This window comes from Pedococcus sp. P2_D9 (assembly GCF_056404275.1).
Map to the genome: position 1 here is coordinate 1 of NZ_JBFUEI010000009.1, position 57,671 is coordinate 57,671.

Below are 57,671 nucleotides of genomic sequence, written 5' to 3' on the forward strand. Positions count from 1 at the left end.
CAGCGGGCCCGCCGGGGTTGCGGGCTGTGGGGCGTGGTCATGGTCGCCAAGGTGGGGATGCAGTTGACCTGTGGGCAGTGGTCTCGAGCTGGTCCCAGACGTCGTAGGTCCTGATGGCTGGTCGAGCTCCGGCGCCGGAGCTCGAGTCCGAGCCTGCGTCCGCCCCGGAGCCGGAGCACGGGTCGGACCTGGAGCCGGAGCAGGGGTCGGCCTCGGAGCCGGAGCCTGGGCCGGCCTCGGAGCCGGAGCCTGGGCCGGCCTCGGAGCCGGAGCCTGGGCCGGCCTCGGAGCCGGAGCCTGGGCCGGAGCAGGGGTCGGAGCCGGGGTCCGCGCCTGTGAAGTGGGTGAGCCAGTGGTCGTAGGCGCCGGGGGTCAGGTCCCAGTGGACCCGGCCGTCGACGATCTGACCGTGGTAGCCGTTGCGGTGCACGGTCGTGTGGTGCCGCCCGCACAACAACGCTGCGTTGGTCAGGTCCGTCGGGCCGCCGTCGGCCCAGTGCCGCAGGTGGTGTCCGTCGCACCAGGACGCGGGCACGGTGCAGTCGGGGAAGGTGCACCGGCCGTCGCGCAACCACAACGCCCGCAGCTGGGCGGAGGTGAACAGCCGGAACCKGCGGCCCAGGTCCAGGATCTGCCCGTCGGTGCCSAGCACCACCGGCACGATCCCCGCGTCACACGCGATCCGSCGGACSGTGTCCGGCCCGATCAKGGYGCCSGCCTCTCCCGACCCGAACACGGTCGCGGCGTTCGMCCGGGCCACCAGGTCCTCCAGCGACACGGTSACGAACAGCTCCGCCTTSGGGGTGGTSGCCACCCCAYCGGCGGAGGCGACCCCGCGGCGCAGCACCTCCAACAGGGCGTCCATCCGCCGCTGCCCCGACGGGCGCCGGTCCGGCTCACCCTGCGCCGGCCGGGGCGCCGACAGTCCCTGCACGGCGGCCTCGATGACCGCCTTCGCCTCGGCGTCGACCACCATCGCGTACTCGAACACCCCGGTGCCGTGCGCGGACGGCTGCGACAGCGAACGCTGCTCGTGCGCCCGGTCCTGCTCACCCTGGAGCTCACCCTCGGCCCCGTACTCCGCGACCAGGCGTTCGCGCAGCCCGCGCACGTCCCGGGGACGCCCCCACGACGCCACCTCGACCAGCCCGGCCAGGACCGGCCCGTCCGCCCCTGCGGCCAGCCGCGGCGCGAGCCGCTCGAACTCCTCCACCACCACCACCGCGGTCACCAACGGCACCCGGGCGTCACGCACCGCGGCGGTCAACCCGGCATACCGGTCGTCGTGGGCGGCCTCGGCCACCCGCACCACCCGCGCCGACCCGCCCGCCCGCAGCGACGGCGACCGCTCCAGGAGCCAGGCGTGCGCCCCGGCCCGGCCCGAACCGGCCTCACCCCGGTCGACCGCCTCGGCCAGCACCTCCACCCGGGCCGCGTCGGCCCGCACCCCCAGCTGGTCGAGCAGGGACGCGAACCCACCCAGCTCGGCCCCGCCCGCCGCCCACAGCTCACCCTCGACCCCGGTCAGGGCACGGCACGCCAGCTCCACCGCCGCGCGCCGCTCCTCGAACGACATCCCCCCAACCATGAACCCCACCTAACAACCAGGTCTGACACTCCAACGATCACGTAACCCGTTGCAACGCAACCAGATACGGCACCGGATGCGGCGCCGTTACGGCACCGGTTGTCCACAGCCCAGACCGGCTCGCCTCCAGCCGCCTGCGTGACGGCTTGGTCAACGGTCGGCCGAGAAGTCGGACATCACGGCACCTGAACCGACGCCTCGGGCACCAGCCACACCGCGACCCTCACCCTGGGGTCCGGTCCCGCCGACTGAGGACCCTCGCGAACTGACCGAAGGGTGAGACACGGCTAGGATTGCTCGGTGAGCACCCCCACAGCTGCGGCCCCCTCTGTCGACGCCACGACCAGGGCGCGCGATCTCCTCGGCGTCTCCCGGCTCACGAACGCAGCCCTCACGAGCTGGCTGCACGGTCTGCCCGGGGTCGACCAGGTGGGCTGCGAGGCCAGGGCCGCGGGCCTCGGCACCCGGTCCATCAAGACCACCTCCAAGGCCTGGGGCATCGACCTGGCCATCTCCATGATCGACCTGACGACCCTCGAGGGCGCTGACACGCCGGGCAAGGTCCGCGGCCTGTGCGCCAAGGCGATCAACCCCGACCCCGGCTACCCCGACACGCCCCGCCCCGCGGCTGTCTGCGTCTACGGCGACATGGTCAGCACCGCCAAGGATGCCCTCGGCCAGAGCGGCGTCAAGGTGGCTGCGGTTGCCACGGCCTTCCCGAGCGGTCGAGCCCTGATGCCCATCAAGCTGGCCGACACCCGCGACGCCGTGAATGCGGGTGCCGACGAGATCGACATGGTGATCGACCGCGGGGCGTTCCTGTCGGGCGACTACCTCACGGTGTTCCGCGAGATCGCCGAGGTGTCCGAGGCCTGTATCCGCAAGGACGGGTCCCGCGCCCGGCTCAAGGTCATCATGGAAACCGGTGAGCTGGTCACCTACGACAACGTCCGGCGGGCGTCGTGGCTGTCGATGCTGGCCGGCGGCGACTTCATCAAGACCTCCACCGGCAAGGTCTCCCCCGCCGCGACCCTGCCGGTCACGCTGATCATGCTCGAGGCGGTCCGCGACTGGCGCGACCTCACCGGCGAGATGGTCGGCGTCAAGCCGGCCGGCGGCATCCGCACGAGCAAGGACGCCCTCAAGTTCCTCGTGACCGTGAGCGAGATCGCCGGCGAGGACTGGCTCGACCCGCACTGGTTCCGGTTCGGGGCCTCGAGCCTGCTCAACGACCTCATCCTGCAACGCCAGCGGATGGCGATCGGCGCCTACTCCGGCGCCGACTACGTCACCGACGACTCGCCAAGCCTGTACTGACCTGCGAGCCACCCAGCAGCCCCCTGCACCCCACAGATCCTGAGGAACCTCAAGCCATGGCCAAGTTCGAGTACGCACCGGCGCCGGAGTCCCGCGCGGTCGTCGACATCAAGCCCTCCTACGGGCTGTTCATCAACGGCGAGTTCACCGACTCCCAGGGCGGCTCGGCGTTCAAGTCCATCAACCCCTCCACGGAGGAGGTCCTGGCGGAGATCACGTCGGCGAGCGACGCCGACGTCGACCGCGCAGTCGCCGCAGCCCGTCGTGCCTACAACGGCGCCTGGGGCCGGATGTCCGGGGCCGACCGCGGCAAGTACCTCTTCCGCATCGCCCGCATCCTGCAGGAGCGTGCGCGCGAGTTCGCCGTGCTGGAGAGCATCGACAACGGCAAGCCAATCAAGGAGAGCCGCGACGTCGACGTGCCCCTGGCCGCGGCGCACTTCTTCTACCACGCAGGCTGGGCCGACAAGCTCGACTACGCGGGCCTGGGCACCAACCCCCGCCCTCACGGCGTCGTGGGCCAGGTCATCCCGTGGAACTTCCCGATCCTCATGCTCGCATGGAAGATCGCGCCGGCGCTGGCCACCGGCAACACCGTGGTCATCAAGCCGGCCGAGACCACCCCGCTGACGGCGCTGCTGTTCGCCGAGGTGGTCCAGCAGGCCGACCTGCCGCCGGGCGTGGTCAACATCATCACCGGCGCCGGCGCGACCGGTCAGGCCATCGTCGACCACCCCGACATCGACAAGCTGGCGTTCACCGGTTCGACAGGGGTCGGCAAGATGATCGCCCGGTCGATCGCCGGCACCCGCAAGAAGGCCACCCTCGAGCTTGGCGGCAAGGCTGCCAACATCGTCTTCGACGACGCTCCGCTCGACCAGGCCGTCGAGGGCATCGTCAACGGCATCTTCTTCAACCAGGGTCACGTCTGCTGCGCCGGGTCACGCCTGCTCGTGCAGGAGAGCATCGCGGATGACGTCGAGAAGCGGCTCAAGCGCCGCCTCGAGACCCTGCGCGTGGGTGACCCGCTCGACAAGAACACCGACGTCGGCGCGATCAACTCCAAGGCGCAGCTGCAGCGGATCGTCGAGCTGACCGCAGCCGGCGAGGCCGAGGGCGCCGAGCGCTGGGACAACGGGTGCGAGCTGCCCAGCAAGGGCTTCTGGTTCCGGCCGACGGTCTTCACCGGCGTCAGCCAGGGCCACCGCATCGCCCAGGAGGAGATCTTCGGACCCGTCCTGTCGGTCCTGACCTTCCGCACACCGCAGGAAGCCGTCGCCAAGGCCAACAACACCCCCTACGGCCTGTCCGCGGGCATCTGGACCGAGAAGGGCTCGCGCATCCTCTGGATGGCCGACCAGCTCCGCGCCGGCGTCGTCTGGGCCAACACGTTCAACAAGTTCGACCCGACCAGCCCGTTCGGTGGCTACAAGGAGTCGGGCTACGGCCGGGAGGGTGGCCGCCACGGCCTCGCCGCCTACGTCACGACGGGAGACAGCAAGTGAGCCCCACCGCCACGCGGTCGACAGGCACCGACGCTCGCGTCGACGTCAGGAAGACCTACAAGCTCTACATCGGCGGCAAGTTCCCGCGCTCCGAGTCSGGSCGCTCCTACGAGGTCGTCGACGGCCGCGGCAAGTTCCTCGCGAACGCCGCCCAGGGCTCCCGCAAGGACGCCCGGGACGCGGTCGTCGCCGCTCGTGGCGCCTTCGGCGGCTGGGCCGGCGCCACGGCATACAACCGTGGTCAGGTGCTCTATCGCGTCGCCGAGGTGATGGAGGGGCGCCGCGACCAGTTCGTGGCCGAGGTGCGCGCCAGCGAGGGCCTCGCCGAGCGTCGTGCGGAGACCGTCGTCTCCCAGGCCATCGACCGCTGGGTCTGGTATGCCGGGTGGACCGACAAGCTCGCCCAGATCCTCGGCGGCCTCAACCCCGTGGCAGGGCCGTACTTCGACATCTCGGCACCCGAGCCGACCGGTGTCGTGGCCGTCCTCGCGCCGCAGCGCAGCTCGCTGCTGGGTCTGGTCTCCGTCCTCGCCCCGGTGATCTGCTCCGGCAACACCGCGGTCGTGCTGACCAGTGAGCTCCGCCCGTTGCCCGCGATCACCCTCTCCGAGGCGCTGGCCACGTCCGACGTCCCCGGCGGGGTCATCAACCTCATCACCGGACGCACGGCCGAGGTCGCGCCCTGGCTCGCCTCGCACCGCGACGTCAACGCCATCGACCTGAGCGGTGCGGCCGACGCCGAGGGAGTCAGCTGGGGCGACCTCGAGCTGGCTGCCGCCGAGAACCTGAAGCGCGTGGTGCGACCTGCCGGCGAGGGCTCCGACGCGGTCGAGCCCGACTGGTCGCGCACGCCCGACCTGTCGCGCATCACGGCATTCCTGGAGACCAAGACCGTCTGGCACCCCAAGGGCCGCTGACCCTTGACCCCACCCGCACCGGACGTGGACACCACCGCCCGGGTGGTGGTCCTTGCCGGTCCCAGCGGGGCCGGGAAGTCACGGCTGGCCGCGCGACTCCAAGGGGCCCACGGCTGGCCGATCGTCCGGCTCGACGACTTCTACCGCGACGAGGACGACCCGGTGATGCCCCGCAGCGAGGAGCTGGGCATCGTCGACTGGGACCACCCCGACTCGTGGGACGGTGCCGCCGCCCTCGACGCCCTCGCCACGCTCGTGACAACCGGTGAGGTCAGGACCCCCGTCTACGACATCGCGCGCAGCCGGGCCGTGGACACGACGACCGTCCGGGCCGCACCGCACGACCTGATCCTCGCGGAGGGCATCTTCGCAGCCGAGATCATCGACGACCTGCGCGACCGGGGCCTGCTCGCCGGCGCCTACTGCGTGCACCACCACCGCGTGGTGACCTTCGTGTGGCGGCTGCTGCGCGACCTGACGGAGCACCGCAAGCCGCCGTGGACGCTGGTCCGCCGTGGCCTGGCCCTCATGCGTGACGAACCCCGGGTCGTCGCGCGCCAGGAGTCCCTCGGCGCGACCTCCGCCCGCGCCAAGGACCTCGAGCCGCTGTTGTCGGCCCTCGCCCGCTGAACCAGCCCGGCGAATCTCGCGGCTCGCCGCCCGCATGACACCCCGTTCGGTTAGGGTTCCACCACGTCAGCGAGGGGGATGTGCGCACATGACCGACCCGCAGTGGGTGGCTCCTGGGACCAGTGGGCCAGCAGAACCGGTGGCCACCACGGGTGGGCACGCGGCATACCCGCCAGTGCCTCCAGGTGCGCCGGCGGGGCAGCCAGCCGGAATGCAGCCCGGGCATCCTGGGCAAGCCGGACAGCCCGCCGGGTACGGCTTCCCGGCGGGTGCTCCGTGGCCCGCGCACCCGGCGATGGAGTTCCGGCCAGGGGTCATCCCGCTGCGGCCGCTCGCCCTCGGCGACCTGTACGGCGCGGTGATCAAGGCGATCCGTGGGAACGTCGCCGCGACCATGGGCCTGGCCTTCGTCACCACGCTCGTCTTCCTCGTGCCGACCACTGCGCTCGGCGCGTGGGTGGCCTCGCAGGAGTCGCTGGACATCGGGTCGAACCAGGACATCTTCCCGGCGGCAGGCACGCTGGGTTCGCTGATCCCGTCGCTGGGGACCTCGGGGTCGACGATCCTGCTGACGGGGTTCGTGGCGTTCGTGATCAGCCAGGCCGTCATGGGCCGCCGCGTGACTGCCGGCCAGACGTGGGAGGGCACGCGCGGCAGACTCCTGCCCCTGGTCGGCGCCACCATCGTGACCGGTCTGGTCATCGTGCTGGCCCTTGCCGCCGTCCTCGTGCTGCCCGTCATCGCCGTCGTCGGCGCCGTCTCCTCCGCCAACGACTCGGGAGTGGTCGGCGCCGTGCTCCTTGCCATCCTCGCCGGCCTGGTCGCCATCGTCCTCGTGCTGTTCCTCTCGACCCGACTGGCCTTCGTGGGCGTGGCTGTCGTCCTCGAGAAGGCCAGCGTCGGTGAGGGCATCGCGAGGTCCTGGAGACTGACGTCCGGCAGCCAGTTCTGGCGCGTCCTCGGCATCAGGATCCTCACTGGCATCATCGTCGGGATCGCAGCCCAGATCCTCGCGTTCCCACTCGCGATGGTCGGCGGTCTCGGCATCGTCGCCACGGGAGATCCCGCGAACCTCTACGTCTGGCAGGCGGTCATCTCGGGCGTCTCCGGACTCATCACGGGAGCCCTGACCACGCCCTTCACCGCCGGCGTGGACGCGCTCCTCTACGTCGACCAACGCATCCGCCGCGAGGGCTTCGACGTCCAGCTGATCGCCGCGGCCCAGGACGACGTGACGCGGCAGTGGCCGGGAGCAGCCGCCGGGAGATGACGAGCCTGACCGCCCCCTTCGACGGCCCACCCCTCGACCCCAGCTCGCCGGAGGCCCAGCAGTGGCTGCGTGACGAGCTCGCCAACGGCCAGTACGTCACCGAACCCTCCCTCTGGCAGCGGTTCATGGAGTGGCTGAGCAGTCTGTTCGCCGGTCGGTCCGGGGCGGGCCTGCTCCCCTCCTGGAGCGTGGTCCTCGTGGTCGTGGTCATCCTGGCCGTCCTGGTCCTGGTGGTCCTGCGGCTGATTCGTCCCGAAGCAGTGACCAGACGACGTGGCGCCACGGCTGCCCCCGTGGACGACGAAGGGCTCAGCGCGTCGGACTACCGCGTTCGGGCTCGAGAGGCGGCGGACCGCGGAGACTGGGACTCCGTCCTGCTGGACGGTTACCGGGCCCTGGCCGCCTCGGCCGTGGAGCGCACCCTGCTGGCCGAGCTCCCCGGCCGCACGGCGCACGAGGTGGCGCTCGCCCTGGCGCCGGTCTTCCCCGACCAGGCGGAGGCCCTCGCGAGCGCCGCGTCGTCCTTCGACGACGTCCGTTACGGCCACCGACGGACCACACGGACCCAGGCCGTCACCACGACCGAGCTCGACGCCGTGCTGCTGCGGACCAGGCCGCAGCTCGGACGACTGGTCGCCCCGTGACTGCTGGATCGGGCACCGGCGGTTCGGGCACCGCTGGTTCGGGCACGGGTGGTTCGGGCACGGGCCTGCAGACCCGCGGCGGTCGTGCGACGCGGATCCGCCGAAGGGCCGTGGGCGCGCTGGCCGTGACGCTCGGCGTGGGAGCCCTCGTGGTCATGGCACTGGGCACGACGGCCCCGGACCAGGTGCTCGACCCCGACGACACCGGGCCTGCCGGTGGCAGGGCCATCGTGGAGGTGCTGCGCAAGCACGGCGTCGAGGTGGAGGTCGTCCGGTCGATCGGCGCGCTCGCCGACGCCCAGCCGGGCTCGGGCAGCACCGTCGTGATGGCCAACTCCGCGTATGTCGGCCGCGACAGCGCGACCACCATGGGTCACGTGTCCGCAGGGGCCGACCGGCTGGTGCTGCTCGACCCGACGGCGGCCCAGCTCGCCGCCCTCGACCTGCCACTGACGTCAGGGGCCCTCGAGGCCCAGCTGTCGTTGACTGCAGGGTGCACCTCCGCGGTGGCGCGCGCCGACGACACGGCCTTGCTGGTCGACACGCGGTTCATCCCGGTGAAGCGCGGGAGCGGTACGCCGGCCACTCTGTGCTTCGCCCTGCCCGATCCCCGCGGCGGCGACCAGACAAAGGGCGACCAGGCCGAGGACGACCAGGCAAAGGACGACCCGGCAACGGCTGCGGGGTTCGGGTTCGGGGCGGCGATGGCAACGGTGCCCGCCGCCGCCGACCACCCCGAGGTCGTGGCACTGGGCATCTCGGCCGCGTTCACCAACCGCTGGGTCGACGACGAGTCGCACGCCGGCCTTGCCATCCGTGCGCTCGGCCACTCGCCGCGCCTCGTCTGGTACCAACCGGGCCTCGGCGACCTCGCGAGCTTCACCGGTGAGCCGACGGACGGCGGCTGGCCGGTGTGGCTGGCGCCCGCCTCCGCCGTGCTCGCGACCGCGGTGGTCCTCCTCGCGTTCGTCCGCGGGCGTCGGATGGGTGCGCTCGTCACCGAGCCCCTCCCCGTGGTGGTGCGCGCCGTCGAGACCACGGAGAGTCGCGGCCGGATCTATCGCCGCGCCCGCGACCGGTCCAGGGCCGCCGCCATCCTGCGGCAGGGCACCATCGAAAGGCTCGCCCGACGGCTCGCCCTGCCGCCGCATGCGGCGCAGCCGGTCCAGGCGGCTGCCGCAGCAGCGACAGGTATGCCGCCCGCCCAGGTCGCGACGCTGCTCGCCGGCCCGCCCCCCACCACCGACGTCGACCTGCACCACCTGGCCAACGCACTGACCGATCTCGAGGAGAGGGTCCGCCGCTCATGAACGACCAGCCCCGCCCCACCCAAGCCCTGGCCGACCAGGCCCAGCCCGTCGGGCCGGGTCAGGCCCAGCTCGTCGCACCGGACCGCCCGGCGATCGCCGCACCCGATGCCCGGGCAGCCCTCCTGGCCGTCCGCTCAGAGGTCGCCAAGGCCGTCGTCGGACAGGACGCCGCCGTCGCCGGGCTGCTCGTGGCCCTGCTCTCCCGCGGGCACATCCTGCTCGAAGGAGTCCCGGGCGTCGCCAAGACCCTGCTCGTGCGCAGCCTCGCCGCCGCCCTCGACGTCGAGACCAAGCGCGTGCAGTTCACCCCCGACCTGATGCCCGGCGACCTCACCGGATCGCTGGTCTACGACGCGTCGTCCGGCGACTTCACCTTCCGCCAGGGCCCCGTCTTCACCAACCTCCTGCTCGCGGACGAGATCAACCGCACACCACCCAAGACCCAGTCGGCCCTGCTCGAAGCCATGGAGGAACGCCAGGTCAGCGTGGACGGCCGGGCCCACCCGCTGCCCCAGCCGTTCATGGTCGCCGCGACCCAGAACCCCGTCGAGTACGAAGGCACCTACCCCCTGCCGGAGGCACAGCTCGACAGGTTCCTGCTCAAGGTGACGCTCCCCGTCCCACGCCGGGACGACGAGATCGCGGTCCTGCGCCGTCACGCCTCTGGGTTCGACCCTCGCGACCTTCAGGCCGCCGGGCTGCGGCCGGTCGCGTCGGCGGCGGACCTTGCGGCAGGTGCCGAGGCGGTTCGCAGTGTCGAGATCTCGGACGAGGTCACGGCCTACATCGTGGACATCGCCCGGGCGACCCGGAACTCGCCGTCGCTGGCGCTGGGTGTCAGCCCGCGCGGCGCCACGGCGCTGATGGCGACGTCGCGGGCGTGGGCCTGGATCAACGGGCGCGGCTTCGTCACCCCCGACGACGTCAAGGCCCTCGCCCACGCGACCCTGGCTCACCGGTTGTCCCTGCGCCCGGAGGCCGAGCTCGAGGGCGTCAGCGTCACGGCCGTCCTCGACAGCGCGCTCGGAGCAGTGCCGGTCCCCCGCTGATGAGCCTGACCTACCGCGCCGTCGCGCTGGCCCTGCTCGGGCTGGTGCCGGTTGCCCTGTGGCCGCGGGGCGACACGGTGCGGTGGTTGTGGGTCGCGATGCTGGTCCTCATAGGGGTCGATCTCCTGCTGGCCAGCTCTCCTCGCTCGCTGACCTTCGTCCGGGAGGGGCCGGCCCAGGTGCGTCTCGGCGAGCAGACCTCGACGTCGGTCCTGGTGACCAACTCGGGGAGGCGCCCACTGCGCGGCGCCGTCCGCGACGCCTGGCCACCTTCCGCGGGGGCCGCAACCACGCGGCATACCGTGGCCATCGCTGCCGGGGAACGCATCCGGGTGACGACGACCCTGACCCCCACCCGCCGCGGAGACCGCATCGCGCACCGGGTGACAGTGCGCTCCACCGGACCGCTGCGCCTCGCGGCGCGGCAACGGTCGTTCGAGGTCCCGGGGCGCCTGCGGACCCTCCATCCGTTCCCTGCCCGCAAACACCTGCCCAGCCGCTTGGCGGTGCTGCGGCAGCTGGACGGCCGCGCCGCCGTACGCATCCGTGGGCAGGGCACCGAGTTCGACAGCCTGCGCGAGTACGTCGACGGCGACGACGTGCGGAGCATCGACTGGCGCGCCACCGCACGCCGCCAGCACCTGGTGGTGCGCACCTGGCAGCCCGAGCAGCACCGCCGCATCGTCATCGTGGTCGACACGTCGCGAACCTCCGCGGGCCGGGTCGACGACGCTCCCCGCCTGGACGCAGCCATGGACGCCGCGCTCCTGCTCACCGCCCTGGCCGGGCACGCACGTGACCGCGTGCAGGTGATCGCCGGTGACCGCGTCGTGCTGGCCAGGGCCTCCGGCGCCGACCGCGCCACGCTGCTGCACGACACGATCAGCGCGCTCGCGCCCATCGAGTCCCGGCTGGTCGAGGCCGACTGGGGGCTGCTCGCCACCGAGATCAGCCGGCTCGGCACGCAACGAGCCCTGGTGGTCCTGCTCACGCCGCTCGAGTCCGCCGCCGTCGAACAGGGGCTGCTGCCCGTGCTGCCGGCCCTCAGCGCCCACCACCGGGTGGTGGTCGCCTCGGTGGCCGATCCCGCGGTCGCGCGGATGCGCACGACCCGCGACACCGTGGCCGAGGTCTATGAGGCGGCCGCCGCAGAGCGCACGACGTCGCTGCGGCGACGCACTGCGGCCGCGCTCGTCAGGCTCGGAGTGGACGTGCTGGACGAGCCGCCGGAGCAGCTGCCAGTTCGGCTGGCCGACCACTACCTCATGCTCAAGCGACAGGGTCTGCTCTGACCTGGGAACACCCGAATCCGGCTTCCTCCGACGATCAGGCGGCCACCAGCGGCTGGTCGCCGATGTCACGCGCGTCGATGTCTCCGGTCACTCCGTTGCGGTGGGCGCTGCGTCCGACCACGAAGACGTAGGCGAGGAAGGCCGACTCCGCCAGGACGCCGATGCCGATCCGCGCCCACGTCGGCAGTCCGGACGGCGTCACGAAGCCTTCGATCGCTCCACTCACGAGGAGCACGAAGACCAGCCCCGTGGCGATCGCGACCGACGTGCGCGCCTCGGCCGCCAAGGCCTGAAGTCGCGTGCGCGGACCCGGCTCCACCCAGGACCAGAAGAGCCGCAGGCCGACCGCCGCGGCGACGAAGACGGCAGTGAGCTCGAGCAGGCCGTGCGGCAGGATCAGGCCGAAGAACAGACCGGTGCGGTCGTGGGCCATCATCAGGGCAGCCACGACGCCCACGCCCTGCACGTTGGTGACGAGCACGTAGACGACGGGCAGTCCCAGGACCCCGAAGGCGATGCACTGGGCCGCGACCCAGGCGTTGTTCACCCAGACGAGGGTGGCGAACTCGTGGTGCGGGAACTCGCTGTAGTAGTGCTCGAAATCGGTGCCGACGTAGGCCTGGATCTCGGCCGGGGTGAGCTGGCTGGCGTAGACCTCGGGGTGCCGCAGCGTCCACGCGGCGACGAGGGCGATGACCAGGAGGCTGCCCAGCGCGGTTGTCGCCCACCACCACCGGGTGCGGTACAGCGCGGCGGGAAAGGTCCGGGTGAAGAAGCGCAGGAGGTCGACCCACGTGTTCGTCCGGGTGCCGACCATCGCCACCCGCGCGCGGGTGAGCAGCATGGACAGGTAGGCCACGACCGACGGGTCGGGCGAGGCCGACCGGACGACGGACAGGTCGGTGGAGACGCGCTGGTACAGGTCGAGCAGCTCGTCACCCTCGGCACCGGACAGACGGCGTCGTCCGGCCAGCTCCTCGAGTCGCCCCCAGTACCGGCTGCGTGCGGCGACATACGCATCCAGGTCCACGGCGTCACTCTATGCTTCGGCCATGAGCACGGGGGCCGGTTACCGCAGCTACGCGAGCGACGACATGGTCACCGGCGAAGGGGTGGCCGTCGAGCTGCCCATCGCCGGCGTTCCCTCCCGAGCCGCCTCCGGCATCATCGACCTGTTGGTCGCTGCGGTCCTGCTCGTGGCGGGCTCGATCGCGACGGGCGCGGTGTTCTCCGGCACGTCCGACGCGGTGGGCCGGACGGTCGTGATCCTGTTGGTCGTGGGGGTCACCGTCGGCATCCCGACCGTGGTGGAGACGGTCACCCGGGGCCGAACCCTGGGCAAGCTGGCGCTGGGGCTGCGGGTGGTGCGCGACGACGGTGGTCCCATCACGGCCCGGCACGCGCTCACCCGGGCCCTCGTCGGGTGGCCCGAGATCTACCTGCTCGCGGGTGCGGGCGCGATGGTGGCCTCCCTGGTCAGCCCGCGCGCGAAGCGCCTCGGCGACATGGCGGCAGGCACCTACGTCGTGTCGCAGCGCGCCACGATGCGGTTGTTGCCCCCTCCGGTCATGCCGCCCCCGCTGGCGCAGTGGGCATCCCAGGCCGATCTGGCTGCGCTGCCCCCGGGACTGGCCATCGCCGTCCGTCAGTTCCTCGGGCGGGCCGCCGGGCTCACTCCGGCCTCACGGGAGGAGCTGGGCCAGAGCCTGTTGCGCTCGGTGCTGCCGCACGTGTCGCCACCGCCCCCACCGGGCATCCACGCCGAGTACGTCCTCGCCGCCGTGATCGCCGACCGTCGTCGCCGTGACGCCGAACGCCTGGCCCGTGAGGACCACCGCCGCGAGCAGCTGCTGCCCGCGGACCCGCTCGACCGCTAGCGCGCCGACGTGGCCCGGACCTGCTCCTCGAGTGCGGCGTAGCCGGGCTTGACGACTCCCTCGATGATGGCCAGCCGCTCCTCGAAGGGGATGAACGCGGACTTCATCGCGTTGATGGTGACCCATCGCAGGTCGTCCATCGTCCAGCCTGCGTCCTGCACGAGCAGTCCCATCTCACGCGACATCGAGGTGCCGCTCATCAGGCGGTTGTCGGTGTTGACCGTCACCCGGAACCGCAGCCGCTTGAGCAGTGAGATCGGGTGCAGCGCAACGGATTCCGCCGCACCGGTCTGGACGTTGCTGCTGGGGCACATCTCCAGCGGGATGCGGGTGTCCCTGACGTATGCCGCAAGGCGGCCGAGGTGCACGTCGTCCGTGTCAGCGGCGACCGCCGCCGCGACGTCGTCGCCGAAGGCCTTGTCGCCGACGGTGATGTCGTCGACGATCCGGACGCCGTGCCCGAGCCGGTCGGCCCCGCACCACTGGATCGCCTCCCAGATGCTCGGCAGGCCGAACGCCTCGCCCGCGTGGATCGTGAAGTGGGCGTTCTCGCGACGGAGGTACTCGAAGGCGTCGAGGTGCCTGGTGGGAGGGAAGCCCGCCTCGGCGCCTGCGATGTCGAACCCGGCGACACCCTGGTCGCGGTAGCGGACCGCGAGCTCGGCGATCTCGGTGCTCTTGGCCGCGTGGCGCATCGCGGTCAGGAGAGCGGTGACCCGGATGGGCGTGCCGGCCTTTGCAGCCTGCCCCTCGCCTTCGCGGAACCCGGCGTTGACGGCTTCGACGACGTCCTCGAGCGCAAGTCCCTCGGAGAGGTGCTGCTCCGGCGCGTAGCGGCTCTCGGCGTAGACGACGCCGTCGGCGGCCAGGTCGAGGACGCTCTCGCGAGCCACTCGACGCAGCCCCTCGGCGGTCTGCATGACGGCTAGCGTGTGGTCGAAGGTCTCGAGGTAGCGCACCAGGGACCCCGAGTCCGCGCTCTCCCGGAACCACGCGCCGAGGCTGTCGGCGTCGGTGGCCGGCAACCCGGCATACCCGATCTGGTCGGCAATCTCGACGATGGTCTGCGGACGCAGGCCGCCGTCGAGGTGGTCGTGCAGCAGCGCCTTGGGCGCCCGCCTGACCTGGTCGTCAGCGGGGTCCGCGACGGTGTCGGTGCCTCCGGAGGACCCCTTGCGACCGAAGATCACGCGCCTTCCTCCTCGTCCCGGTTGACCGTCTCGGGACTGAACGCCGGCAGGCAGACGGCGACGTACTCGGCACCCTCGGACCCGGTCGAGTAGCGGATCCGCTCGCCGGCGCGGGTGACGACGCTCTGGCCTGCCTCCACGCGCAGCTGGCCACCGTCGTGGTCCACGAGCACGGCACCGGCGATGACGAGGGTGATCTCGTCGAAGGCCGGGGCCTGGAAGGGCTCCGTCCAGTCGGCCGGCGCCTTCATGTGGGCCACCGAAACTGCCTCGCTGCCGGTGTTCACCCGGCCGACGTGTTCGTCGATGATCTTGCCGCCGGGCACGGGAATGGTCGTGGGGGTCGCGATGAGCTCAGGCACAGGGCCACCCTAGCCCTGAGCGTCCGACCCGGCCGGGCGGCCTGGCGCCCGGACGGGATTGCCCGTAGGGCCTTGCGAAGTGCGAACGGTCGTGCTTTTATTGATCGCGTGAGCAAGGGAGACGAGACACGCGACTCGGTGCTTCGTGTGGCGCTGGCCCAGTCGAGCCAGGTCGGGCTGCGGGGCATCACGATCGGCGGTCTCGCCGACGCGATGGACATGTCCAAGAGCGGGCTGTTCGCGCACTTCGGGTCCAAGGAGGGGCTTCAGTCCGCCGTGATGGACTACGCGGCCGAGGCGTTCACCCAGCTCGTCATCCGCCCGGCCCTCAAGGAGTCTCGCGGTGAGCCGCGCCTGCGCACCCTCTTCGACCGCTGGCTCGGGTGGGGCGGGTATGCGGACTACGCACTGCCAGGCGGATGCATCTTCATCTCGGTGGCGAGCGAGTTCGACGACGCACCCGACGGCCCGGTCCGCAGCAAGGTCGTCCAGACCGAGAGGGACCTGCTCGACACGATCGAGACCATCGTCCGCGGCGGCATGACCGAGGGCCAGTTCCGCGAGTCGACCGACCCGGCCGCCTTCGCGCACGACCTGCTCGCCATCGTCCTCGGCTACAACTTCTCGGCACGCCTGCTCCACGACCCGGCGGCCGCCACGCGGGCCCAGGACGCCTTCGACCGGCTTATCGACCACATCCGCGCCTGATCCCCATCCCACCCAGGAGGTACCACTCATGTCGCTCGAAAAAAGCACGATCGATCGTATTGTCGTTCGTCCGCGTCCCGCCCGTGTGGGTGCCGTCCCGGCCTCCCGGACCACCGTGGCAGCAGGCGCTCCGCCCGCGGGCATCGCCGCTCCGCCCGCGGGCATCGCCGCTCCGCCCGCGGGCATCGCCGCTCCGGCACAGGGCATCGCCGCTCCGGCACAGGGCGTCGCTGCTCCGGCAGAGGGCGCTGCCACCGCGGCGACAGGTCTCCCGGTCTCGCCCGCGCTGAGACGGCTGTTCGCGTTGCTGGAAAGCCGGTCCCCCGCCCTCGGCGGACTGCTCGCCGAGCGGCTGTGGTTCCGGCTGCCGGCCAGCCCGGCGGCAGCGGTACGCGCCACTCGGACCCCCAGCGGCGGGGAGGCCTTCGAGGTGCGGTGGGCCCACGGCACCATTCGCGGCCGGGTCTACGGCGACTGGGGCAACCCCACGGCATACCTCGTGCACGGCTGGGGCGGCTGGTGGCAGCAGCTCGGCGCCCACGTCGAGCCGCTGGTGGCCCGCGGCCTGTGTGTGGTGGCGTTCGACGCCCCGAGCCACGGCGACTCCGGGCCCGGTGTCCACGGGAGTCGGTCGACGACGTTCGTGGAGATGGCGGAGGCGCTGGCGGCGGTGGTGGACGAGTTCGGCCGGCCCACGGTCGTGGTGGCCCACTCCGCCGGCGGGCTCGCGGCAGTCCACGCCCTCGGACTGGGGGTGCAGCCCGACTCACTCGTGCTCATCGCCCCGCCGGATGGCGTCGAGTCGATGCTGCCGGTCTTCGCGTCGGCGCTCGGGGTCGGTTCCCGGTCCCAGCAGGTGATGGTGCGCCGCGCTGAGCGCCGGGTCGGAACGCCGGTGGCCGAGCTCGACCTCCTCACGATGGCCGCGGCACACCCGTCGCTGCCGCACCTGCTGGTCGTGCACGACCGGGGCGACCAGGAAGCACCCCTCGCAGGTGGCGTGGCCGTCACCAAGGCGTGGCACGACGCCCGCCTCGTCGTCACCGAGGGACTCGGTCACCGCCGGGTGCTGTGGAACCCCGACGTCGTCGAGCGGGTGACGTCCTTCGCGGCGGAGGCCGCCGCGCGGATCAGGAGATCTTCTCGATGACCAGCGGCAGCAGGTCCGGTCGCGATCCTTCGGGAGCGATGGTGAACGCGCCCTCGAGCGACTCGAGTGCCCGCTCGAACCGCTCGGGGGTGTCGGTGTGCAGCGTGAGCAGGCGGTCGCCTCCCCGGACGGTGGCGCCCGGCTTGTAGTGCATCACCACGCCGGCGCCGGCCTGCACCGGGTCCTCCTTGCGCGCCCGACCGGCACCGAGTCGCCAGGCCGCCACCCCGATCTTGAGGGCGTCGAGCTCGGTGAGCACGCCGTCCGCCGGGACCAGCACGTCGTGGCTCTCCTTCGCCACGGGCAGGGTCGCGTCGGGGTCGCCACCCTGGGCCCGGATCATCGCCTTCCAGGCATCCATCGCGCGGCCGTCCTTGAGCGCGTCGGCGGGATCGACGTCCTCGCGCCCGGCAGCCGCGAGCATCTCGCGGGCCAGGGCGAGGGTCAGCTCGACGACGTCCTCGGGGCCGCCACCCGCCAGCACCTCCACCGACTCGCGCACCTCGATGGCGTTGCCGGCCGTGAGGCCGAGCGGGACCTGCATGTTGGTCAGCATCGCGACGGTCTTGACCCCGGCATCGGTGCCGAGGTCGACCATCGTGCGCGCGAGCTCGCGGGCGTCCTCGACGTTCTTCATGAACGCACCGCTGCCCACCTTCACGTCGAGCACCAGCGCGCCCGTACCCTCGGCGATCTTCTTGCTCATGATCGAGGAGGCGATGAGCGGGATGGCCTCGACGGTGCCGGTGACGTCGCGCAGGGCATAGAGCTTCTTGTCGGCGGGGGCCAGCCCGTCGCCGGCGGCGCAGATGACCGCACCGACGTCCTCGAGCTGCTGCATCATCTGCTCGTTGCTCATGGCCGCCCGCCAGCCGGGGATCGACTCGAGCTTGTCGAGGGTGCCCCCGGTGTGCCCGAGCCCGCGGCCGGACAGCTGGGGCACGGCCACGCCGCACGCCGCGACGAGAGGTGCCAGCGGCAGGGTGATCTTGTCGCCCACCCCACCGGTCGAGTGCTTGTCGGCCGTCGGACGCGACAGGCCGGAGAAGTCCATCCGCTCGCCACTGTTGATCATCGCGCCGGTCCAGCGGGAGATCTCGCGACGGTTCATCCCGTTGAGCAGGATCGCCATGGCCAGGCTGGACATCTGCTCGTCCGCGACGGCCCCGCGCGTGTAGGCGTCGATCACCCAGTCGATCTGCCCGTCGGACAGCTCGCCCTTGCCCCGCTTGCTGATGATGACGTCGACGGCATCGAAGGCTTCACTCATGGGGCCATCGTGTCAGACCTGTCGTAGCCCCGACCATCCGTGCCCGGGGTGGCACCGTTGCACCCCGGATGCGGCATTTCACGTCGATTCGTGGCTTCCGGGTCGCCGGTTGCCGGGGCAGCTCACCCTCGAAAGTGCAGCCGCCACTCGTCCGAGGTCACCGCTGCTGGTATGCCGCAGCTCACCATGGCGTCGACGACGCGCTTCAGGGTGCGCTCGGGTTCGCGGTAGATCCCCTTGGACAGGACGACCACGATCCGCCAACCGTCCCGGTCGAGGTCCTCGCGCCGCTCCACGTCGCGCTCCCACTGCCGCTGGGACTCGGCGTGCTGGCGTCCGTCGTACTCGATCGCGAGCCGGTACTCGGGATACGAGAGGTCATACCGCCGGACCCAGCGCCCCGTCGCGTCGTACTCGATGTGGTTGACCACCGGCTCCGGAAGCCCGGCCAGGACCAAGAGGAGGCGCAACCGGGTCTCCATGGGGGAGTCGACCCCGCTCCGCACCAGTGCCGCCGCCCGACCGCTGAGCGCTCGGCCACGGCCAGGCACCGTCGCCGCGGCTTCGACCAGGGACCTCGGGGTAGCACGCCGGCGGCGGACGAGGGAGTCGCCCAGCACCACGAGGTCGACGAGGTCGAGGTGGGCGGCCAGGTCGGTGAAGGTGTCCTCCGCCGTCGTCACCGGCAGTCCGGAGATCTTCGCCCTCGCCGCCGAGGTCAGCCTGCGGGACTCGATTCCGGGCACCCGCATGCGCCCGGTCGGCAGGCGGAGGTGGATACGGGAGTCCGAGGGCACCACCCCGCCCAGGAGCTCGGCGGCCGTCGGGCCGGCGACCAACGCACCCGCCGGCGCGAGCCGTAGCGCAGCGCGGGCGCGAAGGTGTGTGTCGACCGGCACGTCGGACGCGACATACACGCTGGTGAACAGCCGCCGGAAACCCGGACCACCCAGGCGCCGGTCGCTGATGCCCGCGGCCACGGCGTCAGCGCGGGTGAAAGGGCTCTGCCGGTCGAGAGAAGTCACGAGACCACGGTGGCGCATCCCGCGACTCGTCCAGCCGCTCATCCACAGGCGCGGATCTGCGCCACGGAGGCCACAGATCGACCTCGATCCGTCCCGGGCGGGTGGATCTGCGCCCTCGGGTCCACAGATCGACCTGGGGGCGCGGGTGGCCGAGCTGCGCGAGCCGGGGTCAGGCGGGGTGGCGGGCTGCGTTCAGCGTGTCGGGGCCGAAGGCTTGGGGCAGCACCTCGCGCATCGGCAGCACCCCTTCGGGGGTCAACAGCAGGCAGTCAGGCCCGCCGTTCTCCCAGAGGAGCTGGCGACAGCGCCCACACGGCATGAGCGGTTCGCCATTGCCACCGACACAGGACACCGCCACGAGCCGCCCGCCACCGGTCGCGTGCAACTCCGAGACCATGCCGCACTCGGCGCACAGCCCCACGCCGTAGGCCGCGTTCTCGACGTTGCACCCGGCCACCAGCCGACCGTCGTCGACGATCCCCGCGACGCCGACCGGGAAGTTCGAGTACGGCGCGTAGGCCTTGCCCATGATCTCGATCGCCTTGGCACGCAAGGCTTCCCAGTCCACGTCCTCCGGAGCAGGAGGTGCCGTATGCCGCGCAGCCGGCTCCGCGGCATACCCCTGCGGTTGCGTCCCGGCGTCAGGGCACACCTAGTGGCCCTCGCCCTTGCGATAGATCTGCCCGTCGGCGGCGGGCATCCGCAACCGTTGCGACGCGAAGGCCAGCACGAGCAGCGTGGTGACGTAGGGGGTGGTGCCGGTGAGCTCGGCTGGGACGGCGTCCGCGGCGAAGTACCACCAGCCGACGAGGACGCCGACGACGATGGCCAGGGCGCCCTGGACGATGCGCTGGTTGCGCACGATCTGCCACACCCCGACGGCCACGAGGAGCACCGCGAACAGGAGCAGGAACGCGTGAACTGCCGCCCCACCGCGCAGCTGCAAGGCGTCGGTGTAGCCGAACAGCGCCGCACCGGCGAGCAGGCCACCAGGTCGCCAGTTGCCGAAGATCATCGCGGCGAGGCCGATGTAGCCACGACCACCGGTCTGACCGTCGCGGTAGATGCTCGCGGCAACCAGCGCCAGGAAGCCACCGCCCAGGCCGGCGAGCCCGCCGGAGATGACGACGGCGAGGAACTTGTAGCGCATCACGTTGACGCCGAGCGACTCCGCCGCGACAGGCGACTCACCCACTGATCGCAGCCGCAGGCCGAACGCCGAACGCCACAGAACCCACCAGGTCCCGACGAACAGCAGCACCGCGAGGATGGTCAGGATCGACACGTTGGTGCACAGTGCGCGCAGCACTGCGGCGACGTCACTGACGAAGAACCAGTCCTTCTTCTCCACTGTGCCGAGCCCGCTGGACACACCGGGAAGGGTGAAGTCCGGCAGGTGCCCGACCTGCGGCGACTGGGTGGGGCCACCGCCGGGCAGTCCGTTGAAGAAACGGGCGGCAAGGTACTTCGCGACGCCGAGGCCGATGATGTTGATGGCGACACCGGAGACGATGTGGTCGACCCCGAACGTCACGGTGGCGGTCGCGTGGATCAGGCCACCGAGCATGCCCATGGCGATCGCGCCGAGGACGCCGGCCCACGGACCCATGTGGTAGCCGAAGAACCCGGCCCCCCACGTGCCGAGGATCATCATGCCCTCGAGGCCGATGTTGACCACGCCCGCGCGCTCCGACCAGAGGCCACCGAGGCCGGCCAGGCCGATCGGGACGGCCAGGCCGATGGCCGCGGCCAGGGCACCGGACGACGCGATGTCGTCGGCACCGGTGACCACTCGCAGGACCGAGATCACGGCGATCGCACCGATCGCCACGATGGACCACTCGCGGATGCCGAACCGTCGCCGCTTGGGACGGTCCGGCACGGCCTTGGTGCCGACCTCGAGTCCGAGGGCGCTCATGCCGGGGCTCCTTCCGGGGCGGGGGCGGCTTGTCGCTGGGCGGCAAGCTCACGGGCGACGCGGGACTGCTCGATCCGCTTGTCGGCCCGGCGAATCAGCTCGTACGCGATCACGACGGCGAAGAGGATCACGCCCTGGATGATGTTGACCAGCTCCTGGGCGACATCGGCCTGGATCTGCAGGGCGTTGGACTGCACGTCCAGGAACGCCCAGAGGAGCGAGGCGAAGCCGATGCCGACCGCGTTGTTGCGTCCCAGCAGCGCGACGAAAATTCCGGCGAAGCCGAGTCCGGACTGGAACGTCGTGCCGTAGTTGTGGTCCTGCCCGAACAGCAATGGCATGCCGACGAGTCCGGCCAGGGCACCCGAGGCGATCATCGCGGTCGCCACCATCCGCGGCACCTTCACGCCGCTGGCGACCGCCGCGCTCTCGGAGCGACCGGTCGCCCGCAGGTCGAAGCCGAACCGCGTCCTGCTCAGCACGAACCAGTAGAGGAACCCGACCAGCAGGGCCAGGATCAGCAGCGTGTAGACGCGGTTCGTGGCGCCGGGGATGAGCTTGAAGCCCTCGAGCTGCGCCGACTCCGGGATGGTCTTGGTCTCGATGCTGTTCGAGCCCGGCCGGGGGTTGGCGATCTTCACCAGGAGCCAGCTCACCACACCGGTGGCGATGGCGTTGAGCATGATCGTGGAGATCACCTCGGAGACGCCGCGCTTCACCTTGAGGTATGCCGCGATGCTGGCCCACAGCCCACCGGCCACCATCGCGACGGCGATGGACACGATGATGTTGAGCCACCCGGGAAGCCAATCCTGGCCTGCGAAGACGGCGGCCGCGAAGACCGCGACGCGGTACTGGCCGTCGACGCCGATGTTGAACAGGTTCATCCGGAAGCCGACCGCGACCGCGATGGCCGAGAGGTAGAACACGGACGCCGCGTTGATGATGTTGACGCTCTGGCGCGGCTTCGGCACGGCGAGGATGGTCTTCCAGACCTCCCACACCGGGTCGCCGACGGCCACCAGCACCAGCGAGGTGACGACGAACGCGACGACGAGCGCGAGGACCGGCGCCGCCAGGCTCATCAGGATCCGGCGCACGTTGAGGGACTTCACCGCGACTCCTCCTTCTCGCCGGCACCGGTCATCGCCGCACCGAGGTCCTCGGCCGTCACGTGGTCGGGGTCGAAGTCGCCGGACAGCTTGCCCCGCAGGATGACGCGGATGGTGTCGGACAAGCCGATCAGCTCCTCGAGGTCGGCCGAGATGAGGAGCACCGCGAGGCCCTCGCGTCGCGCGTCACGGATGAGGTCCCAGATGCTCGACTGGGCGCCGACGTCGACGCCACGGGTCGGGTGGGCGGCGATCAGGACTTTGGGCTTGTGGCTCATCTCGCGGCCGATGATGAGCTTCTGCTGGTTGCCACCGGAGAGCGAGCCCGCGGTGACGAAGATCGAGGGAGTGCGGACGTCGTAGGCCTTGACGATGCGCTCGGTGTCGGCCTTGGCCGCAGCGGCATCGATGAGCTGACCCTTCACGTTGGGGGCCTCGGTCTGGTGCCCGAGGATGCGGTTCTCCCACAACGGCGCCTCGAGCAGGAGGCCGTGGCGGTGCCGGTCCTCCGGGATGTAGCCGACACCGGCCTCCCTGATCTCACGGGTGTGCCAGTCGGAGATGTCGACGTCGCCGAGGAAGACCTGGCCCGAGGTGGGCTCACGCATACCCATGATGACCTCAACGAGCTCGGCCTGGCCGTTGCCCTCCACCCCGGCGATGCCGAGCACCTCGCCGGCGTGGATGGTCAGCGAGATGCCGTCGAGGAGCGGTCGGCCGGTGCCGTCGCCCAGGACGAGGTCGTCGACCTTGAGCAGCACGCGGTCGGTGACCGTGGACTCCTCGGTCGTCGGGGAGGGCAGCTCCGAGCCGACCATCAGCTCGGCGAGCTGGCGTGCGTTCACGGACTTGGGGTCGACCGTGTCGATGGTGGTGCCGCGCCGGATGACGGTGATCGAGTCGGCGACCTTGAGCACCTCGTCGAGCTTGTGCGAGATGAACAGCACCGTGAGTCCCTCGTCCTTGAGCTCGGCGAGCTGGTCGAACAGCTCGTCGACCTCCTGCGGCACGAGGACGGCGGTGGGCTCGTCGAGGATCAGGGTCTTGGCGCCGCGGAACAGCACCTTGAGGATCTCGATCCGCTGGCGTGCGCCCACTCCTAGGTCGGCGACCAGCGCATCGGGGTCGACGTCCAGCTTGTAGGCGCCCGAGATCCGCGTGATCTCGCGTCGCGCGCCGTCGCCGATCCCGTGCAGCTTCTCCGCACCCAGGACGACGTTCTCGAGGACAGTCAGGTTGTCGGCGAGCATGAAGTGCTGGAAGACCATGCCGATGCCGGCCGCGATGGCGTCGGACGGGGAGTGGAGGTTGACCAGTTGCCCGTCGATCTTGATGGTGCCCTCGTCGGGGCGCTGCACGCCATACAGGATCTTCATCAAGGTGGACTTGCCGGCGCCGTTCTCCCCGACGATCGCATGGACCGTCCCGCGTCGCACCGAGAAGGCGATGTCCTTGTTGGCGACCACACCCGGGAAGCGCTTGGTGATCCCCTCGAGCTCGACGGCTGGGACACCACCCTCGGTCGTGGTCTGCGTCAGCGGTGGGGAGGCAGTGATGGTTCACACTCCGTGGTCCGGGCCCGCGGCGTCGCGGGCGGGTGGCGCGATTCGGCACCTGCGGCAAGGGTCGAGGCGCCGCGTGCTGGGTCGTTCAGGCAAGCACACGGCCCGGGTCAGACGCTACCGCGCCGCCCGGGCCGTGTGTTGCCCACATGCTCGACAAAAGAGGTGTCGATCAGGGCTTTTCGGGAACCGTGATCTTCTTGTCGATGATCTGCTGCTTGTAGTCGTCCAGCTTGGTCTTGATGTCGTCGACCTGACCGCCGGTCGTGGAGTAGTCCACACCGCCAGCCTTGAGGTCGTAGATGTTGTTGCCGGTCTTCTCCTTGCCGTCGGCCGCCGACTTGATGAAGTCGTAGACCGCGACGTCGACCTTCTTGATCATCGACGTCATGATGACCGAGCGCACGTCCGCCGGAGCGGTCAGGGCCTGGTCGGAGTCGACACCGATGGCCAGCTTGCCGGCAGCCTTGGCGGCCGTGAAGACGCCACCACCGGAGCCGCCAGCGGCGTGGTAGACCACGTCGGCGCCCTTCTGGAACATGCCGTCAGCAGCAGTCTTGCCCTTGGCCGGGTCATTGAAGCCGCCGAAGTCCGGCGGCTGGGTGAGGTACTGGGAGTCGATCTTGATGGCCGGGTTGACGGCCTTCGCCCCGGCGATGTAGCCAGCCTCGAACTTCTTGATCAGCCCGACGTTGACGCCACCGACGAAGCCGATGTGGCCCGTCTTGGACTTCAGAGCGGCCGCCGCACCGACGAGGAACGAGCCCTCGTTCTCGGCGAACGTGATCTGGTCGACGTTCGGGCCCTTCGAGTCGTCCGACGCGTCGTCGACGATCGCGAAGTGCACGTCCGGGTTGGCCTTGGCAGCCTTGCCGACCGACTTGGCGTAGGCGAAGCCCACCGCGACGATGTGGGTGTAGCCGGCGTCAGCCAGCTGCTGGAGGCGCTCCTCACGGGCGGCTTCGTTCTCACCGTTGACCGCGGCGGCTTCCTTGGTGTCCACCCCGAGCTCGGTCTTGGCCTTGTCCAGGCCTGCCGCAGCGGCGTCGTTGAACGACTGGTCACCGCGACCGCCGACGTCGTAGGCCATGCCGACCTTGACGTCGCTCTTCTTGCTCGAGCTCGAGCTGGAGCTGGAACCGCTGCCCCCGGCGTTGTCGCCCGAGTCACCACATGCGGCGAGGGTCAGTGCTGCCACCGACATCACCGCGGCAACCTTCATCGTGTGACGCAAGGCTGTCTCCTGTTCTTTGATTGCACGAGGCGCTGTGCTGCGCCACTAGGGCGTGAGGATAGCCCGACGAACTGCTGGGTAACTCGGCCTTGAGGCACTTGGGACACAAACCGTTACCGATCCGCGACTGTCCCTCAACCGGGCTGCGGCGCTCCGACCGGCGTCTTGACAACGCCGGCCACCACCACGCCGGCGAGCACCCGGGCGCCCTGGACGACCGAGTCGTCGTCGACCACGAGGTCGCCCTGGTGGAGGTCGTAGGTGTGCCCGCCCGGCGTGCGCGTTCCCAACCGCGCCATGGCACCTGGAACCTTCCGCAGGTACCACGCGAAGTCCTCGCCACCGAGCGACTGCTGCGTCCCCAGGGCCGTCAGGCCGGCACCCTCGGCCGCGGCCCGGAAGACCTCGATGGCCTCCGCGTCGTTGACCACCGGAGGCACTCCCTGGACGTGCTCGAGTACTGCCGTCACGGCATACGGGGCGACGATGTGCTCCACCGCCTCGGCAAGGAGGGGGCCGATGGTGGTCCACGCGTCGGCGTCGAGCATCCGCAGGGTGCCGGCGATCGTGCCGCTGGACGGGATCACGTTGGCGGCCTGGCCGGCATGCACCTCGCCCCACACCAGCGCGAACGCCGTCCGCGGGTCGAGCCGGCGGGACAGGACGGCCGGGAGCTCGGTAACCACCTTGGCCAGCGCGAAGGTGAGGTCCTCGGTGAGGTGGGGCCGCGACGTGTGGCCACCCCGCCCCGCGAGGTGCACCGTCACGCGGTCAGCCGCCGCGGTGATCGCACCGTCACGCAGGCCCACCGTGCCGACGTCCAGGCTGGGGTCACAGTGGACGGCGAAGATCGCGTCGACGTCGTCGAGGGCACCCTCGGCCAGCAGGTCGACGGCACCGCCGGGGATGACCTCCTCGGCGGGCTGGAAGAGCAGGCGGACCCCGATGCCCCGCTCGCGCAGGGCCTCCTCGTGGGCCTTGAGCGCCAGCCCGGCACCGAGCATCCCGGCGACGTGGACGTCGTGACCGCAGGCGTGGCAGATGCCCTCGGTGGTCGAGGCCCACGGCAGGCCCGTGCGCTCCCCCACAGGCAGGGCGTCGAGGTCGGCGCGCAGCGCCACCCGGTATGCCGGCTGCTCGGCTCCGAGATCGGCGATCAGCCCGCTGACGGGCAGGCGGCGCACTGCGACCCCTGCGGCCTCGAGGCGTTCGGCGACCTTGGCGGTCGTGCGCGTCTCGCCTCGGGACAGCTCCGGGTGCGCGTGCAGGTCGTGCTGCAGGGCGAGGAGCTCGGGGGCGAGGGCGTCGATGGTGGTGCACAGGTCGGCCAGCAGCTGGTTGTCGCTCATGTCAGCGGTGACTCTACCCGCGGACCGGCCCTACCCCGGCCGCGTTCCACGATCGGTGAACGAGGCGTCCCAGGCCCTCAGAAGGTCTCCCGAGGGACGTAGAGGCCCCACACGTCGCGCAGGGCGTGGCTGACCTCGCCGCCGGTCGCGCGCAGCCGCAGGGCCTCGCGCATCGGGTAGAGCAGGTTGTCGGTGCCGCGAGCCGCCTCGCGGACTGCCTCGAGGGCGGCCTCGACGGCGTCGTTGTCGCGCTCGGCCCGCAGGGCGGCGAGGCGCTCGCGCTGGTCGTGCTCGATCTGGGGGTCGACGCGCAGCGGCTCGTACGGCTCCTCCTCGTCCAGGGCGAACCGGTTGAGGCCGACGACCGTGCGTTCCTTGCTGTCGATCTCGAGCGCGATGCGGTAGGCAGACCGCTCGATCTCGGACTTCTGGAAGCCCTGCTCGATCGCGGCGACGGCTCCTCCCCTGTCCTCGACGGCCTGGATCAGGTCGAGGGCGGCAGCCTCGACGTCGTCGGTCATCGACTCGACCACGTAGGAGCCGGCGAACGGGTCGACGGTCTTGGTCACGTCGGTCTCGTACGCGATGACCTGCTGGGTGCGCAGGGCGAGGCGGGCGGCCTTCTGGGTCGGGAGGGCGATCGCCTCGTCGAACGAGTTGGTGTGCAGCGACTGGGTGCCACCGAACACCGCGCCGAGGCCCTGGAGGGCGACGCGGACCAGGTTGACCTCGGGCTGCTGCGCGGTCAGCTGCACCCCGGCGGTCTGGGTGTGGAACCGCAGCATCTGGCTCTTCGGGTTCTGGGCGCCGAACTCGTCACGCATGATCCGCGCCCAGATCCGCCGGGCCGCCCGGAACTTGGCGACCTCCTCGAGCAGGGTCGTCCGCGCGACGAAGAAGAACGACAGCCGCGGAGCGAAGTCGTCGACGTCGAGCCCGGCAGCCTGCGCCGCGCGGACGTACTCCTTGGCGTTGGCCAGGGTGAAGGCAATCTCCTGCGCGGGCGTCGCCCCCGCCTCGGCCATGTGGTAGCCGCTGATGGAGATGGTGTTCCAGCGCGGAAGCTCCTTGTGGCAGTAGGCGAAGATGTCGCTGATCAGTCGCAGCGACTCCTTCGGCGGGTAGATGTACGTGCCGCGGGCGATGTACTCCTTGAGCACGTCGTTCTGGATCGTCCCGGCCAGCCGCGACGCGTCGGCGCCGTTCTCCTCCGCGACCAGCTGGTACATCAGCAGCAGCGTGGCCGCCGGCGCGTTGATCGTCATCGATGTCGACAGGTCACCCAGCGGCAGCCCACCGAACAGCGTCCGCATGTCGTCGATCGAGTCGATCGCGACACCGACCTTGCCGACCTCGCCGTGCGCAATCGCCTCGTCGGAGTCGTAGCCCATCTGCGTCGGGAGGTCGAACGCGACGGACAGCCCGCCGGTCCCGTTGGCCACCAGCTCGTGGTAGCGCTCGTTGGACTCCTTGGCGGTCCCGAACCCGGCGTACTGCCGCATGGTCCACGGCCGCCCCGTGTACATGTTCGGGTAGACGCCGCGGGTGTAGGGGAACTGTCCCGGCTCACCGAGCTGGGTGTCCGGGTCGAAGCCCTCGAGGTCGCCCGCGGCATACACGGCCTTGATCGGCAGGTCGGACTCGGAGCGGGTCTGCAAGCGGTCCTCGGGGACATCGGCGGCCATGCCGCCCACGATAGTGAGCCGGTATGCCGTGTGGTCACCACTCGTGGCCCACCTCACCGTGGGCTCGGTCACCCTGTCTCCCCTTTATCGGGTCTAGGGAGAAACGTCGGCTTCACCCCGAAACGGTTCCCGGGCGAAGCCGCCCTAAGTCCCTAGACCCGATAAAGCTGGGACTGGGTCAGTAGCCGAGCTCGGCGCGGCGCTTGTCCCATCTCTCGGAGAGCTGGTGCATCTCCTCGGTCACGAACTCGAGGAACGCCACGCTGAGCGCCAGGCGGTCCCCCGCGGTCGTCCCCCGCCCACCCACCTGGTCGACGCCCTCGCGGAGGGACTGGGTCAGCGGGGCGTAGATGTTGGCCGAGTTCATCATCACGTCGTGCCAGGCGTCGTCGGCGACGACGTAGACGTCACGACGACTGCCCTGCTCGCGCTCCCGGTGGATCATCCGCATCTGCTGGAGCGAGCGCACCGCACCCGACACCGACGCGGGGCTGACCGCGAGCACCTCCCCGAGCTCGGCGGCCGTCATCCGGCCGTCGTCGTCGGCCAGCAGGGCGGCGAAGACCCGTGACGGCAGTCGCTGCATCCCCGCCGCGGTCAGGGCAGAGCCGAAGCGCTCGACGAAGCGCGACGGGTCGGCGGCGGGAGTGGAAGCCATGAAGAGAGTTTAGATCATTCAGAGTTTTCTGAAAACCGTGTATCGTCGGAGCCATGGCACATGTCATCGAGGCAACCGGCCTCATCAAGAAGTTCGGCGCCACGACCGCCCTCGACGGCCTCGACCTGACGGTCCACGAGGGCGAGGTCCACGGCTTCCTCGGCCCCAACGGAGCCGGGAAGTCCACCACCATCCGGGTCCTGCTCGGCCTGCTCCGGTCCGACGGCGGCACCGTGACCCTGCTGGGACAAGACCCGTGGAAGCACGCCACCGAGCTGCACCGACAGCTGGCCTACGTGCCCGGCGACGTCGTCCTGTGGCCCAACCTGACCGGCGGCGAGGTCATCGACCTGCTCGGTCGGCTGCGCGGCGGGATCGACGAGGGCAAACGCGACAAGCTGCTCGAGGCGTTCGAGCTCGACCCCACCAAGAAGGGTCGCTCCTACTCCAAGGGCAACAGGCAGAAGGTCGCGCTCGTGGCCGCGCTGGCCTCCGACGTCCCCCTGCTGGTCCTCGACGAACCCACCTCGGGGCTCGACCCGTTGATGGAGAAGGTCTTCCAGGACCACCTCACCCAGGTGCGAGCGGAGGGCCGCACGGTCCTGCTCTCCAGCCACATCCTGTCCGAGGTCGAGACGGCAGCCGACCGGGTCAGCATCGTCCGGGYCGGGCGGATCGTCGACTCCGGCACCCTCGCCGACCTGCGACACCTCACGCGCACGAGCATGACGGCGACGCTCGCCAGGCCCGTCGCCCAGACCGAGGCCTCGCGCTGGCCCGGTGTCGACGCCGCCCGACAGGACCGTGACCGCCTGCTGTTGTCGGTCGAGACCAGCGCCGTCGGCGACGTGCTCCAGCGACTGGCACCCCACGGCATCCAGGCGCTGACCTGCCAGCCGCCGACCCTCGAGGAGCTCTTCCTCTCGCAGTACCGCGACACGGTCGGCGACGGTCGGCACGACCACGATGTCCCGAACGGCCGCGCCGCCCAGGCCGCTCGGGAGGAGGAGGTGTCGGCATGACGTCCCTCGTCGGCACCGGACCACTCCTGCGGCTGGCGTGGCGTCGCGACCGCTGGATCGTGGTGGCCAGCGTCCTCGCCCTGGTGGCGACGGCGTACGGGTCGATGGCGGCCACCCTCGACCTCTATCCCACCGACGCCGAGGCCGCCTCGGGCGCTGCGGTGATGGTCGACAACCCGTCGCTGACCGCGCTCTACGGGCCGCTGCCCTCCGCGACCGCCGCCGGGATCGGCGTGCTCAAGACGGTGATGATGGGCAGCCTCTTCACGGCGTTCCTCGCGTTCGCGATCGTGCGACGGCACACCCGCAGCGAGGAGGAGGACGGCCGGTTCGAGCTCGTCGCTGCCGGCGTCGTGGGCCGCCGGGCCCCGCTCGCCGCCGCCGTCGGCCTCGCGACGATGACCGTGCTCGCGACCGGGCTGCTCTCCGCACTGAGCCTGGTCGCGACCGGTGTCGACCTGACCGGCGCGCTGGCGCTCGGCGTCGTCGAGGTCGTCGCCGGACTCGTGATGACCGGCATCACCGCCATCGCAGTCCAGCTCACCTCGACCACGCGCGGCGCCGGTGGCATCGCGGTCGGGGCGCTGGGCCTGGCCTTCCTCGTCCGTGCGCTGGCGGACACCACCCAGGGCGGGGGCCAGCACCTCGTCTGGCTGTCGTTCCTGGGCTGGGCCGAGAAGGTCAGCCCGTTCGGCGCGAACCGCTGGTGGCTGCTCCTGCCGGCCGTCGTCGCGACGGCCGCCCTCCTCGTCGTCGCCGACGTCCTCCTGCACCGCCGCGACCTCGGCTCGGGCCTGTGGGCCGCGCGACCGGGGCCGACTCGTGCCTCCGCGGCGCTGAGCACCCCGCTCGGCCTCGCGTGGCGGCTCCAGCGTGGCGCACTGCTCGGATGGAGCATCGGGTATGCCGTCGTGGGCCTGGCCGTGGGCAACATCGCCAGGTCCGTGGACCAGATCGCGAGCAGCCCGGGCATCGAGGAGATGCTGCGGAAGATGAGCGGAGGGCAGGGCTCCCTGGTCGACGTGTTCTTCGGGACCGAGCTGCGGTTCCTCGCGATCGGGGTAGCCGGCTACGGCATCGCGACGGCCTTGCGCCTGCGGTCCGAGGAGAGCGCGGGGCGCGCCGAGGTCCTGCTCGCCACCCCGCTGAGCAGGTGGCAGTGGGTCGGCAGCCACACCCTCATCGCCGCGTTGGGCTCGGTGTGGCTGCTCGCCGTGGTCGGAACGGCCGCTGGGCTCACTGCCGGTGCCGTCAGCAGCACCGGAGTGGGGCAGCTGCTGCCGGCTGCCCTCGCGACGGCACCCGCGGTGCTGGTCTGCGTGGCCCTGACTGTCCTGCTGTTCGGACTGCTGCCCCGGTGGTCGACCTTCGCCTGGGGAGTGCTCGCGGTGTTCGTGCTGCTCGGCGAGCTCGGGGCGCTGCTGCGCCTGCCGAGCTGGATGCTGGCGATCTCGCCGTTCGACCACCTCGGCAGCCTGCCGGGCGGCGACGTCAACGCCGCTGGTCTGGTCGCCCTGGTCGTGGTGGCGCTCGTGGTCGCAACCATCGGCTTCACGCAGTTCCGCCGCCGCGACCTCGCAACCTGAACCCAGGGTCAGAGGAGGTCGGTGCGCCCCTCGGACCGCAGGGCGTCGACGACCGCCTTGACGTCCTGGGCGCGTTCACGGGACATCACGAGCAGCGCGTCCGGGGTGTCGACCACCACGACGTCCTCGAGGCCCACCAGCGCCACGACCCGGCCGGTTCCGGGCACGACGATGCCGGTCGAGTCGACCACGCGCACGTCGGACGCATCGCCGAGGACGCGCGTCCCCGGCATACCGGCGGCGTCGGTCAGCAAGGAGCCCAGGGAGCTGAAGTCGCCCACGTCGTCCCAGCCGAACCCGCCCGGCACCATCGCGACCCTGCCCTCGGCAGCAGCGGGTTCGGCGACGGCGTGGTCGATCGCGATCTTCTCGAGCCCCGGCCACAGCTCGTCCAGCCGACCCGGGTCGGCCGCGAGCGCCCGGGCTCCCGCCGCGAGCTCGGGGTGCCACTGCGCCAGCAGGTCCAGCAGCACGGTCGCCTTCACGACGAACATCCCGGCGTTCCACCGGAACCGACCCGTAGCGAGGTACTCCTCGGCCCGCGCCCGGTCGGGCTTCTCGACGAACTGGCTGACCGCCGTGGCCGGTCCCTCGCCGAGCAGGGAGCCCATCTCGATGTAGCCGAATCCCGTTGCGGGATGGGTGGGTTCGATGCCGATCGTGACGACGAAACCCTGCTCCGCCACGCGAACGGCTTCGGCGACACAGGCCCGGAAGTCCTCCTCGTCCGCGATCACGTGGTCCGCCGCGAACGAACCCAGCACCGCCTCGGGGTCACGCGCCTCGAGCACTGCCGCCGCCCACCCGATCGCGGCCATGGAGTCCCGCGGCGCTGGTTCGGCCAACAGCTGGTCCGGGGGCAGGTCGGGCAGCTGCTCCGCCACGGCCGCCCGGTGCGAGGCACCGGTGACGACCAGCACCCGCGAGCCTGTCAGCGGGGTGAGCCGGTCCCAGGTCGCCTGCAGCAGGGAGCGTCCCGAGCCGGTGAGGTCGTGCAGGAACTTGGGCGACCCGGCGCGCGACAGGGGCCACAGCCTCGTCCCGGCGCCCCCGGCGGGGATCACCGCCCAGAAGCGGTCGTTCACTGGTGCAGCCTGACTCGTCGCCGCCGATGACATGGCCGGAACGCTAGCCCACGCACCAGCCCGTCACCTGCCGCTCACCCGACACACCCCCAGCCGTGGCCGTCACCTCACCGGGGTTGCCGACGCTGGTCGTGTGCGCGTAGCCATCGTCACCGAGTCGTTCCTGCCCTACCTCAACGGGGTCACGACCAGCATCTGCCGCGTTGCCGAGTGCCTGCGCGACCGTGGCCACGAGGCGCTCATCCTCGCCCCCCGTCCGGCCCCGACCCACTACGCCGGGTATGCCGTCCACGGCCTCGCGTCCGTGCCCGTTCGTCAGTTCCCTGTCGGGCTGCCGATGGGCGGCGAGGTCGAGGCGGCGCTGGCCGACTTCGCGCCGGACGTCGTCCACGTGGCCTCGCCGTTCGTGCTGGGCGCGAGTGCGCTGTCGGCCGCGGCACGGCTCGGGCTGCCGACCGTGGCGGTCTACCAGACCGACATGCCCAGCTACATCCGCCAGCACGGCCCGGGGGCGGTGGGACGCGGCGCCGCCCGGGCGGCCTGGCGCTGGATCCGCAGGATGCACGAGATGGCCGACCTGACTCTGGCCCCCTCGTCGGCGACCCTCGCCGAGCTGCAGGCGCACGGCATACCCCGCACGGCTCTGTGGGCCCGGGGAGTGGACGCCGCCCTGTTCCATCCCGGGTGGCGCGCGGACGCGGGCACCCGCGCACTGCGCCGCTCCCTCGCCCCGGAGGGGCAGGTGCTCGTGGGCTACGTCGGACGGCTGGCCCCCGAGAAGGAGCTCACCCGACTGGCGGCCCTCGCGGGCCTCCCGGGGCTGCGCGTGGTGATCGTGGGCGAGGGGCCCACCCGCCACGACGACGCCGCGGCCCTCACCGCTGCCGGCGTCGACGCGGTCTTCCTCGGCCGACGCGAGGGCGACGACCTCGCGAGGGCGTATGCCGCGTTCGACCTCTTCGTGCACACCGGCACCCGGGAGACCTTCGGGCAGACCCTGCAGGAGGCCGCGGCGACGGGGCTGCCCGTCATCGCCCCGGCTCGGGGCGGCCCCCTCGACCTCGTGGACCACTCGCGGACCGGGCTCCTCTTCGACCCGGACCACCCCGACGCACTGCGCGACGCGGTCGCGCACCTGGCCGGCGACCGGGCCAAGCGGGTGGCGATGGGTGAGGCCGGTCGGCTGCGGGTGACCCCCCGGAGCTGGGCGTCGCTGACCGACCAGCTGCTCACCCACTACACCTCGGCCCAGCGCGCCCGGTCCCTCGCCGGCTGAGTCGCGCCGCGACCACGCGGCATACCAGCGGGTAACCGGGCCTGTCTGGTTTCTCACAGGCAGGCCGTTCACGGTCCCGGCGGCCGGGCCGATAACCTGACGGGCGAACTACGGCCCTCGACGCTCGCCGACGACTGCCGTGACATCTGCTTCGAAAGGGACGCGCAGTGGCGCAGGCAGCCAACGGGACCCTCTACCGCGGCCGTGAAGGCATGTGGTCGTGGGTGGCCCACCGCATCAGCGGCGTACTGATCTTCCTCTTCCTGTTCGCGCACGTGCTCGACACGGCGCTGGTGAGAGTCTCCCCCGAGGCCTACAACGAGGTGATGGGTGCTTACAAGAACCCCGTCGTCGGGCTGGCGGAGGCCGGGCTGGTCGCCGCCGTGATCTTCCACGCGCTCAACGGCCTGCGCATCATCGCCGTCGACTTCTGGGCCAAGGGCCCGAAGTACCAGCGACAGCTCTTCTGGGCCGTTGCCATTGGTTTCGTCGTGTTGTTCGCGCCCTTCGCGATCCGGCACCTGACCGTCGTGTTCACGCACTGAGAGGCGGGCGGAACTCATGAGCGCCACCACCGAGACCAACTACCACGCCGGCCCCGACGCCGTCTCTGCCAAGAAGTCCCGCTACCGCCGGGTCTCCAAGGGCCGCGGCAACTTCGAGCTCTGGTCGTGGGTCTTCATGCGGGGCAGCGGGATCCTGCTGCTCGTCCTCGTGTTCGGTCACCTGTTCGTCAACCTCATGCTGGGCGAGGGCATCCACGGCATCGACTTCGCGTTCGTCGCCGGCAAGTGGAGCAGCCCGTTCTGGCAGACGTGGGACCTGTTGATGTTGTGGCTTGCGGAGCTGCACGGGTTCAACGGGGTCCGGACGATCATCAACGACTACACCGAGAAGGACCGCACCAGGTGGATCCTCAAGGGTCTGCTGGTGGCGAGCGCACTGCTCGTCATGGTGCTCGGCACGCTGGTCATCTTCACCTTCGACCCGTGCCTCGACCCCTCCTCCACCCTCTCCGTGTGCGCACGATGACCACGGTCGACCCAGGAACGCGAAGGAAACAGCACTGATGCAGACGCACAAGTACGACGTCGTCATCGTCGGGGCCGGCGGCGCGGGCATGCGTGCCGCGCTCGAGTCGAGCACCCGCACCCGCACCGCGGTGCTGACCAAGCTCTACCCGACCCGGTCCCACACCGGCGCAGCGCAGGGTGGCATGTGCGCCGCCCTCGCCAACGTCGAGGAGGACAACTGGGAGTGGCACACCTTCGACACCGTCAAGGGCGGTGACTACCTCGTCGACCAGGACGCGGCCGAGATCATGTGCCGCGAGGCCATCGACGCGGTCATCGACCTCGAGAAGATGGGGCTGCCGTTCAACCGCACGCCCGAGGGCAAGATCGACCAGCGCCGGTTCGGTGGGCACACGCGCAACCACGGTGAGGCCGCCGTCCGCCGGTCCTGCTTCGCGGCGGACCGCACGGGCCACATGATCCTCCAGACGCTCTACCAGAACTGCGTCAAGCAGGGCGTCGAGTTCTACAACGAGTTCTACGTCCTGGACCTGCTCATGAACACCGGAGCGGACGGCGTGCAGCACACCGCGGGCGTCGTGGCCTACGAGCTGGCCACCGGCGAGCTGCACGTGTTCCAGGCCAAGTCGGTCGTCTTCGCCACCGGCGGCACCGGCAAGGTCTTCAAGACCACCTCCAACGCCCACACCCTCACCGGCGACGGCATGGGTGTCGCCTTCCGGCGCGGCATCCCGTTGGAGGACATGGAGTTCTTCCAGTTCCACCCGACAGGCCTGGCCGGACTGGGCATCCTGCTGTCGGAGGCGGCGCGTGGTGAGGGCGGCATCCTCCGCAACGCCGACGGCGAGCGGTTCATGGAGCGCTACGCCCCCACCATCAAGGACCTCGCGCCCCGCGACATCGTCGCCCGTTCCATGGCCAACGAGGTCCGCGAAGGGCGCGGTGCAGGTCCCAACAAGGACTACGTCCTGCTCGACCTGACCCACCTCGAGCCGGCCCACATCGACGCCAAGCTCCCCGACATCACCGAGTTCGCCCGCACCTACCTCGGCGTCGAGCCCTACACCGAGCCGGTCCCGGTCTACCCGACCGCGCACTACGCCATGGGCGGCGTCCCGACCAACGTCGAGACCGAGGTGCTGCGCAACAACACCGACGTCGTCCCCGGCCTCTTCGCCGCCGGCGAGGTCGCCTGCGTCTCCGTGCACGGCTCCAACCGCCTCGGCACCAACAGCCTGCTCGACATCAACGTCTTCGGGCGCCGGGCCGGCATCGCCGCCGCGGAGTATGCCGCGAACGCGCCGTACGTCGACCTGCCGGCCAACCCCTCGACCTTCGTCGAGGCGATGGTCGAGGGCATCCGCACCCGCGACAGCGGACAGCGCGTGGCCGACCTGCGCCGGGCCCTGCAGGAGACCATGGACCGCAACGTCCAGGTGTTCCGCACCGAGGCATCCATGAAGGAGGCTCTCGGCGTCATCGACGAGCTCAAGGAGCGCTACGCCCACGTCGTCGTCCAGGACAAGGGCAAGCGCTACAACACCGACCTCCTCGAGGCCGTCGAGCTCGGCTTCCTCATCGAGCTGGCCGAGGTCATCACCCTCGGGGCGCTGGCCCGCAAGGAGTCCCGCGGCGGTCACTTCCGCGAGGACTACGAAGCCCGCGACGACGTGAACTTCATGCGGCACACCATGGCCTACCGCGCGCCCGTCACCGACGACGAGCAGGGCCCGAAGTTCGCGGACGAGGTCCGCCTCGACTACAAGCCCGTGACCGTCACCCGCTACCAGCCGATGGAGCGCAAGTACTGATGACCGCCACCACGACCGAGACGACCTCCGCAGGCACGACCGGCAAGGACGCCCCCAAGTCCGGCGCCGTCCCGTCCTTCACGGTCACCCTGAAGATCTCGCGCTACAACCCCGAGACCGACAGCGAGCCGCACTGGGAGACCTACCAGGTCACCTCGCACGCCACCGACCGCGTCCTCGACGCGCTGCACCAGATCAAGTGGGACCAGGACGGCTCGTTGTCGTTCCGCAGGTCCTGCGCCCACGGTGTCTGCGGCTCCGACGCCATGCGGATCAACGGCAAGAACCGGCTCGCCTGCAAGACGCTCATCAAGGACGTCAACCCCGACAAGCCGATCACCGTCGAGCCGATCAAGGGCCTTCCCGTCGAGAAGGACCTCATCGTCGACATGGAGCCGTTCTTCGACGCCTACCGCGAGGTGATGCCGTTCCTGATCACCGAGGGCAACGAGCCCACGCGCGAGCGCATCCAGAGCCAGGCCGACCGCGACCGGTTCGACGACACGACCAAGTGCATCCTGTGCGCCGCCTGCACGACGAGCTGCCCGGTGTTCTGGAACGACGGCCAGTACTTCGGCCCGGCCGCCATCGTCAACGCCCACCGGTTCATCTTCGACACCCGCGACGACGGTGGCGCGCAACGCCTCGAGATCCTGAACGACAAGGAGGGCGTGTGGCGCTGCCGCACGACCTTCAACTGCACCGACGCGTGCCCGCGTGGCATCCAGGTGACGCAGGCGATCCAGGAAGTGAAGCGCGCGCTCCTGACTTCGCGCTTCTGAACCTTGGCCCACGTGACAGCGTCGTCGCGTAGCCGCGCCGTGGGGCGTCGCGGTCACCGAGCTGGGCGCTTGCACCTCTCGCAAGCTCGTTTTACGGTGCTGCGCGCCCACCTCGGCACCCACTCCGCGAAGGTGCGGCGCGCGCTCCTCGGAGTCATCGTCTCGGGAGTCGCGATCTCGGTGGGGGTCGCAGTCCCGGGCTCGGCGGTCGCGCTCTCGCCTGCCGCCCACTCGCTGGTGAAGCCGACGCCGTCGGCGACGACGAAGGCGCTGCCCACTCCTGCGAGCACCGTCGATCCGCTGGTGTCGGTCGGGGGGCCGCGGTTGGCTTCGATGGGGGTCGTCACGGACCTGCCGGCGGGGGTTCCGGCGCCTCCGACGCTGCGGGACGTGTCGTGGGTGCTGGCCGACCTGGACTCGGGGAAGGTGGTCGCGGCGAAGGCTGCGCACGCGCGGTTGCTCCCGGCGAGCACGCTCAAGGCCCTCACCGCGCTGACCCTCATCCCGCGGGTGCCTGCCGGACGCAAGATCGTCGTGACCCAGGCGGATGCCAGTGCGGACGGCACCCGGGTCGGGCTGGTGCCCGGCCTGCCCTACACGGCGGGGCAGCTGTTCCAGGCGCTGCTCATGGCGTCGGGCAACGACGCGGCATACTCCCTCAGCGAAGCCGGCGGTGGCCGGGAGGCGACGCTGGCCGCGATGAACGAGGACGCGGCATACCTCGGGGCGCATGACACGATCGCCAAGGACCCGTCCGGCCTGGACCGACCCGGGCAGACGTCGAGCGCCTACGACCTGGCGCTGATCGGCCGGGCGGCGTTGCAGCTCAAGGACTTCCGCACCTACGTCACGACCAAGCAGGTCGACTTCCCCGGTGGCGTGGACCCCAAGACGAAGAAGCGCGCCACCTACAAGGTCAACAACCACAACAAGCTGCTCTACAACTACGACGGCACCATCGGCGTGAAGAACGGCTACACCGAGGCGGCCAACCGCACCTTCATCTCGGCTGTCACCCGAGGTGGCAAGACCTACCTGCTCACCGAGATGTACGGGCTCGACTCGTCGTGGCGTCCCCAGGCGGCGATGTACGACTGGGCGTTCGCCTACGGCGACAAGGCCAAGGCGGTGGGCGAGCTCGTCGCGCCCGGCACGGTCACGGCGTCGCCCACCCTGATGCCGAGCACGACCTCGCCCGCCCTGACCGGCCCCGGCCCGGCGGGCCCGCACACGCAGGCTGTGACACCGGCGGCTGCGCTGCCCGGCACGGAGCGGGCCTCCGCGTTCCCGGGCCGATGGGTGGGACCGTCCGCGGCGACGCTCCTGCTCCTGGCGATGCTCGTCGTGCTGCTCCGCCTGCGCGCCCGGCGGCGCTCGGTGAGGGCACGCCGAGGGCGTTACCGCTGAGGGTTCACCTCCGGCGAACCAGGCTCCGTATGCCGCGCCCCAGAGTCCCCAGCGCCACCGCACCGACCGCACCCAGCACGGCACCCGCCGCCACACTGGTCCGGTCCGCGGCACGCTGGCCGAAGGTCGGCAGCCCGGCGTCGGTGCGCTCGCGGATGCTGTCCACCGGCTCCGGAGCGGGCCCTTCGGCGAGCTTGGCCGCCTGACCCCGGCTGAGGCCGTCGCCCCCGACGGTGTCGAGGTCGTTGGCTGCCCAGGCCGCGGAGATGAGGATGACCCGCGACATGAGGTTCAGCCACACGAGCAGGCCCGCCACGAGGGCGAACCCGAGATAGAGCTTGTTGCTGGTCGTGCTCGCGAGCAGCACGGTCCCGAACTTCTTGAGCACGGTCAGGCCGATCCCGCCGAAGGCGGCGCCGTCGCGCAGGGCCCGCCACGGGAGTCGGATGCCCGACAGGAGGCGCAGCATGATCGCCACGAGGCCCCCGTCGAGCGCGATCCCCACGACGAACGCGACCACGGTGAGCACCCAGCCCTGACCCCCCAGCCCGATGAGGTCCGCAACCCAGGTCGCGGCAGCACCGGCGATCGCCCCGACGCCAGCGGAGAGCAGGATGCCGACGCCGAGCAGGACCAGGACCCCGATGTCGCGCAGCTTGGCGAGGACGGGGTTGCCTGAGCCTCCCTCCACCCCGAAGATCGCCCGGATCCCGTCGCGCAGCGCGCTGAGCCATCCGGTCCCTGCCAGGACGAGGCCGACCACCGAGACGATGCCCTGGATGGACAGGGTCGCGCCGGTGGGCACGTTGACGTCGATGATGCCGTCGGGCTGCGCGTCGGTCTTGACGAAGCCGGGGAGCAGGTCGTTGATGGCGTTCTTGGTGTCGTCGAGCAGCTGCGGCTGGCTCCGCAGCACGATGCCGAAGACGGTGAAGGCCAGCAGCACCGCGGGGAAGATCGAGAAGAAGGCGAAGTACCCCACGCCACCCGCGAGCAGGTTGCCGCGGTGGTCGCCGTACCGCTTCCAGGCACGCCAGACGTGGGTTGTCTGGAACCTGGCCCACCAGGCCTTGAGCGTCCGCACGTCAGCGTCCGTTCAGGGCGAACGACCGCACCGGTCGCCAGACGCCGTCGGCGCCGTGCTCGTAGAGGTGGAACTCGTCGACGTCGAAGGTGCACTCGAAGTCCGCCAGCTCGGCGAACGCCCGGTCGAGGTTGTCCTCGGAGACGTGGTGGGCGACCGTCACGTGGGGGTGGTAGTAGAAGTCGAGCTTGCGCTTGAGCGGGCCGCGCCGCACTTCCTTCTCCAGCAGCTCGCAGTCGGCGAGCCCTCCGGAGACCTGGACGAAGACGACCGGTGAGATCGGCCGGAAGGTGCCGGTGCCACGCAACACCATGTGGAACGAACGCCCCTGGGTGGCAACGGCTTCCAGGTGCTCCACCACCGTCGACAGGTCCTCGCCCTCCACCTCGGTGGGTGGCAGGAGCGTCACGTGCGTGGGGATGGACTCGGCGAGGGGGTCCCCGAAGGAGGCCCGCTTGCCCTGGAGCATCTCCGCATGCGGGGAGGGGATGGCGATGGACACACCGATGGTGGGCACGACGGCGACCCTACCGAACGCTCTCAGCGAGCACTGGGCAGCAGCCCCACGGCCGCGCGCACCCGAGCCATCGTGGCCTGGGCCACCTCGCGGGCCCGATCGGCTCCGTCGGCCAGGATGCGGTCCAGCTCGGCCGGGTCGGCCAGCAGCTCGGCCATCCGCGTCTGGAAGGGCGTCAGGCGGTCGACCACCACGTCGGCGACCTCCTTCTTGAGGTCGCCGTAGCCGCGCCCCGCGAACGAGGCCGTGAGGTCCTCGATCGAGGTGCCCGAGAGCACTGAGTGGATGACGAGCAGGTTGGACACACCGGGTTTGGCGTCCGGGTCGTAGCGCACCTCGCCATCGGTGTCGGTGACGGCCGAACGGATGTTCTTGGCGATCTTGCCCGGGTCCTGCATGAGGTCGATGAGGCCCTTGGGCGAGGACCCCGTCTTGCTCATCTTGGCCGTGGGCTCCTGCAGGTCCATGATCTTGGCGGCGCCCTTGACGATGTAGGGGTCAGGCACCACGAGGGTCTCGCCGAAGCGGGTGTTGAAGCGCTCCGCGAGGTCGCGGGTGATCTCGAGGTGCTGGCGCTGGTCCTCCCCGACCGGCACGTAGGCCGCGTCGTACATGAGGATGTCGGCGGCCATCAGCATCGGGTACGTGAGCAGCCCGACGTTGGCGTTCTGGCCCTTGGCGACCTTGTCCTTGAACTGGGTCATCCGGCGCGCCTCGCCGTCCGCGGTGAGGCAGTTCATCACCCAGCCGAGCTCGGCGTGCTCGGTGATGTGGCTCTGGCAGAACACGGCCGACCGCTTGGGGTCGACGCCACCGGCGATGAACTGCGCAGCCGTCGCCCGCGTGCGCTGGCGCAGCACCTCGGGGTCGGTGGGCACGGTCAGCGCGTGCAGGTCGGCCACGAAGTAGAAGGCGTCGAAGTCGTCCTGCAGCGTGACCCAGTTGACCAGTGCCCCGAGGTAGTTGCCGAGGTGCAGGGAGTCGCTGGTCGGCTGCATCCCGGACAGGATCCGGGGCAGCACGGCGGGCGCGGACGTTTCAGGCATGCGCGCCATTCTGTCAGGTCAGGTGCAGGAGGAAACCTTGGGCGGGGGACAGCACCGGCAGGGCGAGGCCGACGTCGCCCAGCGCCGCGCCGCTGACGCGGACGCCGTCGGAAAGCCCTGCCTCCCACCACTGGGGGCCCCCGGCCTGGGTCACGGCGGGCAGGCCCGCCTCCTGCCGCACCCGCACGGTGTAGGTGCGGGTCGGGTCGAGCCCGGGCAGGGTGACCAGCCCGGGCGCCACCGACGGCCCGCTATGGGTCCGCAGGACCATGTATGCCGCCGCCTCACCTCCTGCGGCGACGGTGCCGGTCACGAGCAGTCCCGACTCCTCGGGCAGGTCGGCGCGAACGAGGTCCCCCGTGTGCAACAGGGGTCGCAGCTCGCGGTAGAGCCCGGACCAGGCGGACAGGGCGTCGAGCTCCTCGGGAGTGCACGCGGTGATGTCCCACTCGAGTCCGGCGTGGCCCTGGAGTGCGACCAGCATCCGGAAGGACAGGTCCAGCGTGCGGTGGGTCGTGTGTGCGGTCGCCGGCCCCACGTGCGTCCCCATGAGCTCGGCGGGGACGAGCAGCGACGTCCATCGCTGGATCGCCGTGCGCTCCAGCGCGTCGTTGCAGTCACTGGTCCACACCCGGTCGGTGCGGGCCAGGACCCCCAGGTCGACGCGGGCACCACCGCTGGAGCAGGACTCGATCTCGAGGTCCGGGTGGGCGGCACGCAGCCGGTCGAGCAGGTCGTAGAACGCCCGCGTCTGCGCGTGGACGGCGGGGCGGTCGACGCCGCTGGCGTCGCTCCGCACGGCCTCGTGCAGGTCGCGGTTGTGGTCCCACTTGATGAAGTCGATGCCGAGCTCGGTCACCAACGCGCTGATCTGGCCCTCGACGTGGGCGGCAGCCTGCGGGTTCGCGAGGTCGAGCACGTACTGGTCGCGTGACGGCCGTGGATGGCCCGCCCGGGGGCCGAGCACCCAGTCGGGGTGGCCGCGCACCAGGTCGGAGTCGAGGTTGACCATCTCGGGCTCGAACCACAGCCCGAACTCCATGCCGAGTCGCTTGACGTGCTCGACGAGGGGCTGCAGCCCCTGTGGCCACATCTGCTCGGAGACCACCCAGTCCCCCAGCCCGCTGTGGTCGTCCCGCCTGCTGCCGAACCACCCGTCGTCCAGGACGAACCGCTCCACCCCGATCTGCGCCGCGGTGTCCGCCAGTCCCGTGAGGCGCTCGAGGTCGTGGTCGAAGTAGACGGCCTCCCAGGTGTTCAGGACGAGGGGGCGTGGCTCGTTGCTGTGGGTCGCCGTCTCCCGCTGGCTGCGGTGCAACCGCCGCGACAAGCCGTCGAGACCGTCGAGGGCGTGGACGAACACGACCTCCGGAGCCGTGTACGTCTCCCCCGGCGCCAGCCGCACCTCACCGGGCTCGAGCAGCTCGCCTCCGCCGAGGACGGAGGCGTGCACTCCCGCGCCCTCGGGCAGGCGCTCGGTGAGGTGCTCGTGGTTGCCGCTCCAGGCGACGTGGACAGACCAGACCTCACCGGTCCGGAAGCCGAAGCCCGCCGTCCCGACGGTCAGCAGCAGGGTCGCGTCGTGGCCGGTGCGGCCACGACGCGAGGTCCTCAGGTGGGTGCCGTCCTGCAGCCTGGACCGTTGCGGAGCCCGCTCGCGGCACCAGCGGCCGGTGAGGTCGAGGACCTCCGTGGCCCTCGAAGGCATCGGCAGCAGGGCACGCAGGGCACCCACGTCCAGGGACAGCTCGGCGGCGTCCCCATCAGGACGGTTGGTGACCGACTGCGAGACGCGCAGGACGCCGTGGGCGTCGAGGGTGTGCCGCAGCCGCACCTCGGTGGCGCCGTCGCGAGCCGTCATGGCGAGGGAACGGTCGTCGTCCTGCTCCGTGGTCACCGCCCAGCGGGGGGCGGCAGCCCCGCCGGCGCGGTGCGCGGCATACCCGGGGGTGCCGAGCCAGCCGTCGCCCGAGGTGGGTAGGACGGTCAGTGGCCACGGCTCGTCGAGGGCGTTGTGTGGCACGGGCCCGCGCACGATCCCGGCGAGCTCGGCGGCGACACCGTCGGGCAGGTCGGCGCCCCAGTGGATCACGCTGGGCAGACCCTCGTCGGGGATCTCGTAGACCAGGCACGTGCCGGCGGACCGGAGGACTGCGGTCTGCGAGGTCATCCCTTGGTGGCTCCGAGCGTCAGGCCTGCGACGAACTGCTTCTGGAGCAGGAAGAAGATGATCAGGGTCGGCAAGGCTATGACGACCGAGCCGGCGGCGACGAGGTTGTTGTCGGTGAAGAACTGACCGCGGAGGTTGTTGATCGAGCTCGTCACCGGGAACTTGTCACCGGACTGCAGGAGCACGGTCGCCCAGAAGAACTCGTTGTAGATCCAGGTGACCTCGAGGGTCGCGAGGGCGGCGAGAGGGGGCCGGCACAGCGGCAGGGTGAGCTGGAAGAACTGGCGCAGCACGCCGGCACCGTCGACCACCGCGGACTCGTAGAGCTCGCGGGGAAGGGTCTTCATGTAGTTGGACAGGACGAACGTGCAGAAGCCGGTCTGGAAGGCCACGTTGACGAGGATCAGCCCCCAGTAGGAGTTGAGCAGGGTGCCCGACTCGCTGAACCAGAACGGCACCTCGATGGCGCGGAACATCCGGTAGACGGGGATGAGCAGGGCCTGCGGCGGCAGCAGGTTCGCCGCCGTGAACAGTCCGAGCAGTGCGAGGTTGAACTTGAACGAGAACCTCGCGACGACGAAGGCCACACAGCAGGAGAGGAACAAGGTCAGCAGCACGGCCGGCACGGTGATGTAGGCGGAGTTGAGCATCGTGTGGGAGAAGTTCGCCTGCTCCCAGGCGTTCTTGTAGTTGGCGAGCGTGAATCCGCCGAAGGACAGGTAGCCGTGCTTCGCGGTGTAGGCGTAGTCCCGGAAGCTGTTCAGCACCGCGTAGCCGACGGGGAAGATCCAGACCAGCGCCACGACGGCCAGGAACACCTGGATGACCCGGTTGCCCTCCTTCGTGCCGACACCCTGCGGACGCTTGCTGGAGAGCGGGTTGGCGCTTCTCGGCACGGTGACATCGACGACGTCGCTCATCGCTGCTCCCTCATGACGATGCGTAGGTACAGGACGATGAAGATCGAGGAGATGATGAGCATGAAGGTGGCCAGCGCCGAGCCGAAGCCGATGCGGCTGGCCTCACCGACGATGTTGGACGTGACGAGCGTCGAGATCAGCTCGAGGCCGTTGCGCCCCTTGTTGATGACCCACACGAGGTCGAACGCGCGCAGGGACTCGATCACGGTGACGACGAGCACGATGATGTTGATCGGGAACATCACCGGGAAGACCACCTTGAAGAACGTGGTGCGCTCGGTCGCGCCGTCCACCTTGGCCGCCTCGCGCAGCGTCGGGTCGACGCCCTTCAGTCCCGCCAGGTAGAGCAGCATGATGTAGCCGACATGTCGCCAGCTGGAGGCGATCAGGGCCGCCCAGAGGTTGTACCGCTGGTCGCCGTACCAGTCGATGCTGCCACCGGTGATCTGGTTGATGAAGCCCTGGTCCCGGCTGTAGATCAGCTGCCAGATGAAGCCGACCAGCGCGAGGGACAGCACCACCGGCAGGTAGATCGCGGTCTGGTAGACCCGCGACCCCCGCACCTCACGATCCAGCAGCACCGCAAGGAACATCCCGATGGGCGTGGCGATGAGGAACATCACGGCGAGCCAGATCAGGTTGTGCTGCAACGCCGGGACGAACGGCGGGTAGATGGTGAGCACGTCCTTGTAGTTCCTCAGCCCCACGGACTTGGCCGAGGTGATCGGGCCGATCCCGTCCCAGTTGGTGAAGGAGAGCAGGACCGACCCGATCGCCGGCACCACGACGAGCCAGAGCACCAACAGCGTCGGCACCCCGATCATCAGGGACACGACGACCCGGTCGACCGGGCTGAGGTGGTCGATTCCCTTGTATTTCGAACGTCTGGCCACGGGTGCTCCTCGGTTGCGTCGGCGTCTTCGCGTCAGCTCGCGAAGATGCTCTGCTTCTGCTTCTCGATGTTGTTGACCAGGCCGTCGATGTCCTTGGGGTTCTTGAGGAAGGACTGGATGGCGGGGATCATCACCGTGGAGGCGAAGTCGGGGCGGGTGTCGCGGTCCATGAACTGGGCGATCGACTTGGCCTGCGAGACGAACTCGACCGACTTCTTCTGCAGCGAGGTGTATGCCGCCTTGTCCGCCTGGTCGTTCGTCGCGATCACGCTGGGGTCGGCCTTGACGACGATGTTCTGCGCCGCGGCGGAGCCCACGTAGCCGAGGAGCTTCTTGGCGCCGGCCTCGTTCTTCGGACGCTTGGCCATCATGTAGCCGTCGATGGGCGCCTCGATGGCGTCCGCGCCGATGGTGGAGTCGATCTCGGGGAAGTTGAAGAAGGTGAGGTCCTCCTGCTCCGCCCCCTTGCCGAACTGTTGCGCGACGAAGGAGCCGAGCAGGTAGGTGCCGGCCTTCTTCTGCTGGAGGGCCTGAGCGGCCTCCTGCCAGGTGCGGCCGAGCGAGTCGGGCTGGTGCATGTCGAGCAGGCCTGCCCAGGTGTCGAACACGGTCTTGACCTTGGGGCTGTTCCAGGCCTCCTTGCCGGCCATCAGGTCGACGTGGAACTGGTAGCCGTTGACCCGCAGGTTCAGCTGGTCGAAGGTGCCCATGGCCGGCCAGCCGTCCTTGTCGCCGAAGGCGATCGGAACGAGGCCGTCCTTCTTCATCTGTGCACCGAGGGCCTTGAACTCGTCGAGGGTCTTGGGCTCCTGGTAGCCGTGCTGCTGGAACACGCTCTTGCGGTAGAACATCGCCCACGGGTAGTACGTCGAGGGGACGAAGTACTGCTTGCCGTCGTCACCCGTCGAGGACTTCTTGAGCGCATCGGACATCCCGGCCCCGGACAGGTCCTTCCAGACGTCCGTGACGTCACCGGCCAGCCCCTTCGAGGCGAAGAACCGCATGCGGTAGCCCGCGAACCACATCCAGACGTCGTCGGGCGAGCCCTGGAGGTAGTTGTTGATGTTCTCCTGGAAGGAGTTGTGGTCGATCGTGTTGACCTTGGCGGTCAGGCCTGCGTTCGCCTTCTGGAAGGCGTCCATCACGGCCTGGATCGCTGCCTTCGGCACGGCGTCGGACTGGTTGGAGCCCACGGTCACGGTGCCGGTCGCGGCGCCGCCACTCTTGGCGCCTCCGTCGCCACCGCAGGCCGCGAGCAGCGACGGTGCCGCCAGGAGGGTGCCGGCGCCGAGCGCGCCGCGCAGGAGAGTCCGACGGCTGACGCCGCGGACAGAGGCGGGAACGAGGCTGGCGAGGTACTCGGCCTCTGAGGTCGGGCGGGTCATTTCGGGTCTCCTTTGACACGGGCTTGACACGGGTTGCACCGGCGGTGACCGAATCGGTCAACTCACAGTTTCGATCAAAAACCACCAACAACACCCGAGGATGGTGGCCACGTCCACCCGTGTCAAGACTTTCGGCCCACTCGGTTCATCTGACGGACACAGCGCGAGATCGGCTCAACCACGCGGCATACGCTCCCTTGGAGCGGCAAATCGGGAAGCCACCACACCCATGGGACCAACATGTTGATTTTTGTTGACATGGCTTCCTGCGCAGCGCCAGACTGGCGCCCATGCGTTCATGGCCGAGCCGTCGGATCGCCCTGGGTGGCGACTACAACCCCGAGCAGTGGCCGCGTGAGGTCTGGTCCGAGGACATGGAGCTCATGCGCGAGTCGGGGGTCTCCTTCGTCACCCTTGGAGTCTTCTCCTGGTCGTGGCTCGAGCCTGCCAAGGGCGAGTACGACTTCGCCTGGCTCGACGACATCATGGGCCTGCTCCACTCCAACGACATCGCCGTCGACCTGGCCACCGCGACGGCCACCCCTCCGCCGTGGCTGTCGGCCGCGCACCCGGAGATCCTCCCCGTCGACCACGAGGGCCACACGCTGTGGCCGGGCAGCCGCCAGGCGTGGTGCCCGAGCTCGCCCGTGTACCGCGAGTACGCCCTGGCCCTGACCACGCAGCTGGCCCAGCGCTACCACGACCACCCAGCCCTGGCGATGTGGCACGTCTCGAACGAGTACGCCTGCCACAACATCCCCTGCTACTGCGACACCTGCGCGGCCGGCTTCCGGCTGTGGCTGCAGCGCCGCCACGAGACCCTCGAGAGGCTGAACGACGCCTGGGGAACGGCGTTCTGGAGCCAGCGCTACACGGACTGGCAGCAGGTCCTGCCGCCTCGGCTGACCACGACGTTCGGCAACCCCACGCACGTGCTGGACTACAAGCGGTTCCAGTCCGACACCCTGCTCGACTTCCACCGCAGTGAGAAGGCGATCCTCGCGGACCTGTCCCCGGGCGTCCCCGTCACGACCAACTTCATGACGCTCGCCCACTTCGACCACCTCGACTACCACCAGTGGGCAGCTGAGCAGGACGGCATCAGCACGGACCACTACATCGTGAACACGCTGGAGCACCCCCGCGCGGAGCTGGCCTTCAGCGGCGACCTCACCCGCGGCCTCGCAGGCGGAGCGCCGTGGATGCTCATGGAGCACTCGACCAGCGCGGTCAACTGGCAGCCGGTCAACCCGGCCAAGGCGCCCGGGCAGACCCTGCGCGACAGCCTGGCCCACGTGGCGCGTGGTGCCGACACCCTCGGGTTCTTCCAGTGGCGTCAGTCGCGCTCGGGTTCCGAGAAGTTCCACTCGGCACTCGTGCCGCACGCAGGTCGTGACAGCGCCCGGTTCCGCGAGGTCGTCGAGCTCGGCCAGGTCGCCCAGCGGCTCGGCGAGGTGCTCGGGTCCCGGGTCGAGTCCGACGTCGCCATCCTCTGGGACTACCAGGCCCAGTGGGCCGCCTCGGGTCCCGCGATGCCGTCGAGCGAGCTCGGCTACGGGACGACCGCGCACGCGATCCACCGGCTGCTGCGGGACCGCGGCGTCACCACCGACGTCGTGCACCCCAGCGCCGACCTCACGGCCTACAAGGTCGTCGTCGTCCCCACGCTCTACCTCGTCAGTGACGAGCACGCGGCCGCCGTCGCGGCCGCGGCGGCTGCGGGCGCCCAGGTGCTGGTGACCTTCTTCTCCGGCATCAGCGACGACAACGACCACGTGCGGCTCGGTGGCTACCCCGGTGCGTTCCGCGACCTGCTCGGGGTGCGTGTCGAGGAGTTCTTCCCGCTCATGGACGGCGACGAGGTGTCCGTCGGCGGGGGCACCGGCCGCCGGTGGAGCGAGGACGTGACTGCCGTCGACGCCGAGGTGCTCGACAGATACACGGACGGACCGCTCGAGGGTCGTCCCGCGGTCACGCGCCGAGCCGTCGGGTCGGGAGCGGCGTGGTACCTCAGCACCCTGCTCGACGACTCCGGGCTCGGGTCACTGCTGGACTCGGTGGTCGGCGCGGCCGGCGTCGTCCCTGCTGCTGACGTGCCGGTCGGTGTCGAGGCGGTCCGACGCACCAGCGATGATGGCTCGTGGCTGTTCCTCGTCAACGACACCGACAGGGCACAGCGCGTCGCCGTGACCGGTCACGACCTGGTCGCCGACCGTCCGTTCGGACCGGACACCGCTCTGGCCGCTGGTGCGGTCGCCGTCATCAGGGAGGACTAGTGCTCGCCAGCCAGCGCCGCGCCACGATCCTGGGCCTCGTCGAGGACAGCGGCGCCGTGCGGGTGTCCGAGCTCGTCGACCAGCTCGGCGTCTCGGACATGACCGTGCGCCGCGACATCGAGCAGCTGGCGGCCGAGGGCCTGGTCGAACGTGTCCACGGTGGGGCCCTGGCCATGGGCCGGCGCAGCAGCGAGGAGCCCGGGTTCACCGCCAAGTCCGCGCTCATGCAGGCGCAGAAGCACGCCATCGCCCAGACCGCGGCCCAGCTCGTCGAACCCGGCGCCGCGATCGGCATCTCCGCCGGGACGACGACCTATGAGTTCGCGCGCGCCGTCCGCAACATCCCCGACCTCACGGTCGTGACGAACTCCATCCCCGTGGCGCAGCTCCTGCACGAGTCGGGCGCGCCCGGCCAGACGGTGGTGCTCACCGGCGGGGTGCGCACGCCGTCGGACGCGCTCGTCGGCCCCGTCGCGGTCGCCGCGCTGCGCATGCTGCACGTCGACCGGCTGTTCCTCGGCGTGCACGGCATGGACGCCTCTGCGGGCCTCACCACCCCCAACCTCGTAGAGGCCGAGACCAACCAGGCTCTCGTCGACGCGGCTCGCCGGATCTGCGTCCTCGCCGACCACACGAAGTGGGGCACCGTCGGTCTCAGCACCATCATCCCGCTCTCCGCGGTGGACCTGTTGGTCACCGACCCGGGACTCACCCCGCGGGCCCGCAAGGCCGTCGGCGACGCCGGGGTGGAGATGGTCCTGGCCACCCCTGCCACGACGAGGACGCCGCGTTCGCAGAGGAGGCACGCATGAGAGCGCGGCGCACCAGCCGTCAGCTCGCCGACGGACGCGAGATCATCTACTTCGACGACTCCCCCGAGGCTCCCGAGCGCACCGCCGAGGACAGCCGGCCGCTCGGGGAGCGGGCCGCGTCGGGCGAGATCCGTCACGACGCCCTCGTCGGCGACTGGGTCGCCGTGGCCGGGCACCGCAGCAACCGCACCTTCCTGCCGCCCAAGGACGAGTGCCCCCTGTGCCCCAGCGGGGCGGGCAGCGTCCCCTCCGAGGTGCCCGAGTCGGCCTACGACGTGGTGGTCTTCGAGAACCGGTTTCCCTCGTACTCACCCATCTCGGTGCTGTCCGGTGACGGGCGGGGGCCAGCTGGCCACGGCGATGGCGATGGCGATGGCGAGCTCCTCCGGAGCCGGCCCGCGCTCGGCCGCTGCGAGGTGGTCTGCTTCACCAGCGACCACGAGTCGACGTTCGCCGACCTCACCCCTGAACGCGCCCGCACGGTCATCGACGCGTGGGCGGACCGCACGGCGGAGCTGGGTGCGGTTGCCGAGATCGAGCAGGTCTTCTGCTTCGAGAACCGCGGCCAGCAGATCGGCGTCACGCTGAACCACCCCCACGGCCAGATCTACGCGTATCCCTATGTGCCACAACGATCTGCCGCAATCCTGACACAGGCTACCGCGCACCACGCACGCACTGGCCGCCTCCTCGGAGCCGACATCCTGGCGGCCGAGCTGGACGCCAAGGAGCGAGTGGTGATCGACACAGAGCACTGGACGGCCTACGTGCCCTTCGCTGCGCGGTGGCCGGTGGAGGTGCACCTCGTCCCCCGCCGGGACGTGCCCGACCTGCCCTCCCTCACCGATGTCGAACGCGACGACCTCGCCCAGGTCTACCTCGACCTCCTGCAGCGCCTGGACCGCTACTACGTCGCCAAGGACGGCAGCCCGATCCGGTTGCCCTACATCGCCGGCTGGCACCAGGCCCCCACCCGTCAGGGGCGCGACGTCTCCCGCCTGCACCTCCAGGTGATGTCGGTGCTTCGCTCGCCCAAGAAGCTCAAGTACCTCGCCGGGTCGGAGTCAGGCGTCGGCGGCTGGGTGAACGACGTGCCTCCCGAGCAGATCGCGGCGCGGCTCCGCGACGTGGCGCCGCGCGAGGTCGGCCTGTGACGGCCGATACCGCAGCAGAGCTGTTCCGCTCCACCTTCGGCTCCGCCCCGTCGGGCGTGTGGTCCGCCCCCGGCCGGGTCAACCTGATCGGCGAGCACACCGACTACAACGGCGGGCTCTGCCTGCCGATCGCACTGCCGCACCGCACGTTCGCGGCTGTCCGCCGACGCGACGACGACCTGGTGCGCATCGTGTCGGCGCAGGCCGACGACCTGGTGGAGGTGACCCTGGCCGACGTGGCACCCGGCGTGCCGGGCGGGTGGGCGGCATACGTCGCCGGGGTGCCGTGGGCCCTGCGCAAGGCGGGGTATGCCGTGTCCGGCCTCGACGTGGCCGTGGACGGCCGCGTGCCGCTCGGGGCGGGGCTGTCCAGCTCGGCGGCCCTGGAGTGCGCGGTGGGGGCTGCGGCCTCCGACCTGTTCGAGCTGGGTCTGCTCTCCGGGGACGGCGGCCGGACCGCGCTGGCAGCGGCCTGCGTCGAGGCCGAGAACACCATCGCACTGGCACCGACCGGCGGCATGGACCAGTCCGCCGCGCTGCTCGCCCGGGCCGGTCACGCCCTGTTGCTCGACTGCAGGGACGGGCACACGGAGCAGGTGCCGTTCGACCTGTCTGCCCACGGACTCGCCCTGCTCGTGGTCGACACCCGTGCGGAGCACGCCCTGGTCGACGGCCAGTACGCCGAGCGGCGCACCTCCTGCGAGGCGGCCGCCCACGAGCTCGGCGTCGCGAGCCTGCGCGAGGTGTCGGCCGACGACCTCGGTGCCCGCCTGTCCGCACTGTCCTCCGACCTGCTGCGCCGACGCGCACGTCACGTCGTCACCGAGATCGCGCGCGTCGAGGAGGCCGCGGCTGCCTTGCGGAGCAACGACTTCCGAGCGGTGGGCAAGCTCTTCCTTGCCTCGCACGCCTCGATGCGCGACGACTTCGAGATCTCGGTGGCGGAGCTCGACACGGCAGTGGAGTCGGCCGTCGGCGCCGGTGCCCTCGGCGCCCGGATGACCGGCGGCGGGTTCGGGGGTTCGGCCATCGCGCTGGTGTCCGCCGACGGCGCCGCGGCCGTTCAGTCCGCCGTCGAGGACGCCTTCGCCGCCAAGGGTTTCCGTGCCCCTGACTGCTTCACGGTGATGGCTTCCGAGGCAGCCCGCCGCGACCGCTGACCCAGCCTCTCCCTCACCTCTGCCAGCGGCCCGCACTAGGGTGCGACGCATGCCCGACGAGTCCACCCAGACCTCACCCGCGCCCACGACACCCGCGGAGTCCTCCCCCTTGGCCCGGGGCGAGTCACCGACCGACAAGCCCAACGCCGAGGCACCGCCGGTGCCGCCGACGGACGATCTCGTGACGACGCGGCATACCCTCAAGATCGGGCGCAGGACGCTGCGCTACACGGCGACAGCCGGGCGCATCGTGCTGCGCGAGGAGGTCTTCGAGGACGGAGTCTTCAAGGGGCACAAGGCCAAGGCCGAGCTGAGCGTCACCTCCTACGTCCTCGACGCGCCGCGGGGCACCAAGCGCCCCGTCACCTTCGCGTTCAACGGCGGACCGGGCTCCAGCTCGGTGTGGTTGCACCTCGGCCTGCTCGGCCCGCGCCGGGTCGACTCCGGCGACGTGGGCAACCCGACGCCGCCGCCGTACGGCCTGCTGGACAACACCGAGACGCTGCTCGCGGTGTCGGACCTCGTCTTCATCGACCCCGTGTCGACCGGGTACTCGCGGGCCGTCGAGGGTGGCAAGCCCAAGGACTACCACGGCTTCAAGGCCGACATCGAGAGCGTCGGCGAGCTGATCCGGCTGTGGACGACCCGCCACAACCGCTGGCTGTCACCGAAGTTCATCGCGGGCGAGTCCTACGGCACCATCCGGGCCGCTGCCCTCGCCGAGCACCTGCAGACCCGCCACGGCCTCTACGTCAACGGCATCATGCTGATCAGCTCGGTCCTCGACCTCGCGACGGTCGACTTCGAGTTCCGCAACGACCGTGCCCATGTCGACTACCTCCCGACCTACGCCGCCACCGCCCACCACCACGGCAAGCACGGGCGGAAGTCCCTCAAGACCGTCCTCGCCGAGGCGGAGGAGTATGCCGCGCGCGACTACCCGTGGGCGTTGTCGCGGGGGTCACGCCTCACCGCAGCCGAGCGCGCCGAGCACGTGAGCCGCCTCGCCGCGTTGATCGGCCTGTCCGAGGAGTACGTCGACCGCGCCAACCTGAGGGTCGAGCACGTCCGGTTCTTCACCGAGCTGCTGCGCGACCAGGGGCTGGCGGTGGGCCGGCTGGACTCGCGGTTCACGGGGCGGCTCGTGCACGGCAACGCCGAGAAGTGGGACGCCGACCCGTCCCACGACGCGATCAGCGGTCCCTATGCGGCCGCGTGGAACCACTACGTGCGTGACGAGCTCGGCTACGAGAACGACCTGCCCTACGCGCAGATCTCGGAGCTCGCGTCGACGGAGTGGTCGTTCAAGGAGTTCGAGGGCAAGCCGATCGACGTCAGCTCGCAGCTCGCGAGGGCCATGCGGGGCAACCCCCACCTCAAGGTGCACATCGCCTACGGCTACCACGACGGCGCCACGCCCTACTACGGCGCACAGGACGTCGTGGCGCACCTGGAGATCCCGGAGTCACTGCGCGGCAACATCGAGCACTGTCACTACGAGGCCGGCCACATGATGTACGTCCACGAACCCAGCCGGCTCCAGCAGTCCCGGGACCTCGCCGCGTTCGTGGTCCGGTCCAGCGGGACAGACGTCGGCTGAGCAACCGGTCCACAGCCAGACCATCAGCAGCCCGTCCGTCGGGCGCCACGTCCGTCCGGGGTCACGGCCGTCAGCGGCCTGCCCCTGCGGCGGTCCGGGCGCGCTGCTGCAGGGCCGCCTCGCTCGGCTTGCCGTGCGGCGTGCCACGTGGGGGCTTGCTGGGTCGCGCCGCCTGGGCTGCCTTGACCGCCTCGGCCGCTGCCCGTGCCGCCTCGACCGCCGGATCTGGCGCGGCCGCGTGGGGGGTCTCGAGCGCGTGGACGGTCTGCACTCCCTGGACGCGCTCCACCGGGTCGAGCGCCTCGACCAGCCGCACGGGCCGGCCCTCGGGCTGGCGTGCGGGTTGGAGCTCCTCCCTGCGGTCCGGCGAGGCCTTGCGCAGGCCCTTGTGGGACTTCTCGGTCCCGTAGTAGCCGCCGTAGTAGCCGCTGCCCGCAGCCTTGGGCTCGATCCGGTTGAGCACCACACCCAAGGTGTGGCCCTGCACGGCGTGCAGGCTGGCGAGCGCCGCCCCCAGCTGGGTGTCGAGGGTCTTGCCGGCCGTCACGACGACGAGGGCACCGTCCGCCGCCGCCGTGAGCACGGCGCCGTCGGTGACGGGCAGGAGCGGTGGTGCGTCGATGATGACCATGTGTCCGCTGTCGGCCAGCCAGTCCAGCAGCCGGCGCATCGCCTTGGAGCCGAGCAGCTCGCTCGGGTTGGGCGGGATCCCGCCGGCCGCGAGGACGGTCAGGTTGGGCAGGGCCGCCACGCGCTGAGCCACGTCCGCGAACTCGACCCGACCGATGAGGACGTCGGTGAGCCCGGCTCCCTCGACGAGGCCGAAGGACTCGGCGACGACCGGGCGGCGCAGGTCACCGTCGATGAGCACGACCCGCCGGTCCGACATCGACAGCGCGGCGGCGAGGTTGGCCGCGATCGTCGACTTGCCGTCCCCGGGCAGGGGGCTGGTGACGACGATGACGCGGGGCGGGTTGTCGATGTCCATGAACTGCAGGTTCGTACGCAGCTTGAGGAATGCCTCCGCGGTGTGCACCGGGTCCTTCAGCTTCGGGCGACCGACCACCAGCGGGATGAGCGCACCGCGCTTGCGGACCATGGCGGGGCTCGCCGGGATCGCGGCCGCCACGGTGACGCCGAACTCGCGCTCGATGTCCTCGGCCCGGCGGAGCTTGCGGTCGAGCTGGCTGCGGGCCACGGCATACCCGAAGCCGAGGAGGAGACCACCGACGAAACCGAGGCCCACGTTGCGGGTCGTGTTCGGTGACACGGGCGACGAGGGCAGTGCAGCCGACTCGATCGGGACGATGCGCAGGGCCTGGGTCGAGGAGCCGGAGGGGTTCTCGACCTGGTCCACCTGCTGCTTGAGCGCTCGGACCCAGGCGTCCGCCAGCTGCTGCGCCGAGCGAGGGGTCGAGGCCCGGGCGCTGATCTTGATGAGCACCGTGTCGAGGGGCTGCGACACCGAAACGGCGCCGATGAGGCTGGCGGGGGCGGCGTCGAGGCCGAGGTCGCTGATCACCGTCTGTGCGGTGGCCCGGGACCTCGCCAGGTCGACGTAGGACGCTGCTCGCGACTTGGCCAGGCTGTCCCCGACGGACGCCTCACCGGCGGAGTTGGTGGTGCCGGCGCTGACGAAGCCGCTCGCGTCGGCCTGGTAGACCTTGGGCTGGACCAGGCTGACCCCGGCCGCGACCGCGACACCGAGCAGCACGAAGGCGGCAACGCCGCGCCAGTACGCCCGGAGCACCCTGAGGTAGTCGGTCAGTTCCACTGCTGCTCCTGACGTGCGTTGTCGACGCGCGTGGCTGCAGGGGTGCGGTTGCCCCGTGCAGTGGTGCGGACTGCTCTACTGTGCGGCCTGTGACCGCAGTCGAACTGGAGACCTCCAGCCGCCATGTCGTGGACGCCTTCGGTGTCCACGTCGAGGTGCGGGTGCGCGGCGACCGGGCCGCTGAGGTCGTGGACCGGCTGCCCCGGCTCTGGGAGTTCTGTGCCGCTCCGCCCGGCGCGACCGGCGAGGTCACCGCAGACGTCGTCTTCGACAGCGACCCGGACGCCTGGGCCGCTGCGGATGCCGGAGGCGCGGTCTCCCGCCGCGAGCTCGATGACCTGTTGCAGGCGCTCACCCAGCGGATCACCCTGTGTGCCATCGACGCCCGCGCCGGTGAGTGCCTCATGCTGCACGCTGCCTGCATCGCCGACCCGCTGACGGGCGCTGCCGCAGCCTTCGTGGCGGCGGGCGGCACCGGCAAGACGACCCTGGTCAGCACCCTGGGTCCGGGTCGCTGGTACGTCACCGACGAGACGACCGTGGTGCTCGACGACCGGACGGTCGTGCCCTATCCCAAACCGCTGTCGATCCGCCGCACCCCGGACAGCCTCTTCAAGAACGAGACCGCACCCAGTGAGGTCGGCCTCGTGGCACCCACCCGGCGCGTGCGGCTTGCCGCGCTCTGCCTGCTCGAGCGTGACCCTTCCCACGAGGGCGAGCCCATCGTCGAGACGCTGCCCACCCTCGACGCGCTGGTCGCCCTGGTGCCCCAGACGTCGCACCTGCCCGAGATGGCACGACCACTGCAGCGCCTGGCGGCGCTGTGTGAGTCGCTCGGTGGTGTGCATCGGATCACCTATCGGGAGTCGGCCGACTTGGCCGGGGTGGTGGACGGGCTGCTGGTGGACGGGCTGCTGGTGGACGGGCTGCCTGCGGACGGGCTGCTGGTGGACGGGCTGCTTGCGGACGAACCAGGGGTGGACAGGCCAGTGGGTGGGACGGCGTGAGAGCGCGGTACCTGCCGGCGGCGGACCGGGTGGAACGGGACGGGGAGGCCGTCGTGCTGGTCGGACGGGAGGTGGTGCGCCTGTCGGCCCTGGCCACCACGCTGCTCGACTCGTGCCCCGACTGGACCCCGGCCTCGGACCTCGTCGACGTGCTGCTGGCCACCTTCGGCCCGGCGCCCGAGGGTGTCGATGCCGTCGAGTCCACCGAGGTGGCACTGCGGACACTGGCCGCCAAGGGGTTGGTGGAGCTTGACTGACGCCGTGTGGCGCCGCCAACCCGACGTTGCCGTGGTCCAGTCACCGGGCCGGGTCGTCGTGCTCGACCTGACCACTCCCCAGACCGCCCGACCCTTCGTCATGGAGGGTTCGGCACACGCCATCTGGCAGGCCCTGGACGACCAGCCGACGACCGCCCAGGTCGTCGCCCGCGTCGCGGATGACTTCGGTATCCCTGCTGCCGAAGTCGAACCAGACGTGGTCGCGTTCCTGGCCGAGCTGGAGTCACGAGGACTGGTGTCGCGCGTGCCGCCTGACCGCACCATGACGACCGACTGAGCTCAGGCGGTGACTGTGACGATCTGGACCGAACCGCCACCCGTCCGGTAGCTGATCGTGTAGGTCGCGGTCCCGGCGTTGCCCTCGTAGGTGTACGAGAAGCTCACCGGCACGCTGCTCCCGACCGGCACGATGGTCGTCGTCGGGACACCCACCGTGGTTCCGGTCGTCGCGTCCGACGTCACCGAGAGGATCTCGACGGACCCGGCAGCCGTTCCGGTGTTGGTCAGCGTCATCGTGAAGTTGACCGTCTTCGTGTCGAACTTGTGGGCCGCCACCTTGTCCGCCAGGACCGTGGCAGCCACCACGGGCGCGCCCCCCGACGCAGCCGCCGCGGGCGCGGCTGTCGCCAGGACGATCACCGGCACCGACCATGCAGCCCCGAGCGCAACCGTGCGCCGACTCACCAGCGGCGTGCCGCTGTCCCTGACGATCCCCTGCTGATCCATCGAAACCCCGCTCCCGAGCCCCGCAGACTCGTTTTGATGATGCGCTGAACGTAAAGGACAGGGTTGAGTTTCACCAGCATTTGGTAAAGAAATGAATCTTCAAAGACATTGTTTGTCCGGATATGACCTCATTCATTCGACGTATCCACTGATCGTCACCTAGTCCTTTTGGCTGATGGGCGGATCTCCTCGGCCGGACGGACGCCCGGAGGCGGGCCCGCGGTGTCGGCGGATCCGGGTGTCG

52 protein-coding genes are annotated in these 57,671 nt (G+C 70.6%); 28 read left to right on the forward strand and 24 right to left on the reverse strand.

Annotated features, from left to right (window positions below):
* Positions 1-37: 37 nt before the first annotated feature.
* The gene (locus tag AC1DXJ_RS14080; RefSeq protein ID WP_477637290.1) at positions 38-1,588 is read right to left on the reverse strand and encodes an HNH endonuclease signature motif containing protein; all 1,551 of its coding nucleotides are present in this window, start codon (positions 1,586-1,588) and stop codon (positions 38-40) included.
* A 300-nt stretch (positions 1,589-1,888) separates the two neighbouring features.
* On the opposite strand from AC1DXJ_RS14080, the gene deoC reads away from it, so the two are divergent.
* The 9 genes from deoC (at position 1,889) to AC1DXJ_RS14125 (ending at position 11,522) form a co-directional block, all read left to right on the forward strand.
* Positions 1,889-2,905 (forward strand): deoxyribose-phosphate aldolase, encoded by a 1,017-nt coding sequence (gene deoC / locus AC1DXJ_RS14085; protein ID WP_477614907.1) that lies wholly within the window; start codon positions 1,889-1,891, stop codon positions 2,903-2,905.
* A gap of 56 nt (positions 2,906-2,961) precedes the next feature.
* A complete protein-coding gene (locus AC1DXJ_RS14090) occupies positions 2,962-4,410 on the forward strand; it encodes an aldehyde dehydrogenase family protein (RefSeq protein WP_477614906.1) in 1,449 nt (482 codons plus the stop codon).
* On the forward strand, positions 4,407-5,327 hold the full coding sequence (locus AC1DXJ_RS14095) for an aldehyde dehydrogenase family protein (protein WP_477614905.1): 921 nt from the start codon (positions 4,407-4,409) through the stop codon (positions 5,325-5,327). The genes AC1DXJ_RS14090 and AC1DXJ_RS14095 overlap by 4 nt, the downstream gene beginning before the upstream one ends.
* A 24-nt stretch (positions 5,328-5,351) precedes the next feature.
* Positions 5,352-5,957, forward strand: a complete 606-nt coding sequence (locus tag AC1DXJ_RS14100; protein ID WP_477637291.1) for a uridine kinase family protein — start codon at positions 5,352-5,354, stop codon at positions 5,955-5,957.
* 88 nt (positions 5,958-6,045) lie between these two features.
* Complete coding sequence (locus tag AC1DXJ_RS14105; RefSeq protein ID WP_477633599.1) at positions 6,046-7,227, forward strand: DUF7847 domain-containing protein; 1,182 nt, start codon at positions 6,046-6,048, stop codon at positions 7,225-7,227.
* Positions 7,224-7,871, forward strand: a complete 648-nt coding sequence (locus tag AC1DXJ_RS14110; protein WP_477637292.1) for a DUF4129 domain-containing protein — start codon at positions 7,224-7,226, stop codon at positions 7,869-7,871. The genes AC1DXJ_RS14105 and AC1DXJ_RS14110 overlap by 4 nt, the downstream gene beginning before the upstream one ends.
* Positions 7,868-9,181, forward strand: a complete 1,314-nt coding sequence (locus AC1DXJ_RS14115) for a DUF4350 domain-containing protein (RefSeq protein WP_477637293.1) — start codon at positions 7,868-7,870, stop codon at positions 9,179-9,181. Before AC1DXJ_RS14110 ends, AC1DXJ_RS14115 begins: the two co-directional genes overlap by 4 nt.
* Positions 9,178-10,230, forward strand: coding sequence for an AAA family ATPase (locus tag AC1DXJ_RS14120; RefSeq protein ID WP_477637294.1), 1,053 nt, complete (start codon positions 9,178-9,180; stop codon positions 10,228-10,230). The genes AC1DXJ_RS14115 and AC1DXJ_RS14120 overlap by 4 nt, the downstream gene beginning before the upstream one ends.
* Entirely contained in the window at positions 10,230-11,522 is a 1,293-nt protein-coding gene (locus AC1DXJ_RS14125; protein ID WP_477637295.1) for a DUF58 domain-containing protein, read from the forward strand. Before AC1DXJ_RS14120 ends, AC1DXJ_RS14125 begins: the two co-directional genes overlap by 1 nt.
* 34 nt (positions 11,523-11,556) lie before the next feature.
* Here AC1DXJ_RS14125 and AC1DXJ_RS14130 read toward each other — a convergent pair whose 3' ends face one another.
* Positions 11,557-12,552 (reverse strand): stage II sporulation protein M, encoded by a 996-nt coding sequence (locus AC1DXJ_RS14130; RefSeq protein WP_477614898.1) that lies wholly within the window; start codon positions 12,550-12,552, stop codon positions 11,557-11,559.
* Positions 12,553-12,574: 22 nt separating this feature from the next.
* Between AC1DXJ_RS14130 and AC1DXJ_RS14135 the strand changes: the two genes are divergently transcribed.
* Complete coding sequence (locus AC1DXJ_RS14135) at positions 12,575-13,399, forward strand: RDD family protein (protein ID WP_477637296.1); 825 nt, start codon at positions 12,575-12,577, stop codon at positions 13,397-13,399.
* Here AC1DXJ_RS14135 and AC1DXJ_RS14140 read toward each other — a convergent pair.
* Positions 13,396-14,502 (reverse strand): adenosine deaminase, encoded by a 1,107-nt coding sequence (locus AC1DXJ_RS14140; RefSeq protein WP_477615305.1) that lies wholly within the window; start codon positions 14,500-14,502, stop codon positions 13,396-13,398. The two genes, AC1DXJ_RS14135 and AC1DXJ_RS14140, sit on opposite strands and share 4 nt — an antisense overlap.
* An 83-nt stretch (positions 14,503-14,585) precedes the next feature.
* Entirely contained in the window at positions 14,586-14,951 is a 366-nt protein-coding gene (locus AC1DXJ_RS14145) for a cupin domain-containing protein (RefSeq protein ID WP_477614896.1), read from the reverse strand.
* A gap of 108 nt (positions 14,952-15,059) precedes the next feature.
* On the opposite strand from AC1DXJ_RS14145, the gene AC1DXJ_RS14150 reads away from it, so the two are divergent.
* Entirely contained in the window at positions 15,060-15,659 is a 600-nt protein-coding gene (locus AC1DXJ_RS14150) for a TetR/AcrR family transcriptional regulator (protein ID WP_477614895.1), read from the forward strand.
* Positions 15,660-15,774: 115 nt separating this feature from the next.
* Complete coding sequence (locus AC1DXJ_RS14155; RefSeq protein ID WP_477637297.1) at positions 15,775-16,809, forward strand: alpha/beta hydrolase; 1,035 nt, start codon at positions 15,775-15,777, stop codon at positions 16,807-16,809.
* Here the strand turns inward: AC1DXJ_RS14155 and AC1DXJ_RS14160 are convergent.
* The 10 genes from AC1DXJ_RS14160 to AC1DXJ_RS14205 form a co-directional block, all read right to left on the reverse strand.
* Positions 16,790-18,079 carry a thymidine phosphorylase gene (locus tag AC1DXJ_RS14160; protein WP_477624955.1) on the reverse strand — a complete coding sequence of 430 codons (1,290 nt, stop codon included), beginning with the start codon at positions 18,077-18,079 and terminating at the stop codon, positions 16,790-16,792. The genes AC1DXJ_RS14155 and AC1DXJ_RS14160 overlap by 20 nt on opposite strands.
* A 122-nt stretch (positions 18,080-18,201) precedes the next feature.
* Positions 18,202-19,104 (reverse strand): DUF559 domain-containing protein, encoded by a 903-nt coding sequence (locus tag AC1DXJ_RS14165; protein WP_477637298.1) that lies wholly within the window; start codon positions 19,102-19,104, stop codon positions 18,202-18,204.
* A gap of 169 nt (positions 19,105-19,273) precedes the next feature.
* Positions 19,274-19,672 (reverse strand): cytidine deaminase, encoded by a 399-nt coding sequence (locus AC1DXJ_RS14170; RefSeq protein WP_477637354.1) that lies wholly within the window; start codon positions 19,670-19,672, stop codon positions 19,274-19,276.
* Between the two features lie 84 nt (positions 19,673-19,756).
* Positions 19,757-21,022 carry an ABC transporter permease gene (locus AC1DXJ_RS14175; protein ID WP_477614891.1) on the reverse strand — a complete coding sequence of 422 codons (1,266 nt, stop codon included), beginning with the start codon at positions 21,020-21,022 and terminating at the stop codon, positions 19,757-19,759.
* On the reverse strand, positions 21,019-22,137 hold the full coding sequence (locus tag AC1DXJ_RS14180; protein WP_477614890.1) for an ABC transporter permease: 1,119 nt from the start codon (positions 22,135-22,137) through the stop codon (positions 21,019-21,021). Before AC1DXJ_RS14180 ends, AC1DXJ_RS14175 begins: the two co-directional genes overlap by 4 nt.
* Complete coding sequence (locus tag AC1DXJ_RS14185) at positions 22,134-23,600, reverse strand: ABC transporter ATP-binding protein (protein WP_477614889.1); 1,467 nt, start codon at positions 23,598-23,600, stop codon at positions 22,134-22,136. Before AC1DXJ_RS14185 ends, AC1DXJ_RS14180 begins: the two co-directional genes overlap by 4 nt.
* A 268-nt stretch (positions 23,601-23,868) precedes the next feature.
* Positions 23,869-24,918, reverse strand: coding sequence for a BMP family lipoprotein (locus AC1DXJ_RS14190; RefSeq protein ID WP_477614888.1), 1,050 nt, complete (start codon positions 24,916-24,918; stop codon positions 23,869-23,871).
* Positions 24,919-25,064: 146 nt separating this feature from the next.
* Complete coding sequence (locus AC1DXJ_RS14195; RefSeq protein ID WP_477633606.1) at positions 25,065-26,279, reverse strand: amidohydrolase; 1,215 nt, start codon at positions 26,277-26,279, stop codon at positions 25,065-25,067.
* 77 nt (positions 26,280-26,356) lie between these two features.
* Positions 26,357-28,036, reverse strand: a complete 1,680-nt coding sequence (locus AC1DXJ_RS14200; RefSeq protein WP_477637299.1) for an acyl-CoA mutase large subunit family protein — start codon at positions 28,034-28,036, stop codon at positions 26,357-26,359.
* A 106-nt stretch (positions 28,037-28,142) separates the two neighbouring features.
* A complete protein-coding gene (locus AC1DXJ_RS14205) occupies positions 28,143-28,622 on the reverse strand; it encodes a GbsR/MarR family transcriptional regulator (protein WP_477633607.1) in 480 nt (159 codons plus the stop codon).
* 53 nt (positions 28,623-28,675) lie between these two features.
* Here AC1DXJ_RS14205 and AC1DXJ_RS14210 point away from each other — a divergent pair, with 53 nt between their 5' ends.
* The gene (locus AC1DXJ_RS14210; RefSeq protein ID WP_477637300.1) at positions 28,676-29,644 is read left to right on the forward strand and encodes an ABC transporter ATP-binding protein; all 969 of its coding nucleotides are present in this window, start codon (positions 28,676-28,678) and stop codon (positions 29,642-29,644) included.
* Positions 29,641-31,230: an ABC transporter permease gene (locus AC1DXJ_RS14215; RefSeq protein ID WP_477637301.1), complete on the forward strand. Its 1,590-nt coding sequence runs from the start codon at positions 29,641-29,643 to the stop codon at positions 31,228-31,230. Before AC1DXJ_RS14210 ends, AC1DXJ_RS14215 begins: the two co-directional genes overlap by 4 nt.
* 8 nt (positions 31,231-31,238) lie before the next feature.
* Here the strand turns inward: AC1DXJ_RS14215 and AC1DXJ_RS14220 are convergent, their stop codons facing one another.
* Positions 31,239-32,348: a mannose-1-phosphate guanylyltransferase gene (locus AC1DXJ_RS14220; protein ID WP_477614882.1), complete on the reverse strand. Its 1,110-nt coding sequence runs from the start codon at positions 32,346-32,348 to the stop codon at positions 31,239-31,241.
* Positions 32,349-32,448: 100 nt separating this feature from the next.
* Here AC1DXJ_RS14220 and AC1DXJ_RS14225 point away from each other — a divergent pair, with 100 nt between their 5' ends.
* The 6 genes from AC1DXJ_RS14225 (at position 32,449) to AC1DXJ_RS14250 (ending at position 38,625) form a co-directional block, all read left to right on the forward strand.
* On the forward strand, positions 32,449-33,591 hold the full coding sequence (locus AC1DXJ_RS14225) for a glycosyltransferase family 4 protein (RefSeq protein ID WP_477614881.1): 1,143 nt from the start codon (positions 32,449-32,451) through the stop codon (positions 33,589-33,591).
* A 167-nt stretch (positions 33,592-33,758) separates the two neighbouring features.
* Positions 33,759-34,136, forward strand: a complete 378-nt coding sequence (gene sdhC, locus AC1DXJ_RS14230; protein ID WP_477614880.1) for a succinate dehydrogenase, cytochrome b556 subunit — start codon at positions 33,759-33,761, stop codon at positions 34,134-34,136.
* Between the two features lie 16 nt (positions 34,137-34,152).
* Positions 34,153-34,623 (forward strand): succinate dehydrogenase hydrophobic membrane anchor subunit, encoded by a 471-nt coding sequence (locus AC1DXJ_RS14235; protein ID WP_477614879.1) that lies wholly within the window; start codon positions 34,153-34,155, stop codon positions 34,621-34,623.
* 37 nt (positions 34,624-34,660) lie between these two features.
* Positions 34,661-36,436, forward strand: coding sequence for a succinate dehydrogenase flavoprotein subunit (gene sdhA / locus AC1DXJ_RS14240; protein ID WP_477633610.1), 1,776 nt, complete (start codon positions 34,661-34,663; stop codon positions 36,434-36,436).
* The gene (locus tag AC1DXJ_RS14245) at positions 36,436-37,218 is read left to right on the forward strand and encodes a succinate dehydrogenase iron-sulfur subunit (protein ID WP_477633611.1); all 783 of its coding nucleotides are present in this window, start codon (positions 36,436-36,438) and stop codon (positions 37,216-37,218) included. The genes sdhA and AC1DXJ_RS14245 overlap by 1 nt, the downstream gene beginning before the upstream one ends.
* 96 nt (positions 37,219-37,314) lie before the next feature.
* Positions 37,315-38,625 carry a D-alanyl-D-alanine carboxypeptidase family protein gene (locus AC1DXJ_RS14250; RefSeq protein WP_477633612.1) on the forward strand — a complete coding sequence of 437 codons (1,311 nt, stop codon included), beginning with the start codon at positions 37,315-37,317 and terminating at the stop codon, positions 38,623-38,625.
* Positions 38,626-38,629: 4 nt separating this feature from the next.
* Here the strand turns inward: AC1DXJ_RS14250 and AC1DXJ_RS14255 are convergent, their stop codons facing one another.
* The 7 genes from AC1DXJ_RS14255 to AC1DXJ_RS14285 are packed head-to-tail and all read right to left on the reverse strand — an operon-like array spanning position 38,630 to position 46,640.
* Positions 38,630-39,709 (reverse strand): YihY/virulence factor BrkB family protein, encoded by a 1,080-nt coding sequence (locus AC1DXJ_RS14255; protein WP_477633613.1) that lies wholly within the window; start codon positions 39,707-39,709, stop codon positions 38,630-38,632.
* A gap of 1 nt (position 39,710) precedes the next feature.
* Positions 39,711-40,226 (reverse strand): 2'-5' RNA ligase family protein, encoded by a 516-nt coding sequence (locus tag AC1DXJ_RS14260; RefSeq protein WP_477614874.1) that lies wholly within the window; start codon positions 40,224-40,226, stop codon positions 39,711-39,713.
* A 23-nt stretch (positions 40,227-40,249) separates the two neighbouring features.
* Positions 40,250-41,272 (reverse strand): tryptophan--tRNA ligase, encoded by a 1,023-nt coding sequence (gene trpS, locus AC1DXJ_RS14265; RefSeq protein WP_477614873.1) that lies wholly within the window; start codon positions 41,270-41,272, stop codon positions 40,250-40,252.
* Between the two features lie 13 nt (positions 41,273-41,285).
* Positions 41,286-43,442: an alpha-galactosidase gene (locus AC1DXJ_RS14270; RefSeq protein ID WP_477633614.1), complete on the reverse strand. Its 2,157-nt coding sequence runs from the start codon at positions 43,440-43,442 to the stop codon at positions 41,286-41,288.
* On the reverse strand, positions 43,439-44,362 hold the full coding sequence (locus AC1DXJ_RS14275) for a carbohydrate ABC transporter permease (protein WP_477637302.1): 924 nt from the start codon (positions 44,360-44,362) through the stop codon (positions 43,439-43,441). Before AC1DXJ_RS14275 ends, AC1DXJ_RS14270 begins: the two co-directional genes overlap by 4 nt.
* Complete coding sequence (locus AC1DXJ_RS14280) at positions 44,359-45,255, reverse strand: carbohydrate ABC transporter permease (protein ID WP_477614870.1); 897 nt, start codon at positions 45,253-45,255, stop codon at positions 44,359-44,361. The genes AC1DXJ_RS14275 and AC1DXJ_RS14280 overlap by 4 nt, the downstream gene beginning before the upstream one ends.
* A gap of 32 nt (positions 45,256-45,287) precedes the next feature.
* Positions 45,288-46,640 (reverse strand): ABC transporter substrate-binding protein, encoded by a 1,353-nt coding sequence (locus tag AC1DXJ_RS14285; RefSeq protein WP_477637303.1) that lies wholly within the window; start codon positions 46,638-46,640, stop codon positions 45,288-45,290.
* 290 nt (positions 46,641-46,930) lie between these two features.
* On the opposite strand from AC1DXJ_RS14285, the gene AC1DXJ_RS14290 reads away from it, so the two are divergent.
* Genes AC1DXJ_RS14290 through AC1DXJ_RS14310 form a run of 5 tightly spaced genes read left to right on the forward strand, consistent with a single transcriptional unit; the run spans position 46,931 to position 53,642 of the window.
* Positions 46,931-48,916: a beta-galactosidase gene (locus AC1DXJ_RS14290; RefSeq protein ID WP_477637304.1), complete on the forward strand. Its 1,986-nt coding sequence runs from the start codon at positions 46,931-46,933 to the stop codon at positions 48,914-48,916.
* A complete protein-coding gene (locus AC1DXJ_RS14295) occupies positions 48,916-49,728 on the forward strand; it encodes a DeoR/GlpR family DNA-binding transcription regulator (RefSeq protein WP_477614867.1) in 813 nt (270 codons plus the stop codon). The genes AC1DXJ_RS14290 and AC1DXJ_RS14295 overlap by 1 nt, the downstream gene beginning before the upstream one ends.
* On the forward strand, positions 49,725-50,882 hold the full coding sequence (gene galT / locus AC1DXJ_RS14300; protein ID WP_477637305.1) for a galactose-1-phosphate uridylyltransferase: 1,158 nt from the start codon (positions 49,725-49,727) through the stop codon (positions 50,880-50,882). The genes AC1DXJ_RS14295 and galT overlap by 4 nt, the downstream gene beginning before the upstream one ends.
* Positions 50,879-52,042 (forward strand): galactokinase, encoded by a 1,164-nt coding sequence (gene galK, locus AC1DXJ_RS14305; protein WP_477637306.1) that lies wholly within the window; start codon positions 50,879-50,881, stop codon positions 52,040-52,042. The genes galT and galK overlap by 4 nt, the downstream gene beginning before the upstream one ends.
* A 49-nt stretch (positions 52,043-52,091) precedes the next feature.
* Positions 52,092-53,642 (forward strand): S10 family peptidase, encoded by a 1,551-nt coding sequence (locus AC1DXJ_RS14310; protein WP_477637307.1) that lies wholly within the window; start codon positions 52,092-52,094, stop codon positions 53,640-53,642.
* A 70-nt stretch (positions 53,643-53,712) separates the two neighbouring features.
* Here the strand turns inward: AC1DXJ_RS14310 and AC1DXJ_RS14315 are convergent, their stop codons facing one another.
* Positions 53,713-55,416 (reverse strand): tyrosine-protein kinase domain-containing protein, encoded by a 1,704-nt coding sequence (locus tag AC1DXJ_RS14315; protein ID WP_477637308.1) that lies wholly within the window; start codon positions 55,414-55,416, stop codon positions 53,713-53,715.
* Positions 55,417-55,505: 89 nt separating this feature from the next.
* Here AC1DXJ_RS14315 and AC1DXJ_RS14320 point away from each other — a divergent pair, with 89 nt between their 5' ends.
* From AC1DXJ_RS14320 to AC1DXJ_RS14330, 3 genes are read left to right on the forward strand one after another with little or no spacing between them, the layout of a single operon-like run.
* Positions 55,506-56,423, forward strand: a complete 918-nt coding sequence (locus tag AC1DXJ_RS14320; RefSeq protein ID WP_477637309.1) for a hypothetical protein — start codon at positions 55,506-55,508, stop codon at positions 56,421-56,423.
* Positions 56,420-56,680: a hypothetical protein gene (locus AC1DXJ_RS14325; RefSeq protein ID WP_477614861.1), complete on the forward strand. Its 261-nt coding sequence runs from the start codon at positions 56,420-56,422 to the stop codon at positions 56,678-56,680. Before AC1DXJ_RS14320 ends, AC1DXJ_RS14325 begins: the two co-directional genes overlap by 4 nt.
* On the forward strand, positions 56,673-56,978 hold the full coding sequence (locus tag AC1DXJ_RS14330; protein WP_477614860.1) for a PqqD family protein: 306 nt from the start codon (positions 56,673-56,675) through the stop codon (positions 56,976-56,978). The genes AC1DXJ_RS14325 and AC1DXJ_RS14330 overlap by 8 nt, the downstream gene beginning before the upstream one ends.
* A 2-nt stretch (positions 56,979-56,980) precedes the next feature.
* Here AC1DXJ_RS14330 and AC1DXJ_RS14335 read toward each other — a convergent pair whose 3' ends face one another.
* A complete protein-coding gene (locus AC1DXJ_RS14335; protein ID WP_477624940.1) occupies positions 56,981-57,427 on the reverse strand; it encodes a hypothetical protein in 447 nt (148 codons plus the stop codon).
* Between the last annotated feature and the right edge of the window lie 244 nt (positions 57,428-57,671).

Excerpts from the sequence above, each read along its gene's own strand:
- AC1DXJ_RS14090 (WP_477614906.1), top strand. The coding sequence starts at position 2,962 with ATGGCCAAGTTCGAGTACGCACCGGCGCCGGAGTCCCGCGCGGTCGTC.
- AC1DXJ_RS14105 (WP_477633599.1), top strand. The coding sequence starts at position 6,046 with ATGACCGACCCGCAGTGGGTGGCTCCTGGGACCAGTGGGCCAGCAGAA.
- AC1DXJ_RS14110 (WP_477637292.1), top strand. The coding sequence starts at position 7,224 with ATGACGAGCCTGACCGCCCCCTTCGACGGCCCACCCCTCGACCCCAGC.
- AC1DXJ_RS14120 (WP_477637294.1), top strand. The coding sequence starts at position 9,178 with ATGAACGACCAGCCCCGCCCCACCCAAGCCCTGGCCGACCAGGCCCAG.
- AC1DXJ_RS14125 (WP_477637295.1), top strand. The coding sequence starts at position 10,230 with ATGAGCCTGACCTACCGCGCCGTCGCGCTGGCCCTGCTCGGGCTGGTG.
- AC1DXJ_RS14135 (WP_477637296.1), top strand. The coding sequence starts at position 12,575 with ATGAGCACGGGGGCCGGTTACCGCAGCTACGCGAGCGACGACATGGTC.
- AC1DXJ_RS14160 (WP_477624955.1), bottom strand. The coding sequence starts at position 18,079 with ATGAGTGAAGCCTTCGATGCCGTCGACGTCATCATCAGCAAGCGGGGC.
- AC1DXJ_RS14175 (WP_477614891.1), bottom strand. The coding sequence starts at position 21,022 with ATGAGCGCCCTCGGACTCGAGGTCGGCACCAAGGCCGTGCCGGACCGT.
- AC1DXJ_RS14190 (WP_477614888.1), bottom strand. The coding sequence starts at position 24,918 with ATGAAGGTTGCCGCGGTGATGTCGGTGGCAGCACTGACCCTCGCCGCA.
- AC1DXJ_RS14195 (WP_477633606.1), bottom strand. The coding sequence starts at position 26,279 with ATGAGCGACAACCAGCTGCTGGCCGACCTGTGCACCACCATCGACGCC.
- AC1DXJ_RS14205 (WP_477633607.1), bottom strand. The coding sequence starts at position 28,622 with ATGGCTTCCACTCCCGCCGCCGACCCGTCGCGCTTCGTCGAGCGCTTC.
- AC1DXJ_RS14215 (WP_477637301.1), top strand. The coding sequence starts at position 29,641 with ATGACGTCCCTCGTCGGCACCGGACCACTCCTGCGGCTGGCGTGGCGT.
- AC1DXJ_RS14220 (WP_477614882.1), bottom strand. The coding sequence starts at position 32,348 with ATGTCATCGGCGGCGACGAGTCAGGCTGCACCAGTGAACGACCGCTTC.
- AC1DXJ_RS14235 (WP_477614879.1), top strand. The coding sequence starts at position 34,153 with ATGAGCGCCACCACCGAGACCAACTACCACGCCGGCCCCGACGCCGTC.
- sdhA (WP_477633610.1), top strand. The coding sequence starts at position 34,661 with ATGCAGACGCACAAGTACGACGTCGTCATCGTCGGGGCCGGCGGCGCG.
- AC1DXJ_RS14245 (WP_477633611.1), top strand. The coding sequence starts at position 36,436 with ATGACCGCCACCACGACCGAGACGACCTCCGCAGGCACGACCGGCAAG.
- trpS (WP_477614873.1), bottom strand. The coding sequence starts at position 41,272 with ATGCCTGAAACGTCCGCGCCCGCCGTGCTGCCCCGGATCCTGTCCGGG.
- AC1DXJ_RS14270 (WP_477633614.1), bottom strand. The coding sequence starts at position 43,442 with ATGACCTCGCAGACCGCAGTCCTCCGGTCCGCCGGCACGTGCCTGGTC.
- AC1DXJ_RS14275 (WP_477637302.1), bottom strand. The coding sequence starts at position 44,362 with ATGAGCGACGTCGTCGATGTCACCGTGCCGAGAAGCGCCAACCCGCTC.
- AC1DXJ_RS14285 (WP_477637303.1), bottom strand. The coding sequence starts at position 46,640 with ATGACCCGCCCGACCTCAGAGGCCGAGTACCTCGCCAGCCTCGTTCCC.
- AC1DXJ_RS14290 (WP_477637304.1), top strand. The coding sequence starts at position 46,931 with ATGCGTTCATGGCCGAGCCGTCGGATCGCCCTGGGTGGCGACTACAAC.
- galT (WP_477637305.1), top strand. The coding sequence starts at position 49,725 with ATGAGAGCGCGGCGCACCAGCCGTCAGCTCGCCGACGGACGCGAGATC.
- AC1DXJ_RS14310 (WP_477637307.1), top strand. The coding sequence starts at position 52,092 with ATGCCCGACGAGTCCACCCAGACCTCACCCGCGCCCACGACACCCGCG.
- AC1DXJ_RS14335 (WP_477624940.1), bottom strand. The coding sequence starts at position 57,427 with ATGGATCAGCAGGGGATCGTCAGGGACAGCGGCACGCCGCTGGTGAGT.